The sequence below is a fragment of the Bacillus sp. A015 genome, from assembly GCF_053851875.1.
The window spans coordinates 1-56,204 of sequence record NZ_JBSPZB010000020.1; the positions used below are offsets into that span (position 1 = coordinate 1).

The 56,204-nt window shown below is 39.2% G+C and carries 63 protein-coding genes, 4 pseudogenes and 1 riboswitch (1 of these 68 running past the window's edge); of the genes and pseudogenes, 26 read left to right on the forward strand and 41 right to left on the reverse strand.

Annotation, left to right across the window (positions count from 1 at the left end):
- Window positions 1-227 precede the first annotated feature (227 nt).
- Window positions 228-1,076, forward strand: coding sequence for an STAS domain-containing protein (locus ACSLGF_RS15065; protein ID WP_456006852.1), 849 nt, complete (start codon window positions 228-230; stop codon window positions 1,074-1,076).
- Window positions 1,077-1,108: 32 nt separating this feature from the next.
- On the opposite strand, the gene ACSLGF_RS15070 is transcribed toward ACSLGF_RS15065, so the two are convergent.
- Window positions 1,109-1,651 (reverse strand): IseA DL-endopeptidase inhibitor family protein, encoded by a 543-nt coding sequence (locus ACSLGF_RS15070; RefSeq protein ID WP_099725719.1) that lies wholly within the window; start codon window positions 1,649-1,651, stop codon window positions 1,109-1,111.
- 294 nt (window positions 1,652-1,945) lie between these two features.
- Here ACSLGF_RS15070 and ACSLGF_RS15075 point away from each other — a divergent pair, with 294 nt between their 5' ends.
- The gene (locus ACSLGF_RS15075) at window positions 1,946-2,395 is read left to right on the forward strand and encodes a hypothetical protein (protein WP_456006854.1); all 450 of its coding nucleotides are present in this window, start codon (window positions 1,946-1,948) and stop codon (window positions 2,393-2,395) included.
- Between the two features lie 46 nt (window positions 2,396-2,441).
- On the opposite strand, the gene lexA is transcribed toward ACSLGF_RS15075, so the two are convergent.
- Window positions 2,442-3,062 carry a transcriptional repressor LexA gene (lexA, locus tag ACSLGF_RS15080; protein WP_456006856.1) on the reverse strand — a complete coding sequence of 207 codons (621 nt, stop codon included), beginning with the start codon at window positions 3,060-3,062 and terminating at the stop codon, window positions 2,442-2,444.
- 159 nt (window positions 3,063-3,221) lie between these two features.
- Here lexA and yneA point away from each other — a divergent pair, with 159 nt between their 5' ends.
- The 6 genes from yneA (at window position 3,222) to ACSLGF_RS15110 (ending at window position 7,637) form a co-directional block, all read left to right on the forward strand.
- Window positions 3,222-3,533, forward strand: coding sequence for a cell division suppressor protein YneA (gene yneA / locus ACSLGF_RS15085; protein WP_456006858.1), 312 nt, complete (start codon window positions 3,222-3,224; stop codon window positions 3,531-3,533).
- A gap of 17 nt (window positions 3,534-3,550) precedes the next feature.
- The gene (locus ACSLGF_RS15090; protein WP_456006860.1) at window positions 3,551-4,198 is read left to right on the forward strand and encodes a YneB family resolvase-like protein; all 648 of its coding nucleotides are present in this window, start codon (window positions 3,551-3,553) and stop codon (window positions 4,196-4,198) included.
- 69 nt (window positions 4,199-4,267) lie between these two features.
- Window positions 4,268-4,498, forward strand: coding sequence for a DUF896 domain-containing protein (locus ACSLGF_RS15095; RefSeq protein ID WP_099725716.1), 231 nt, complete (start codon window positions 4,268-4,270; stop codon window positions 4,496-4,498).
- 187 nt (window positions 4,499-4,685) lie between these two features.
- Window positions 4,686-6,689: a transketolase gene (gene tkt, locus ACSLGF_RS15100; protein ID WP_456006862.1), complete on the forward strand. Its 2,004-nt coding sequence runs from the start codon at window positions 4,686-4,688 to the stop codon at window positions 6,687-6,689.
- A 198-nt stretch (window positions 6,690-6,887) separates the two neighbouring features.
- Window positions 6,888-7,334: a sporulation inhibitor of replication protein SirA gene (gene sirA / locus ACSLGF_RS15105; RefSeq protein WP_456006864.1), complete on the forward strand. Its 447-nt coding sequence runs from the start codon at window positions 6,888-6,890 to the stop codon at window positions 7,332-7,334.
- A gap of 84 nt (window positions 7,335-7,418) precedes the next feature.
- Window positions 7,419-7,637 (forward strand): YneF family protein, encoded by a 219-nt coding sequence (locus ACSLGF_RS15110; RefSeq protein ID WP_003212379.1) that lies wholly within the window; start codon window positions 7,419-7,421, stop codon window positions 7,635-7,637.
- 275 nt (window positions 7,638-7,912) lie between these two features.
- On the opposite strand, the gene ACSLGF_RS15115 is transcribed toward ACSLGF_RS15110, so the two are convergent.
- Window positions 7,913-8,086, reverse strand: a complete 174-nt coding sequence (locus ACSLGF_RS15115; RefSeq protein ID WP_369810454.1) for an aspartyl-phosphate phosphatase Spo0E family protein — start codon at window positions 8,084-8,086, stop codon at window positions 7,913-7,915.
- A gap of 209 nt (window positions 8,087-8,295) precedes the next feature.
- On the opposite strand from ACSLGF_RS15115, the gene ACSLGF_RS15120 reads away from it, so the two are divergent.
- Together ACSLGF_RS15120 and ACSLGF_RS15125 are read left to right on the forward strand one after the other, a co-directional pair.
- Complete coding sequence (locus tag ACSLGF_RS15120; protein WP_034323747.1) at window positions 8,296-9,003, forward strand: cytochrome c biogenesis CcdA family protein; 708 nt, start codon at window positions 8,296-8,298, stop codon at window positions 9,001-9,003.
- 94 nt (window positions 9,004-9,097) lie between these two features.
- A complete protein-coding gene (locus ACSLGF_RS15125; protein WP_099725714.1) occupies window positions 9,098-9,580 on the forward strand; it encodes a CcdC family protein in 483 nt (160 codons plus the stop codon).
- A 21-nt stretch (window positions 9,581-9,601) separates the two neighbouring features.
- Here ACSLGF_RS15125 and ACSLGF_RS15130 read toward each other — a convergent pair whose 3' ends face one another.
- The 4 genes from ACSLGF_RS15130 to sspO all read right to left on the reverse strand — a co-directional run bounded on the left by ACSLGF_RS15130 (window position 9,602) and on the right by sspO (window position 11,109).
- Complete coding sequence (locus ACSLGF_RS15130) at window positions 9,602-10,030, reverse strand: DUF2621 domain-containing protein (RefSeq protein ID WP_034323742.1); 429 nt, start codon at window positions 10,028-10,030, stop codon at window positions 9,602-9,604.
- Between the two features lie 265 nt (window positions 10,031-10,295).
- Window positions 10,296-10,697: an Hsp20/alpha crystallin family protein gene (locus ACSLGF_RS15135; protein ID WP_256499611.1), complete on the reverse strand. Its 402-nt coding sequence runs from the start codon at window positions 10,695-10,697 to the stop codon at window positions 10,296-10,298.
- Between the two features lie 102 nt (window positions 10,698-10,799).
- Window positions 10,800-10,946: a small acid-soluble spore protein P gene (locus ACSLGF_RS15140; RefSeq protein WP_099728348.1), complete on the reverse strand. Its 147-nt coding sequence runs from the start codon at window positions 10,944-10,946 to the stop codon at window positions 10,800-10,802.
- Window positions 10,947-10,962: 16 nt separating this feature from the next.
- Complete coding sequence (gene sspO, locus ACSLGF_RS15145) at window positions 10,963-11,109, reverse strand: small acid-soluble spore protein O (protein WP_034323737.1); 147 nt, start codon at window positions 11,107-11,109, stop codon at window positions 10,963-10,965.
- A gap of 220 nt (window positions 11,110-11,329) precedes the next feature.
- On the opposite strand from sspO, the gene acnA reads away from it, so the two are divergent.
- The 7 genes from acnA (at window position 11,330) to ACSLGF_RS15180 (ending at window position 16,121) form a co-directional block, all read left to right on the forward strand.
- Entirely contained in the window at window positions 11,330-14,059 is a 2,730-nt protein-coding gene (gene acnA, locus ACSLGF_RS15150) for an aconitate hydratase AcnA (protein WP_456006867.1), read from the forward strand.
- Between the two features lie 65 nt (window positions 14,060-14,124).
- The gene (locus ACSLGF_RS15155; protein ID WP_456006869.1) at window positions 14,125-14,628 is read left to right on the forward strand and encodes a TlpA family protein disulfide reductase; all 504 of its coding nucleotides are present in this window, start codon (window positions 14,125-14,127) and stop codon (window positions 14,626-14,628) included.
- Window positions 14,629-14,701: 73 nt separating this feature from the next.
- Entirely contained in the window at window positions 14,702-14,827 is a 126-nt protein-coding gene (locus ACSLGF_RS15160; RefSeq protein ID WP_456006871.1) for an FbpB family small basic protein, read from the forward strand.
- 51 nt (window positions 14,828-14,878) lie between these two features.
- Window positions 14,879-15,022, forward strand: coding sequence for an acid-soluble spore protein N (locus tag ACSLGF_RS15165; RefSeq protein WP_008357830.1), 144 nt, complete (start codon window positions 14,879-14,881; stop codon window positions 15,020-15,022).
- A gap of 15 nt (window positions 15,023-15,037) precedes the next feature.
- Entirely contained in the window at window positions 15,038-15,280 is a 243-nt protein-coding gene (gene tlp / locus ACSLGF_RS15170; protein WP_456006873.1) for a small acid-soluble spore protein Tlp, read from the forward strand.
- Between the two features lie 103 nt (window positions 15,281-15,383).
- Entirely contained in the window at window positions 15,384-15,806 is a 423-nt protein-coding gene (locus ACSLGF_RS15175) for an acyl-CoA thioesterase (RefSeq protein WP_456006875.1), read from the forward strand.
- A gap of 3 nt (window positions 15,807-15,809) precedes the next feature.
- Window positions 15,810-16,121 carry a hypothetical protein gene (locus ACSLGF_RS15180; RefSeq protein WP_456006877.1) on the forward strand — a complete coding sequence of 104 codons (312 nt, stop codon included), beginning with the start codon at window positions 15,810-15,812 and terminating at the stop codon, window positions 16,119-16,121.
- Between the two features lie 39 nt (window positions 16,122-16,160).
- Here the strand turns inward: ACSLGF_RS15180 and ACSLGF_RS15185 are convergent, their stop codons facing one another.
- Both ACSLGF_RS15185 and plsY read right to left on the reverse strand, forming a co-directional pair.
- Entirely contained in the window at window positions 16,161-16,436 is a 276-nt protein-coding gene (locus ACSLGF_RS15185; RefSeq protein ID WP_370461103.1) for a HesB/YadR/YfhF family protein, read from the reverse strand.
- Window positions 16,437-16,546: 110 nt separating this feature from the next.
- A complete protein-coding gene (gene plsY, locus ACSLGF_RS15190; RefSeq protein WP_456006879.1) occupies window positions 16,547-17,128 on the reverse strand; it encodes a glycerol-3-phosphate 1-O-acyltransferase PlsY in 582 nt (193 codons plus the stop codon).
- A gap of 154 nt (window positions 17,129-17,282) precedes the next feature.
- On the opposite strand from plsY, the gene ACSLGF_RS15195 reads away from it, so the two are divergent.
- The 3 genes from ACSLGF_RS15195 (at window position 17,283) to parC (ending at window position 22,520) form a co-directional block, all read left to right on the forward strand.
- Window positions 17,283-17,696, forward strand: coding sequence for a CoA-binding protein (locus tag ACSLGF_RS15195; protein WP_249705561.1), 414 nt, complete (start codon window positions 17,283-17,285; stop codon window positions 17,694-17,696).
- Between the two features lie 415 nt (window positions 17,697-18,111).
- Entirely contained in the window at window positions 18,112-20,079 is a 1,968-nt protein-coding gene (gene parE, locus ACSLGF_RS15200) for a DNA topoisomerase IV subunit B (protein WP_456006881.1), read from the forward strand.
- A gap of 2 nt (window positions 20,080-20,081) precedes the next feature.
- Complete coding sequence (gene parC, locus ACSLGF_RS15205) at window positions 20,082-22,520, forward strand: DNA topoisomerase IV subunit A (protein ID WP_456006883.1); 2,439 nt, start codon at window positions 20,082-20,084, stop codon at window positions 22,518-22,520.
- Window positions 22,521-22,571: 51 nt separating this feature from the next.
- On the opposite strand, the gene ACSLGF_RS15210 is transcribed toward parC, so the two are convergent.
- The 4 genes from ACSLGF_RS15210 to ACSLGF_RS15225 form a co-directional block, all read right to left on the reverse strand.
- On the reverse strand, window positions 22,572-22,697 hold the full coding sequence (locus ACSLGF_RS15210) for a hypothetical protein (RefSeq protein ID WP_456006885.1): 126 nt from the start codon (window positions 22,695-22,697) through the stop codon (window positions 22,572-22,574).
- Window positions 22,698-22,740: 43 nt separating this feature from the next.
- A complete protein-coding gene (locus ACSLGF_RS15215; protein WP_456006887.1) occupies window positions 22,741-23,070 on the reverse strand; it encodes a hypothetical protein in 330 nt (109 codons plus the stop codon).
- A 206-nt stretch (window positions 23,071-23,276) separates the two neighbouring features.
- Complete coding sequence (locus tag ACSLGF_RS15220; protein WP_456006889.1) at window positions 23,277-23,795, reverse strand: MFS transporter; 519 nt, start codon at window positions 23,793-23,795, stop codon at window positions 23,277-23,279.
- Window positions 23,752-24,435, reverse strand: coding sequence for an MFS transporter (locus tag ACSLGF_RS15225; RefSeq protein WP_456006891.1), 684 nt, complete (start codon window positions 24,433-24,435; stop codon window positions 23,752-23,754). Before ACSLGF_RS15225 ends, ACSLGF_RS15220 begins: the two co-directional genes overlap by 44 nt.
- A gap of 176 nt (window positions 24,436-24,611) precedes the next feature.
- On the opposite strand from ACSLGF_RS15225, the pseudogene ACSLGF_RS15230 reads away from it, so the two are divergent.
- A pseudogene (locus ACSLGF_RS15230) lies at window positions 24,612-25,236 on the forward strand (isocitrate/isopropylmalate family dehydrogenase); the annotation flags it as partial.
- Between the two features lie 254 nt (window positions 25,237-25,490).
- On the opposite strand, the pseudogene ACSLGF_RS15235 reads toward ACSLGF_RS15230, so the two are convergent.
- From ACSLGF_RS15235 to ACSLGF_RS15265, 7 genes and pseudogenes are all read right to left on the reverse strand, one after another.
- Window positions 25,491-25,589 (reverse strand): annotated as a pseudogene (locus ACSLGF_RS15235) (acetyltransferase); the annotation flags it as partial.
- 294 nt (window positions 25,590-25,883) lie between these two features.
- On the reverse strand, window positions 25,884-26,540 hold the full coding sequence (locus ACSLGF_RS15240; protein ID WP_456006893.1) for an ABC transporter permease: 657 nt from the start codon (window positions 26,538-26,540) through the stop codon (window positions 25,884-25,886).
- A gap of 401 nt (window positions 26,541-26,941) precedes the next feature.
- Window positions 26,942-27,415 (reverse strand): annotated as a pseudogene (locus tag ACSLGF_RS15245) (alpha/beta hydrolase); the annotation flags it as partial.
- Window positions 27,416-27,713: 298 nt separating this feature from the next.
- Entirely contained in the window at window positions 27,714-28,070 is a 357-nt protein-coding gene (gene crcB / locus ACSLGF_RS15250) for a fluoride efflux transporter CrcB (protein ID WP_456006968.1), read from the reverse strand.
- Window positions 28,071-28,072: 2 nt separating this feature from the next.
- The gene (gene crcB / locus ACSLGF_RS15255) at window positions 28,073-28,471 is read right to left on the reverse strand and encodes a fluoride efflux transporter CrcB (protein WP_456006895.1); all 399 of its coding nucleotides are present in this window, start codon (window positions 28,469-28,471) and stop codon (window positions 28,073-28,075) included.
- Between the two features lie 56 nt (window positions 28,472-28,527).
- Window positions 28,528-28,587: riboswitch (Fluoride riboswitch) on the reverse strand.
- An 85-nt stretch (window positions 28,588-28,672) separates the two neighbouring features.
- Complete coding sequence (locus ACSLGF_RS15260) at window positions 28,673-29,092, reverse strand: universal stress protein (protein WP_456006897.1); 420 nt, start codon at window positions 29,090-29,092, stop codon at window positions 28,673-28,675.
- Between the two features lie 15 nt (window positions 29,093-29,107).
- On the reverse strand, window positions 29,108-30,583 hold the full coding sequence (locus ACSLGF_RS15265; RefSeq protein ID WP_456006899.1) for a SulP family inorganic anion transporter: 1,476 nt from the start codon (window positions 30,581-30,583) through the stop codon (window positions 29,108-29,110).
- Between the two features lie 58 nt (window positions 30,584-30,641).
- Here ACSLGF_RS15265 and ACSLGF_RS15270 point away from each other — a divergent pair, with 58 nt between their 5' ends.
- Window positions 30,642-31,331 carry a recombinase family protein gene (locus tag ACSLGF_RS15270; RefSeq protein WP_456006901.1) on the forward strand — a complete coding sequence of 230 codons (690 nt, stop codon included), beginning with the start codon at window positions 30,642-30,644 and terminating at the stop codon, window positions 31,329-31,331.
- A gap of 95 nt (window positions 31,332-31,426) precedes the next feature.
- Here the strand turns inward: ACSLGF_RS15270 and ACSLGF_RS15275 are convergent, their stop codons facing one another.
- Window positions 31,427-32,101 (reverse strand): potassium channel family protein, encoded by a 675-nt coding sequence (locus ACSLGF_RS15275; protein ID WP_099728370.1) that lies wholly within the window; start codon window positions 32,099-32,101, stop codon window positions 31,427-31,429.
- Window positions 32,102-32,232: 131 nt separating this feature from the next.
- Between ACSLGF_RS15275 and ACSLGF_RS15280 the strand changes: the two genes are divergently transcribed.
- Entirely contained in the window at window positions 32,233-33,570 is a 1,338-nt protein-coding gene (locus ACSLGF_RS15280) for a TrkH family potassium uptake protein (protein WP_456006903.1), read from the forward strand.
- 96 nt (window positions 33,571-33,666) lie between these two features.
- Here the strand turns inward: ACSLGF_RS15280 and ACSLGF_RS15285 are convergent, their stop codons facing one another.
- The 5 genes from ACSLGF_RS15285 to ACSLGF_RS15305 all read right to left on the reverse strand — a co-directional run bounded on the left by ACSLGF_RS15285 (window position 33,667) and on the right by ACSLGF_RS15305 (window position 38,732).
- Entirely contained in the window at window positions 33,667-34,875 is a 1,209-nt protein-coding gene (locus ACSLGF_RS15285; protein WP_456006905.1) for a chromate transporter, read from the reverse strand.
- A 29-nt stretch (window positions 34,876-34,904) separates the two neighbouring features.
- The gene (gene arsC, locus ACSLGF_RS15290) at window positions 34,905-35,324 is read right to left on the reverse strand and encodes an arsenate reductase (thioredoxin) (RefSeq protein ID WP_456006907.1); all 420 of its coding nucleotides are present in this window, start codon (window positions 35,322-35,324) and stop codon (window positions 34,905-34,907) included.
- 24 nt (window positions 35,325-35,348) lie between these two features.
- Window positions 35,349-36,647 (reverse strand): arsenic transporter, encoded by a 1,299-nt coding sequence (locus ACSLGF_RS15295; RefSeq protein WP_456006910.1) that lies wholly within the window; start codon window positions 36,645-36,647, stop codon window positions 35,349-35,351.
- 16 nt (window positions 36,648-36,663) lie between these two features.
- Complete coding sequence (locus ACSLGF_RS15300) at window positions 36,664-36,975, reverse strand: ArsR/SmtB family transcription factor (protein WP_456006970.1); 312 nt, start codon at window positions 36,973-36,975, stop codon at window positions 36,664-36,666.
- Between the two features lie 116 nt (window positions 36,976-37,091).
- Entirely contained in the window at window positions 37,092-38,732 is a 1,641-nt protein-coding gene (locus ACSLGF_RS15305; protein WP_456006912.1) for an FAD-dependent oxidoreductase, read from the reverse strand.
- Between the two features lie 106 nt (window positions 38,733-38,838).
- On the opposite strand from ACSLGF_RS15305, the pseudogene ACSLGF_RS15310 reads away from it, so the two are divergent.
- The 3 genes and pseudogenes from ACSLGF_RS15310 to ACSLGF_RS15320 all read left to right on the forward strand — a co-directional run.
- Window positions 38,839-38,961, forward strand: a pseudogene (locus ACSLGF_RS15310) (transcriptional regulator); the annotation flags it as partial.
- Window positions 38,962-39,020: 59 nt separating this feature from the next.
- Window positions 39,021-39,191 (forward strand): NAD(P)-binding protein, encoded by a 171-nt coding sequence (locus tag ACSLGF_RS15315; protein ID WP_456006914.1) that lies wholly within the window; start codon window positions 39,021-39,023, stop codon window positions 39,189-39,191.
- Window positions 39,169-40,005 carry a hypothetical protein gene (locus ACSLGF_RS15320; RefSeq protein WP_456006916.1) on the forward strand — a complete coding sequence of 279 codons (837 nt, stop codon included), beginning with the start codon at window positions 39,169-39,171 and terminating at the stop codon, window positions 40,003-40,005. The genes ACSLGF_RS15315 and ACSLGF_RS15320 overlap by 23 nt, the downstream gene beginning before the upstream one ends.
- A 239-nt stretch (window positions 40,006-40,244) precedes the next feature.
- On the opposite strand, the gene ACSLGF_RS15325 is transcribed toward ACSLGF_RS15320, so the two are convergent.
- From ACSLGF_RS15325 to ACSLGF_RS15395, 15 genes are all read right to left on the reverse strand, one after another.
- Window positions 40,245-40,493 (reverse strand): DUF2651 family protein, encoded by a 249-nt coding sequence (locus ACSLGF_RS15325; RefSeq protein WP_456006972.1) that lies wholly within the window; start codon window positions 40,491-40,493, stop codon window positions 40,245-40,247.
- A 523-nt stretch (window positions 40,494-41,016) separates the two neighbouring features.
- Window positions 41,017-41,883, reverse strand: a complete 867-nt coding sequence (locus tag ACSLGF_RS15330; RefSeq protein ID WP_249705554.1) for a sugar phosphate isomerase/epimerase family protein — start codon at window positions 41,881-41,883, stop codon at window positions 41,017-41,019.
- A gap of 31 nt (window positions 41,884-41,914) precedes the next feature.
- Window positions 41,915-42,949 carry a Gfo/Idh/MocA family protein gene (locus ACSLGF_RS15335; RefSeq protein ID WP_456006918.1) on the reverse strand — a complete coding sequence of 345 codons (1,035 nt, stop codon included), beginning with the start codon at window positions 42,947-42,949 and terminating at the stop codon, window positions 41,915-41,917.
- 56 nt (window positions 42,950-43,005) lie between these two features.
- The gene (locus tag ACSLGF_RS15340; protein WP_456006920.1) at window positions 43,006-44,181 is read right to left on the reverse strand and encodes an MFS transporter; all 1,176 of its coding nucleotides are present in this window, start codon (window positions 44,179-44,181) and stop codon (window positions 43,006-43,008) included.
- A gap of 49 nt (window positions 44,182-44,230) precedes the next feature.
- The gene (locus ACSLGF_RS15345; RefSeq protein ID WP_249705553.1) at window positions 44,231-45,691 is read right to left on the reverse strand and encodes a CoA-acylating methylmalonate-semialdehyde dehydrogenase; all 1,461 of its coding nucleotides are present in this window, start codon (window positions 45,689-45,691) and stop codon (window positions 44,231-44,233) included.
- Window positions 45,692-45,721: 30 nt separating this feature from the next.
- Complete coding sequence (gene iolC / locus ACSLGF_RS15350) at window positions 45,722-46,726, reverse strand: 5-dehydro-2-deoxygluconokinase (RefSeq protein ID WP_456006922.1); 1,005 nt, start codon at window positions 46,724-46,726, stop codon at window positions 45,722-45,724.
- 2 nt (window positions 46,727-46,728) lie between these two features.
- Window positions 46,729-47,556: a 5-deoxy-glucuronate isomerase gene (gene iolB / locus ACSLGF_RS15355; RefSeq protein ID WP_456006924.1), complete on the reverse strand. Its 828-nt coding sequence runs from the start codon at window positions 47,554-47,556 to the stop codon at window positions 46,729-46,731.
- Window positions 47,557-47,587: 31 nt separating this feature from the next.
- On the reverse strand, window positions 47,588-49,513 hold the full coding sequence (gene iolD / locus ACSLGF_RS15360) for a 3D-(3,5/4)-trihydroxycyclohexane-1,2-dione acylhydrolase (decyclizing) (RefSeq protein ID WP_456006926.1): 1,926 nt from the start codon (window positions 49,511-49,513) through the stop codon (window positions 47,588-47,590).
- A 104-nt stretch (window positions 49,514-49,617) separates the two neighbouring features.
- Window positions 49,618-50,382 carry a DeoR/GlpR family DNA-binding transcription regulator gene (locus ACSLGF_RS15365; RefSeq protein ID WP_456006928.1) on the reverse strand — a complete coding sequence of 255 codons (765 nt, stop codon included), beginning with the start codon at window positions 50,380-50,382 and terminating at the stop codon, window positions 49,618-49,620.
- A 60-nt stretch (window positions 50,383-50,442) separates the two neighbouring features.
- Window positions 50,443-51,300: a class II fructose-1,6-bisphosphate aldolase gene (gene fba, locus ACSLGF_RS15370; protein WP_456006974.1), complete on the reverse strand. Its 858-nt coding sequence runs from the start codon at window positions 51,298-51,300 to the stop codon at window positions 50,443-50,445.
- A gap of 37 nt (window positions 51,301-51,337) precedes the next feature.
- Window positions 51,338-52,171 (reverse strand): sugar phosphate isomerase/epimerase family protein, encoded by an 834-nt coding sequence (locus tag ACSLGF_RS15375; protein WP_456006930.1) that lies wholly within the window; start codon window positions 52,169-52,171, stop codon window positions 51,338-51,340.
- 16 nt (window positions 52,172-52,187) lie between these two features.
- Window positions 52,188-53,609: a sugar porter family MFS transporter gene (locus ACSLGF_RS15380; RefSeq protein WP_456006932.1), complete on the reverse strand. Its 1,422-nt coding sequence runs from the start codon at window positions 53,607-53,609 to the stop codon at window positions 52,188-52,190.
- 22 nt (window positions 53,610-53,631) lie between these two features.
- Complete coding sequence (iolE, locus tag ACSLGF_RS15385; RefSeq protein ID WP_456006934.1) at window positions 53,632-54,528, reverse strand: myo-inosose-2 dehydratase; 897 nt, start codon at window positions 54,526-54,528, stop codon at window positions 53,632-53,634.
- 675 nt (window positions 54,529-55,203) lie between these two features.
- Window positions 55,204-56,130 (reverse strand): alpha/beta hydrolase fold domain-containing protein, encoded by a 927-nt coding sequence (locus ACSLGF_RS15390; RefSeq protein ID WP_456006936.1) that lies wholly within the window; start codon window positions 56,128-56,130, stop codon window positions 55,204-55,206.
- Window positions 56,127-56,204, reverse strand: the 3' end of a protein-coding gene (locus ACSLGF_RS15395) for a MerR family transcriptional regulator (protein WP_456006938.1). It continues 339 nt past the right edge of the window; the window shows 78 of its 417 coding nt (coding positions 340-417); its start codon lies off the right edge, out of view — the gene reads right to left on this strand; its stop codon occupies window positions 56,127-56,129. Before ACSLGF_RS15395 ends, ACSLGF_RS15390 begins: the two co-directional genes overlap by 4 nt.

Sequence of the window (56,204 nt, forward strand, 5' to 3'; positions counted from 1 at the left end):
CACTCTTGTCCCCATAGAAAAAACACCTCCACGTCTTATTTCGGATAACAACGATCCGTTTTCAAACTTGAAGGTGTTTTTTATTTGTCTCATCTTATGGGGTCAGTCCCTTTCGTGAGGGGCTTTTTTGTTTACAATTAGAGCGTATTCGAGCTAGCAGGGACAAAAGATTCAGTGGTACAATCAATCTATAATGACAAGAAGAAATTGTGAAGGGACATATGCTTATGGACAAGAACCGTGCATTATACGATTTTTTCATGCAACATGCAGAGAAATTAACTGAAACATGGTATGAATCAATTGAGGATGATGATCCAGAATCCATTTATCGTTCAACAGATTCGAGCATCATAGCAGAGCTTAAACGGCAAAATCAAGATTATTATCAGCATTTTATACGTGCTCTTATTGAAGACGAGACGTATTTACATACTGAGTTTAAACAGTGGTCGGAAGACTTAGCAAGTGATCCGAAGCATTTAAACACACCATTAGATTATGTCGTCAGAGAATATATGTCTAATCAAAGAGTGGTTCTTCATTACTTAAAAGAGTTTATTAAACAGCGTCAAGGTGATATTGATATCGATCGTATTTTTTATTGGTATGATTTAATATCAGAGGCGTTTAACATTTCAATCCATGTGTTCATCCAGCAATATGTGAAAAACACAACCAAACAGCTCGTTGCTCAAAGAGATATGATTTATGAGCTGAGCTCTCCCGTCATCGTCTTAAAAAGCCATATTGCATTATTGCCTTTAGTAGGTGACATTGACACAGCGAGAGCAAAGATTATATTAGAAAATACATTAAAACAGTGCTCGCAAAAAGGTGTTCAGCATTTGTGCATTGATTTATCGGGTGTCGTCATTATTGATACAATGGTGGCTCATCAAATGTTTGATCTTGTCACGTCACTTCGGTTAATTGGGGTGGAGACGACCATTTCAGGGATCAGACCAGAAATCGCTCAAACAGCTGTGCAGCTCGGGCTTCCTTTTCATGAATTTCGCACGGCATCATCACTTGCCCACGCGCTAGATTGCATGACTGAATTTTCTCCAATATAAAAACCAGGCCTGGTAACGGGCCTGGCTTTAATTTAGATCACAGCGTCAATTTTTGTTACTTTCCAATCCTTTTGTACTTTCTCATAAGTGACAGTTCGTTTTACTTCACGTCCATCAAGTGTTGGGACTGTGAATTCATATGTGCGGATTGTATTTTTCTTAGAGACAAGTTTAGGTGTTGCTTTCTCCCAATTGAGCATGTTGTCTCCGTCACCGACTGGAACAGCCATTTTCCCATTATGAACAATAAACTGATAGTCTTTTAAACCATGAGTGATCGCATCTTTTGTGAAAACTTGAGATAGGTAGCTGTTTAGTTTTTTCTTTGTATCAAATGTTTTAGAAAGATAGTTGTACGTCATGTCTTTATAACTAAATGATTTTAATTTGTAATCTGAATGTTCATTAATTTTGTAGCCTGACATCGCACTCCAAAAGTGTTCTCTTGCATCAAGGGCAATATGTAACGCTTCTTTATTTGTTAAAGCGGCTGGTTTTTTGGAAGCGGCCAGTGTTGTTGATTGTAATGAGATCATAAGCATAATAGCAGTTAATAAAACAAATAATTTTTTCAAGGCGATTGCCTCCTTTTTTAAATGAAAACTTCTTATGTTACAAATGTTACAATAATTACAGTGATATTACAAGTATTAAATCTAAAAGTTTTTTATTTCTTTTCTTTCTATCTATATAACGTTTGAGCGAGACAAAAAGTTTTCATTTTTTTAATTTTTCTTCTTCACTACTATTTAACCGTTCTACAGAAGAACAAAACGTCTTTTGGAAAAATTTCTATTTGGACGTTCAACACCCTTTTTCATTTATGACATATACTGTCGTGATGAATGTCTAAGAAAGTGGTGTTTCATATGTATCATCCGTATGAAGGTATGTGGAATGGGTACTTATATGATAGGCAGGTACAAGGATGGCCATCGCTTCCTATTCCTCAAGTTGGAGGATTTCCTGGGTTTCCAATCGGAGGGGGAGGTACTGGGCCAGGGCAAGGTTCAGGCGGACAATCAGCCCCGCCAGCTCCGCCGCAGCATATCATCTCACAGTATCAGCAAGCAGTCTCTCAGCCTCAAAGTATGCAGTCACTTATTTCAGGGCAAAGTGTAAGTGGAGGCCAGCAAACTGTTCAGTTTGCTGCGGGATGTAATAGAAGATGGACGATTGTGTTCCTTAGAAACGGTCAAGTATTTTTAATGTATGTGCTTTCCTCACAGCCTTTTGGCCGTACAACAGGCTTTATATGGCCGAACTTTACATTTGGTTCGTTCCCAAGTTCGAGCATTCTTGCTTATTCTTGTTCATAAAAAACAAGCCGGTTCTCATCAGCAGCTGATGATATACCGGCTTGTTTTAATGAATATTTCTAAATACGCCAATCACTTTACCTAGTATACTCACATTCTGTAAAATAATCGGTTCCATTGATGGGTTCTCTGGCTGTAATCTAAAGTGTGTATCTTCTTTATAAAAACGTTTCACTGTGGCTTCATCTTCCTCTGTCATGGCGACCACAATATCTCCATTGTTGGCGGTGCTTTGCTGACGCACAATGACATAGTCCTTGTCCAAAATACCCGCATCAATCATACTTTCTCCCATAATTTCAAGCATAAATACTTGTTCATCTGGCGCTGCAAAAGTCTCTGGAAGCGGGAAGTATTCTTCTACATTCTCAATAGCCGTGATAGGCAGGCCTGCTGTTACTTTTCCGATGACTGGTACATTCATTACAGCACTCTTTGGAATATTCATTTCCTCTTCATCTAGTACTTCGATCGCTCTAGGTTTTGTCGGGTCTCTTCTAATTAAACCCTTTGTTTCTAGTCTAGCTAAATGTCCATGGACAGTTGAGCTGGATGCTAGACCGACAGCTTCTCCAATTTCACGAACGGATGGGGGATAGCCCTTGCTTTTTACTTCTTCTTTGATGAATGTCAGGATATCGAGTTGTCTTTTTGATAGCTTCGTCATCTTTTGCACCTCAAAACGTCAATTTTAAAGAAATTATAGCATGTTTTTCCTAACAGTACAAACATAGGTTCGAAAAAAACGTTTGACAGAAACGTTTGTTCGTATTTATAATGAATGACAGAAAGAGCGAACACATATTCTGTTAGGAGAGATGACATTATGAGGTTAAAAGAATCTATTATTTTTATTGGGGTATTCTCATTCATCGTTGGCATATTTCTCTCACTTATCGCAGTCACTAGCCATAATGATCCAAATCAATATGTTAAAATAGAGGTTCAATCAGGTGATACTCTTTGGGGGTTAGCTGATCAAGTAAACGACAGTAAAACAATCGACAAAAATGCGTTTATTGACTGGGTAACCGAACACAATGATCTTGCTTCAACTGAAATCCAGCCTGGCGACATCCTTGTGATACCAGTCAAAAAAGAGCATCCAGTCGTATATCAACTTGCAACAGTACAGTAGAAAGGTCGATTGAAGACATGAACGCAATCATTTATGCGAGAGTAAGTACTGTCAAAGAAGAGCAGGAAACCTCGCTGAAAAGACAAGAAGAAGAATTGCTAGCTTTAGCTGCTTTGCACAAGATGAATGTGGTCAAAGTCATTAAAGAAAAAGCGAGTGGATACGATCTAGATCGTAATGGTGTTTTTGATATGCTTGCTACGCTGAAAGAAGAGTCAATAGATGCTGTTCTCATTCAGGATGAGACGCGCCTTGGAAGAGGACAAGCAAAAATTGCGCTTCTTCATTGTCTTTTTAAAGAGAAAGTAAAGGTGTATAGTGTTTTTCATAGAGGAGAGCTTGAGCTTTCAGAAGCAGATGAGATGGTCATTGAGATTGTAGGAATCGTGGAAGAGTATCAACGAAAAATTCATAACCTGAAAATTAAGCGGGGAATGAAGAGGGCTGTTGAGCGCGGGTATCAGCCTGAACTCAATTTAAAACACCATGAGCAGGCGCCTGGCCGTGAGCGAATTGAAGTACCGATTTCAGAAATTGTTCGATTAAGAAAAAACAACATGACGTTCGCCGAAATTGCAGCAACACTTCAGGCACTAGGCTTTGACATTTCAAAGGCGACGGTGCATAGAAGGTATCAAGAATATGAAAAAGCTCTTACCACGTAAAGTGTGAATTGTTGTAAAAATGAATGATATTTAGTAGTATGTAGAGAAAATGTTTTAAAGGAGTTTGTCATGATTTCTAAAAAGCAGCTTGCAAGAATAAATGAGCTTTCAAAAAAGTCGAAAGAGACCGGTTTGTCGGACGCTGAAAAAACAGAACAAAAGCATTTAAGAGAAGAATATTTAAAAGCTTTTCGTTCTTCTATGAAAAATACACTTAAAACCGTGAAAATCGTCGATCCTGAAGGAAACGATGTCACACCAGAAAAATTAAAAAGAGAAAGAGATCAGAACCTTCATTAAGACTAGGATTTCTTGAATTTTGAAAAGATGGGAAGAATATTCTCATCTTTTTTCTTATTTGCATAAGTTTTTAGGTGATCGATAAACTAAATGTGACAAAATCCTTTTTTTTCAGCGTGAAATAGTTGTGAAAAAAGGACAGTAGATTTATGATAATGGTGTACACAAGATACGGAAGGGGATTTATATGGAAACGATTGAATTGAAATCTATTGCAACAATACGTACTCTCTCCATAGACGCAATTGAAAAAGCGAATTCCGGTCACCCTGGAATGCCAATGGGTGCTGCACCAATGGCATACGCTTTATGGACGAATCACTTAAACGTAAGTCCGCAAAATCCAAATTGGTTTAACAGAGACCGTTTTGTTTTATCTGCGGGACATGGCTCTATGCTTTTATATAGCATGCTTCATTTAAGCGGATACAACCTTAGCATCGAAGATCTAAAACAATTCCGCCAATGGGGAAGCAAAACACCTGGACATCCTGAATTTGGACACACAGAAGGTGTAGATGCCACAACAGGTCCTTTAGGACAAGGGATTGCCATGGCAGTTGGAATGGCACTTGCAGAAAGACATCTTGCGGAAACGTATAACAAAGACAACTTTAACGTTGTGGACCACTATACATACAGCATTTGCGGAGACGGAGACTTAATGGAGGGAATTTCCTCTGAAGCTGCTTCACTTGCTGGTCATTTAGGCTTAGGCCGTTTAATTGTTCTTTATGATTCAAATGATATTTCTTTAGATGGCGACCTAGATCGTTCATTCTCTGAAAATGTGAAGAATCGTTTTGAAGCGATGAATTGGGAAGTTCTTTACGTAACAGACGGCAACAACATCGAAGAAGTGACTGCTGCTATTGAAAAAGCAAAACAAAGTACGGACAAACCTACACTCATTGAAGTGAAAACAACGATCGGTTTCGGATCTCCAAACCGTGCGGGAACTTCTGGTGTGCATGGTGCACCGCTTGGCAGCGAGGAAGCAAAGCTGACGAAGGAAGCTTATTCTTGGACGTTTGAAGAAGATTTCCATGTACCTTCTGAAGTGTACGATCATTTCAAAGAAGCTGTAAAAGACGCTGGTCAGAAAAAAGAAGCAGCGTGGAATGAGCTATTCGAGCAATATGAAAAAGAATATCCAGAGCTAGCAGCCCAGCTGAAGCTTGCGATCGAAGGGAAGCTTCCTGAGAATTGGGATCAAGAGGTTCCTGTTTATGAAGCAGGCTCAAGCCTTGCCTCTCGCGCTTCTTCTGGCGAAGTATTAAACGGCATTGCGAAACAAGTACCTTTCTTTATTGGTGGGTCCGCTGACCTTGCTGGATCAAATAAAACAACGATTCAACATACAGATGACTTTGGCAGAGAGAATTATGCCGGTAAAAATATTTGGTTTGGTGTCAGAGAATTTGCAATGGGTGCCGCGTTAAACGGTATGGCACTTCACGGCGGTCTCCGTGTATTCGGCGGAACGTTCTTTGTTTTCTCAGATTACTTAAGACCAGCTATTCGTCTTGCTGCATTAATGGGACTGCCAGTCACTTATGTCTTTACGCATGATAGTATTGCCGTCGGTGAAGATGGGCCAACGCATGAGCCGGTTGAACAACTTGCTTCATTACGTGCGATGCCTAACCTTTCTGTCATTCGTCCAGCAGATGGAAACGAAACAGCTGCAGCGTGGAAACTGGCTGTATCTTCAACGGATAAACCAACAGCACTAGTACTCACTCGTCAAAACCTTCCAACGATTGACCAAGCACCAGAGAAGGCATATGAGGGAGTAGAAAAAGGTGGATACGTTGTCGTTGAAGCTGCTGATGCTCAGCCAGAAGCACTTTTACTCGCTTCAGGATCTGAAGTCGGTTTAGCGATTGAAGCGCAAAAGGCACTTGAAAAAGAAGGCATCCGCGCTTCTGTTGTGAGTCTTCCTGCATGGGATCGCTTCGATCAGCAGTCAGACGAATACAAAGAGTCAGTCCTACCTAAAGCAGTGAGAGCACGTATTGCGATTGAAATGGGTGCTTCACTTGGCTGGGAGCGTTACACTGGTCTTGATGGCGACGTGATTGCGATTGATAAATTTGGCGCTTCTGCTCCAGGTGAAACCATTATTGAGAAATACGGATTTACTGTAAGTAACGTGGTCAGCCGTGTGAAAGCGAAGCTTAATAAATAATCGATTTCCAAGCATCATGCTTTTTTGCTACCTGTTTGCAGAGCATTTCCATCCGCTCTGCAAACTTTTTTCTTTTTTCTTGTTTTTTTGACAAAACTAGTTTCTTCTTGCTTCATATATAGACAATTCTTTCTTTCACATTTTTGTATAATACAAGCAATAAACGAGATTGACGAAATGTGAAAGGAAGGGATAGACATGGAACGCCATTATTATATTTATTGGATTGAGGATGAATTTGCTCATCATTATTTTGGCAGAGAATCTATTTTGTTTCATTTGTTTGAGTCGTTACACTGGACGAACCGCACGGAAGATGAATTGGTTATGCTTGTTAAGCAAGTGGATTACGTGACGAAACGAATCCCTGCTTTTCATATGCACCAGCGATTAATGAACAACTTAACGAACATTCACTATACACAAATAGGCTCGATTTACAGCGCCTCATTACCAGATGGAAAAGGAACAGCTGCATTCATTATCAAAGATCGTTATATCCAAATGTCTGCCAAGGGTAGTTATGAGGCAGAAGCGGTGTTTTTTGAAGTGCTGAGAAAAATCAGTCCTTGCTTCCTTGCCATGGACTTTGGATCAAAGAAGCACGGGTGGCTCAATCCGGTAAAAGTGAGGAATTTTGTTTAAAAAAATAAAATTGAACGTGAAATGTTGTATAATAGCCTTTTGTTTAGTACACTTTATACGAGACAACATGAAGGAGGAAGAATTATGGATTTATGGGTTGTCATCCTTGTAGGCGTTGTTGCACTGCTTGCAGGAGTTGCACTCGGATTCTTTATTGCTCGTAAGTATATGATGAGCTACTTAAAAAAGAATCCACCAATTAATGAACAAATGCTTCGTATGATGATGATGCAAATGGGCATGAAACCGTCCCAAAAGAAAATCAATCAAATGATGAAAGCCATGAACAACCAAGCGAAATAATACGTACGATATTATGATCATAGATGGAACATGGTCATAAAGAATGGACAAGCTATGTCCTTTCTTTATTGAAGTCACCTTCATCAGACGCTTAAAACCACTGTACTTGCATGAATGAAGCAGGGAAGGTGGTTTTTATTATGGCGTCTGCGTCAAGCATCATCTGAAAGACCAAAAACAAAAAACCCCTGTGATCAGAGGTTTTTGTTTCGTTTATTGTCACACATATCAACTTTTCTAAAATCGTGCGGCATGGTTTATATCATGAGATATGATTAGTTGGCTGAGTTTGAGTGTAGGTGTCGTTGATATTGTAAGAGGAGATGATCTAGCTGCTGGCTATGTTCGATGGTCACTGTTGATGTCATCCCATTATGCAAGACAACTTTCATCAGCTCTTCTCTTTTTTCTTCAATTTGAGTTAATAATGATGTTTTTACCAAAGTCATGTTCCTTTCATGCAAATCTTGATAAAAAGAATCGATTCTATTATATCCATATTAAGGTTTATTTTCAAATTTAAAGGATTCGTTATCTCGATGTCAAATTAAATTATATAAGGTTTTAAGAGAATAGACCATCTTTATTGAGATGATGTAAAAAAAATGAAATGATTTTGTCATCTCTTGTTGTATATTATAAGAAGGGGGGTGTTCTTTTGTCAGATCTGAATTATTTTTTAGCTTTTGGAGCAGGGTTTCTTTCTTTTATCTCACCGTGCTGTCTTCCGCTTTACCCAGCCTTTTTATCGTATATCACGGGTGTTAGTATAGATGAAGTGAAATCTGAGAAGGTGATGCTGAGAAGAAGAAGTCTGCTTCATACATTATTCTTTTTAATTGGGTTCTCTATCATTTTTATTGCGATTGGCTTTGGGACATCGTTCGTTGGTTCGTTCTTTATTGAATATCATCAAGCGATTCGTCAAATTGGGGCGATTCTCATTATTTTCTTTGGCTTTATGATTCTTGGTGTATTCCAGCCTTCTTTTCTCATGGGGGAAAAGAGGATGCAGTTTAAAAATCGTCCGGCTGGTTTTTTTGGATCGATTCTCATCGGAATGGGTTTTGCCGCTGGATGGACACCCTGTACCGGCCCGATTTTATCAGCTGTCATCACACTTGCTAGCAACAAACCGGAGTCCGCTGTGACCTATATGATTGCGTATGTATTAGGCTTTGCCATTCCGTTTTTTGTTCTGTCCTTTTTCATCACGAAAATGGCGTGGATCAGAAAGCGTCAGCAGCTCATCATGAGAATTGGCGGGATCATTATGATTGTGGTAGGGATTTTACTGTTCTTTGATCTTCTAACATGGATTATCATTATGTTCTCATCATTGTTTGGTGGATTTACAGGCTTTTGAAATCGTTTTCTACAGTCGCGGCGAATGGTTTTTTTTCGTCAATTGGAGTATATTATACATAGACTGACCTTAAAGAATAAAGGAATGATTTGATATGATGATCATAATCTCTTCTATAATTGCAGTATGTATGGCGGTAGCCGTCATGTTTATTCGCATTAAATCATCTGCAAAACCTGCAACCGCGAAGAAAATTATTTTACCTCCTATATTCATGAGCACTGGCGCTCTGATGTTTTTGGTCCCTATGTTTCAAGTAACTGGAGCCGAATTTCTTGAGGCGATCACAGTGGGGATGTTTTTCTCCATATTTTTAATTAAAACATCAAAATTTGAAATTAGAGGGAATGAAATTTATCTAAAGCGATCAAAAGCATTTGTGTTCATTCTCATTGGTCTTCTTGTTATTCGTATTGGCATGAAGACCATCCTGAGTTCTTCCATTGATTATGGTGCGTTAAGCGGGATGTTTTGGATCCTTGCCTTTGGCATGATCGTGCCTTGGCGGGTCGCCATGTATTTATCGTTTAGAAAGCTGTCTAAACAATTAGATCCGCAGCAGGCTCAAATGAATTAAACCTCCTTTTTAAAAAGGAGGTTATTTTAATAGCGATTCGTATGGCGTGTGATCGATGTTTTTTTCTTGCAGGCGCTTAAGTAAAAACTTATGGTCTCGCTTTGGCGTAGCGATTATATAGCCGCGAATGATTAAGTCTAAATTAATGCTGGCAGCCTGTTCTTTTAATGCCAGTTCGCCAATTTTACCCGCAATTTTTTCTTTGGCGACATCTCGAAACAGCTCTGGAACTGGTAATACGAGCTCATTTAAAAGCTGTTTGTCCTCATCCCGCCATAGGTGCAGGCTCTTTTGAATATATTCATCCTGCCAATCAAGTTCTGATTTCCCGTCTTCCTTCGGCAATCGTTTTAAAAATTTGCGAAACATAAAAAAGCCACCGATTGCTAGTAATCCGATCATCACTGTCCCCCAAAATAAAATGAACCACAAAAACCAGCCGCTTAACATGTTCTCACTCCTTATACCCCTTATGTCTCTATCTTATTTTACATGAAGAGATGATAGAAGAAAATAACAAAAATGTCTGTATCTTTTCTCTATAAGCGCCCCTTTTTCATTGATAGACGTCCATTTACTAGAAGGACCCAAACCATTTAGTAGAAAAAGAATATATTATCGTATCGCGACTCTACTATTTGGCCATGGTGGTTCGCAAAAGGGATTGACTTGAAACGAACGGAAGAGAGCCCACCAAAAAAATGAAGGTGGGCTCTTAATGTTTGAAATGCGGCATTTGAAAGGAAAATGCCCCGTCTTGATGATGAGAATATTTTTTAATTTTTATCGATATGATTCGGTTTTCGTATTCTGTGTCAATGTCTTTGTTATTCAAATAAAAAGGGAGCATGACACTTTTTTCAATTTGCTGTTCGCTTTCATCATTTGGCTTTTGTGCCGTGAAAGCTAGAGTGAGCTCATATCCAGCGAAGGTCAGCTTTACATCAGTGATCGACAGGGTAGAGATATCGATCTCAATAATATAATCACGGCTTGTTTCATAAAGATCAATTGGGAGGTGTTCATCATACCAGGCAAAAGGATCATCCATTAACACATTAAGCCAATCATCTATTTCAAGAAAATCAGAGGAATTCACTTGCTTTTCATTCTCCATAAACACTCCTCCATCACATCTCATAATAAATCATATGTTGAAAACTGAAATGTGTGAAAGACCTAAAACGTCCCGTTTGGTCACGGGATGAGAAAGGAATGTTTACATATCATGATGTGAATTGTGCTTTTGTCTTGAATGGTTGCGGTTTTTCACTTTTTTACTGCCTGATAATGGCTCAGGCTGCCTGCCATGATGCTCCTTAGGAGAGTTTTGACGGATGTCTTTCCCTGTGTTTTTATTCGTCATGATTCTTGCTCCTTTCTTATTGGTTCTTTTTGCGTTTTTTATTGTTTTGTCTTTGTTCTTCTGTTAAAACGAGCTGATCATTTTCAATATAGCCTGCACCTTTTCCTTGGCTTTTGGCTGCGTTCATGCCGTCAATCACATGATTTGCTTTTCGTTTTGTCATGTTCTATCACCTCAATATTAGTATGAACCCGCGCCACTCGGTTTATGAAGAGTAATCATTTCCTAATGATAAGATAAACTTATTGAATTTAATAAAAGTATTGTTATTTACTTATGTATGAATTTGTTTTAAGATGAAATTGTGAGAAAATTGTGGTGAAATACGACGATTTTTCTGAGAATTGAAATTGATCTTGATCATCAAAAGGGGGATTTTGGACATGTCGAAACAGCAGCAAGTCGCTAAACAAGACGCTTTTCAATCTAGAAAAACGTTTTCGACAAATGGGAAAACGTATCACTATTATTCGTTAGAAGCACTAGAAAAACAAGGAATCGGAAATGTTTCTAAGCTGCCTTATTCCATTAAGGTACTGTTAGAATCAGTGCTTCGCCAAGTAGACGGTAGAGTGATCAAAAAGGAACACGTTGAAAACTTGGCAAAATGGGGAACTGCCGAGGTAAAAGAGATTGATGTTCCATTTAAACCATCTCGTGTTATTTTACAAGACTTCACGGGTGTACCAGCCGTCGTTGACCTTGCTTCTTTAAGAAAAGCAATGGCAGATGTCGGAGGAGACCCGGATAAAATCAACCCTGAAATTCCAGTTGACCTTGTCATTGACCACTCGGTACAAGTTGACAAAGCTGGAACTGAAGACGCATTAAACATTAACATGGATTTAGAATTCGAACGTAACGCAGAGCGTTATAACTTCCTGAGCTGGGCAAAGAAAGCGTTTAACAACTATCAAGCTGTTCCGCCTGCAACAGGAATTGTTCACCAAGTGAACTTAGAGTATCTTGCAAGTGTTGTTCATGCAATTGAAGAAGATGGCGAGATCATCACTTACCCAGATACACTAGTTGGTACTGACTCTCATACAACAATGATTAACGGAATTGGTGTTCTTGGATGGGGAGTTGGCGGTATCGAAGCGGAAGCTGGTATGCTTGGCCAGCCATCTTACTTCCCAGTACCAGAAGTCATTGGCGCTAAATTAGTTGGGGAGCTTCCAAACGGAACAACTGCAACTGACTTGGCATTAAAAGTTACGCAAGTACTACGTGAAAAAGGCGTTGTGAACAAGTTTGTTGAATTCTTCGGACCAGGCGTTGCACAGCTGCCATTAGCTGATCGTGCAACGATTGCGAACATGGCGCCTGAATACGGTGCTACTTGCGGATTCTTCCCAGTAGATGAGGAAGCTCTTGCTTACCTACGTCTCACTGGCCGTGATGAAGAGCAAATTAATATCGTTGAAGAATATTCTCGCGCAAATGGTTTATTCTATACGCCAGATGCTGAGGAACCAATTTTTACTGATGTCGTGGAAATTGATCTTTCTAAAATTGAGTCAAACTTATCTGGTCCAAAACGTCCACAAGATTTGATTCCACTTTCTGAAATGAAAGACACGTTCCATAAACACATCGAAAGCCCAGCAGGGAACCAAGGGTTCGGTTTAGATAAATCAGAGCTGGATAAACAAATCGAATTTGATCTTCAAAACGGTGAAAAAGCTGTCATGAAGACAGGTGCGATTGCGATTGCAGCGATTACGAGCTGTACGAATACATCTAACCCATACGTCTTGATTGGGGCAGGTCTTGTCGCGAAGAAAGCAAGTGAGCTTGGTATGAAGGTACCAAACTATGTGAAAACGTCACTAGCGCCAGGTTCAAAGGTTGTAACAGGATACCTTGTGAACTCAGGACTTCTTCCATACCTAAGAGACCTTGGATTTAACATTGTCGGATATGGCTGTACAACATGTATCGGAAACTCTGGACCGCTTGAGAAAGAAATTGAGGAAGCTGTCTCTGAAAATGATCTGCTGATCACTTCAGTTTTATCAGGTAACCGTAACTTTGAAGGACGTATCCATCCGCTTGTCAAAGGAAACTACCTTGCATCACCACCACTAGTTGTGGCATATGCACTTGCGGGTACTGTAGATATCGACCTAACAAAGGATCCGATCGGTGTCGATAAGGATGGCAAAAACGTCTATTTCAATGACATTTGGCCAACGATGGACGAAATCAACAGTGTTGTTAAGAGCACAGTAACACCTGAATTATTCCGTTCAGAGTATGAAACTGTCTTTGATAACAACGATCGCTGGAATGAAATCAAAACAACCGATGATGCACTATACAAATGGGATGAGGATTCAACTTATATTGACAACCCACCATTCTTCGAAAACCTTTCAGTTGAACCTGGCAAAGTTGAGCCACTTAAAGGACTTCGCGTTGTTGCAAAATTCGGTGACTCTGTCACAACTGACCATATTTCTCCAGCTGGAGCAATTGGGAAGGACACACCTGCAGGTAAATACTTGCAAGAAAGAGGCGTGTCGCCTAGAGACTTCAACTCATATGGATCTCGCCGTGGGAACCACCATGTTATGATGAGAGGTACTTTTGCAAACATCCGTATTAAGAACCAGATTGCACCGGGAACAGAAGGCGGATATACAACGTATTGGCCAACTGGTGAAGTGACATCCATTTATGATGCATGCATGCGTTATAAAGAAGATGGAACAGGTCTTGCGATCTTAGCAGGTAAAGACTACGGAATGGGTTCTTCACGTGACTGGGCTGCAAAAGGAACAAACCTTCTTGGGATTAAATTTGTTCTAGCTGAAAGCTTTGAGCGTATCCACAGAAGTAACCTTGTCTTCATGGGCGTACTTCCTTTACAGTTTAAAGACGGAGAAAGTGCAGAGACTCATGGACTAACAGGAACAGAAACATTCGAAGTAAATGTTGATGAAACAGTTCGTCCGCGTGATCTTGTCACTGTGAAAGCCATTGATACAGATGGCAATGAGAAAACATTTGAAGTGGTAGTTCGCTTTGACAGTGAAGTCGAAATTGACTACTATCGTCATGGCGGTATTCTTCAAATGGTACTGCGTGAAAAATTGGCAAGCAACTAATAAAGCGAAGAAGAGAAGGCGGCCGAAAGCTTTCTCTTCTTTTTTAAAATAGTGGAGGATCAATCATGTGGAAAAAAGTAATGGCAAGCGCTGTTTTACTTGTGTTGATTGGTTTACTTGCGTGGAATTTATTTGGGCCAAAAGAGCCGGCCATCGGTCTTGAAAAAGGGGATCAGGCCCCTGATTTTGAGCTCAAAACACTTGATGGCAAAACCGTATCGTTATCTGATTATCGCGGGAAAAAGGTGCTCGTCAATTTTTGGGCGACATGGTGTAAACCATGCAGAACGGAAATGCCGGATCTAGATGCGATCAGAAGCGAGAATGATCAAGTCGAAGTACTAGCGGTGAATTTGACGACCACTGAAAAGAGTGTGGATCATGTTGCAGCATTCAGAGATGAATTAAAGCTGACCCTTCCTGTTTTATTGGACCAAAAAGGCATTCAAGCGAGGTATCAGGTGCTTTCATATCCAACTACATACATATTAGATGAAAAAGGACGCATCATGTCTGTGAAGCATCAAATGCTGACAAAAAAAGAAATTGAAACAGAGCTGGATCTATAATGATTCAGCTCTTTTGCTTATTTTCTAAATTTTTTGGCGAAAATGTAATACACATACACTGGAGGTGAGTGGAATGAGAAGAAGAAAACGCCGTACATTTGAAGAGCTTGTGCTTGAAAATAAGAAAGAATTATTAACTAATGAGGAATTTTTAAACCAGCTAGAAGAAAAGTTGGAAGAGCGCTTTAGACAGAAATAAGTTATGTTTTATCCGTTTTCGTTCATCCTAAAGAAGAGGGAGGGATGAATGATGGGTAGAGAGCATGATAAACAAGCACAGTTTACACCAGACCATTTAGGGACAAAACCTGTAGCATACAAACGCAATAAAGGTAAAAAGATGCATAATAAATCAAATGAACAGCCTGATGTGATACAGACGAAGGGCGAATAATAGGAGGTAAGCATGATGAATGGTAAGTCATATCAATCCAATCCAGATGATCGTTCTGATAATGTTGAAAAGCTCCAAGATATGATCGAGAACACGCTAGAAAATATTGATGAATCTGAAGAAGCGATGGCCCTTTCGACAGAGGAAGAACAGCAGATGATCAAGCAAAAAAACGAAAATCGCAGAACGAGTATTGACGCCATGCGTTCTGAGATAAAGGACGAAGAAGCAGCAAGAAAGAATGGCTACACCGAATAAACCAGGGATTCCTGGTTTATTTTATTGCCTCTTTTTAGAAGAACCTTTTGGAATGTGGTAAAATGGCAGAGACCTTAGGTTTCGATAGGAGAGCGATGAAAACGTGTATGTATCCAAAAAAGAAATAGAAGTCCGTTATGCAGAAACAGATCAAATGGGCATCGTTTATCATGCCAATTACTTAATTTGGATGGAAGTCGGCAGAACAGCGTTGATAAAAGAACTGGGATTTTCCTATGCGCAGCTAGAAGCAGACGGTGTCCTTGCACCTGTTGTAGATCTTCAGGTTCGATATAAAAAACCATTACTGTACGGCGAAACCGCAACCATCCATACGTGGATTGAAGAATACAATGGTGTCAAAACGGTGTATGGCTATGAAATTCAAAAGCCTGATGGACAGACAGCTATTACGGGGACAACCTCACATATTTGTGTAGACAAAGACACCTTTAGACCTATTCAGTTTAGAAAAGCCTTTCCTGCCTGGCACAAAGTATATGAACAGTCGAAAAAGCAGGGTTAATCTATGGCATTTGGTATGAAAAGAAGCGATTTGAACGCATGGAAATCAGCTGTTCGGCAAGGGAAAGTCGCCTTTTTGACGCACTATTGGCTTGATGACCGTTTTCCAAATGCCAATACCGTCACAAAGGCAGCCTGTCAGGATATGAAGCAATTAATGGCTTGGGGAGAAACACATGGATTAAAAAAAGAATGGATTCATGTCCGTGAAGGCTTTCCTCACTTTGACCTGATCGGTGAATCGCAAGAAAGGATCTTGCAAAAGGAGCGGTCTTTAGGAAACATTCAGGAGTATGGACTATATATTGATGTATAAAACAAAAAAGATACCCGAGGGATGAGGTATCTTTTTTGTTTATTCATAATGAAACTCTGGTTCTTTCACGGACTCGTTATAATCAATATGCAGATCATGGTTGTCAAAATACCAAATATCACTTTCCTCAATAAAGAAAGTAATACCTTCTAATTCAGCGGTTGCGCCGGCATTTTGGGGTTCATCTTTTGCGACGCCGAGAGAAAAGCCTTTTTGTACATTACTGCACCCGCCATATCTCACAAAAAAGCGAACATGATCACCTTTTTCTAAATCCAGTTCATCCTTGTACCAATTTAGTGCATCATCTTTCATCGTTAATTTCAATGTGATCGCCCCTTTTTGAAGTCATGCTGTTTTTTTAAATGCAGAATGCAAAAACAGCTTTTCTGTACTTTTACCACATATTTAAACTTAATAAACGGCTAGAGCCATTTGATTTTCGGTTCAGTTTTGTTGAGAATTCGTTTGAGGTTGGCGATGTGTCTGTAGATCACAAAGCCAGCAAGAACGGCTACAACAATAATTAAGAATAGGTCTTGGGTGAATATGCTGTAAATGAATGTATAGATTCCAGTCAGCATTGATGATAAAGACACATATTTACTAATGTATAAAAATAAGAAAAAAGCAGCGATCATCGTGATAAATAAGAACGGGGCATAAAATAGCAACACACCGCCTGACGTAGCGACTGCTTTTCCCCCCTTAAATTTTGCAAAGACAGGAAAGCTGTGACCGATAACAGCAGCAACTCCTGCTAGTAAGGGATGAATGTCCAGCTGCATGAAAAACGGTAAAGCTGAAGCGAGAGTCCCCTTTAAAATATCAGCTGTAATAACGATAGACCCTGCTTTTACCCCAAGCGTACGATATGCATTCGTCGCACCTAGGTTCCCGCTGCCATGTTCACGGATATCGATTCCCTTTGCAGCTTTCCCGACAATGAGACCGGATGGAATACTGCCGAGTAGATAAGCCAAAATAAACATCAAAGCAATTAACATCTGCATAACTCCTTTATATTCTCCCTCTTGTCTTACATTTTAACATGATCTTATGAAAAACATGGCGATCTTTTTTTGAAAAAAGAGAAGGAGAATGAATTGAGCTTTGTTTTTCAGAAGAAATTCGCTAAAATAGAAGAAAAGGAGTGTCTGGATGAATCATCCTACTAAACAAGAAATCGGTCGTATATTAAAGAGCAGCAAACGAATTGCTGTTGTTGGTTTATCAGATCAGCCGCACCGAACGTCTTATATGGTCTCCAAAGCTATGCAGGATGCCGGTTATGACATCATTCCGGTGAATCCAACGATTGATGAAGCACTTGGCGTAAAAGCGGTCGCGTCTTTAAAAGACATTCAAGAGCCTGTTGATATTGTCAATGTCTTTAGACGTTCAGAATTTTTACCTGAGGTGGCAAAAGAATTTCTTGAAATGGACGCACCTGTTTTTTGGGCACAGCAAGGCGTATATCACGAAGAAGCGAAAAGATTGATTGAGCAAAAAGGGAAAGTGGCCATCATGGATTTATGCATTAAAGTGGCTCATGCTATGACAAAAACTCATTAAATCGTCAAAAATCCTTGAAAACCAAGGATTTTTACTTTTTTGTTGCAGAAATATATTTGCGATTCTAGAAGAAAGCGATAAAATAAGGCGACAGGGACATATCGATGACCTTGCATATCGAGAAAAAGAGCGATAAGATAAAGATGGAACACATGTTCTGTTTTGCTAAAACCATCATATGATTGCATTTGGCTTATGAAACAGTCTTGTTTATAATGGACTTCTAGTTCTGATTGCACAATATGGGCCATTCTCATAGTCATGCAAAAGAGCATGTATAGCTGAATCACACATGCATGGTGATGATGCAGCTTATTAAAGTGGACAGTAATGAGCAGCATGATCATCATTAAAATCTAGAGAGATCATTTGATGATTAGCCGGTTATGTTTGTTAGTGAAAGGGGATTAAGCATTTGGTTAAAAAGCAGCAAGTAGATTATAACGATGATTCTATTCAGGTGCTAGAGGGGCTTGAAGCGGTCCGTAAACGTCCAGGTATGTATATTGGATCTACGGATTCACGCGGTCTTCATCACCTTGTCTATGAGATTGTAGACAATTCTGTCGATGAAGTGCTCGCTGGCCATGGAGATCATATCATTGTCAAAATACATAAAGATAACAGCATTTCCGTCCAAGATAAAGGACGAGGAATGCCTACTGGTATGCATAAGCTTGGAAAACCGACACCTGAGATCATTTTAACTGTCCTGCACGCAGGCGGGAAATTTGGTCAAGGCGGATATAAAACAAGTGGTGGACTTCACGGGGTTGGGGCATCTGTTGTAAACGCACTGTCAGAATGGCTCACCGTAACAATTGAACGAGATGGCTTTATTTATCACCAGCGATTTGAACACGGCGGCAAGCCAGTGACATCACTTGAAAAAATCGGGAAAACGAAAAAGACAGGAACACTGATTCATTTTAAGCCAGACCCAACAATGTTCAGTGTCACCACCTATAATTTCGATACATTATCAGAACGTTTAAGAGAATCAGCCTTTTTATTAAAAGGGTTAAAAATAGAGCTGATCGATGAACGACACGATGCACAAGAAACCTTTTATTATGAGACGGGCATCGAAGCATTCGTTGCTTATTTAAATGAGGAAAAAGATGTACTCAGTGAAGTCGTCTCGTTTGAAGGGGAGCATCAGTCCATTGAAGTAGATTTTGCTTTTCAATTCAATGATGGCTACTCAGAAAATATCCTTTCCTTTGTCAATAACGTAAGAACAAAAGATGGCGGTACGCATGAGTCTGGTGCAAAAACAGCAATGACGAGAGCCTTTAATGAATATGCACGCAAAGTAACTCTTTTAAAAGAAAAAGACAAAAATTTAGAAGGCACTGACATTCGAGAAGGACTGTCTGCCATTATTTCCGTCAGAATTCCTGAAGAGCTGCTTCAATTTGAAGGACAAACAAAAGGAAAGCTTGGGACAAGTGAGGCTCGATCAGCTGTTGACACTGTTATTTCTGAAAAACTTGCTTATTTTCTTGAAGAAAACCGGGAAACGGCGACTCTTCTTGTGAAAAAGGCCATTAAAGCGCAGCAGGCAAGAGAAGCTGCTAGAAAAGCAAGAGAAGAAGCGAGGAGCGGCAAGAAACGTAAAAAGTCCGAAGCGACGTTAAGCGGGAAATTAACACCCGCTCAATCTAGAAACCCGGCAAGAAACGAACTGTACCTAGTAGAGGGCGACTCAGCGGGAGGATCAGCAAAGCAAGGGCGTGACCGAAAGTTCCAAGCGGTGCTTCCGCTTCGAGGGAAGGTCATTAACACTGAAAAGGCGAAGCTTGCTGATATTTTCAAAAACGAAGAAATCAACACCATTATCCATGCAATCGGTGGTGGCGTCGGTGTCGATTTTAATGTAGAAGACATCAATTATGACAAAATTGTGATCATGACAGATGCTGATACGGATGGCGCGCATATCCAAGTGCTTCTGCTTACGTTCTTCTATCGCTATATGAAGCCGCTGATTGAGCATGGGAAAGTGTTTATTGCACTTCCTCCGCTATATAAAGTCAGCAAAGGCTCAGGGAAGAAAGAAGTCATTGAGTATGCATGGTCTGATGAAGAAATGGATGGCGTACTAAAGAAAGTTGGAAAAGGGTATACGATTCAGCGCTATAAAGGTTTAGGTGAAATGAATGCCGACCAGCTATGGGAAACGACAATGAATCCAGAGTCGAGAACACTTGTCAGGGTAAAAATCGATGATGCTGCACGAGTGGAACGCCGCGTCACGACACTTATGGGTGACAAAGTAGAACCGCGCCGAAAATGGATTGAAAAGAATGTCGCCTTTGGACTTGATGAGGAAAGCAACATTCTTGAAAATGAAAACTTGTCGCTAGCTGAGGAGGTTTAAACATGGCACAACAAGAACGATTTCATGATTTACCATTAGAAGAAGTGATTGGAGACCGGTTTGGTCGCTATAGTAAATATATTATCCAAGACCGTGCGCTTCCAGATGCACGTGATGGACTAAAACCTGTACAACGAAGAATTTTATATGCGATGTACGCAGAAGGAAACACACAAGATAAAAACTTCCGTAAAGCCGCCAAAACAGTCGGTAACGTCATTGGTAACTACCATCCGCACGGTGACTCATCTGTTTATGAAGCCATGGTGAGAATGAGTCAGGAATGGAAAGTACGAAATGTGCTGATTGAGATGCATGGGAATAACGGAAGTATTGACGGAGATCCTCCTGCTGCCATGCGTTATACAGAAGCAAGACTTAGTGCGATTGCTTCAGAGCTTTTAAAGGATTTAGACAAGGAAACAGTCGAATTTGTCGCAAACTTTGATGATACAAGTAAAGAGCCGGTTGTATTACCAGCGATGTTTCCAAACCTTCTAGTAAACGGATCAACAGGAATTTCAGCTGGTTATGCGACTGATATTCCTCCGCATCACCTGGGAGAAGTGATTGAGGGAGTCATTAAACGAATCGAACAGCCGCATTGTACGGTTGAGGAATTAATGACAGTCATTAAAGGACCAGATTTCCCAACAGGCGGTATTATTCAAGGTGTGGATGGCATTAAGAAGGCTTATGAAACGGGAAAAGGAAAGATTATGATTCGCGGAAAAGCAGAGATTGAAACCATTCGCGGCGGACGTCAGCAAATCGTGATCACAGAAATCCCTTATGAAGTCAATAAAGCCAACCTTGTGAAAAAGATGGACGAGTTCCGCATTGAAAGAAAAGTAGAAGGAATTTCAGAGGTTCGTGATGAGACAGACCGTACTGGGCTTCGAATCGTTGTAGAGCTGAAAAAAGAAGCTGACGCAAATGGTGTCTTGAATTTCTTATATAAAAATTCAGATCTGCAAATCCCGTATAACTTTAATATGGTTGCGATACATAATCGAAGACCGACCTTAATGACGCTCACATCAATACTTGATGCATATATTGCCCATCAAAAAGAAGTGGTGACGAACCGCTCGGAATATGAGCTTCGAAAAGCGAAGGAACGTCATCATATTGTAGACGGTTTAATAAAGGCCCTTTCCATCTTAGATGAAGTGATTGCGACAATCCGCTCGTCTAATGATAAGCGTGATGCGAAAAATAACTTAATGGAGAAATATGACTTTACAGAAGCCCAGTCAGAAGCGATTGTTTCTCTCCAATTATATCGTTTAACGAATACAGATATTACGCAATTAAGAGACGAAGCAAGTGAGCTTGACGTGCGTATAGCAGAACTTGAAGACATTTTAGGGAACGAGAAAAAGCTGCTAAAGGTGATTACGACCAGTTTGAAAAAGCTCAAAAAGACGTATGCTGATGAGAGACGATCTGTCATTGAGGAAAAGATCGAGGAAATTAAGATTAACCTTGAAGTGATGATCGCATCAGAGGATGTATACGTTACGGTCACGAAGGATGGGTACATCAAACGGACAAGCCAGCGCTCCTATGCCGCATCTAACGGGAAGGACTTTGGCATGAAGGATACAGACCGGCTGATTCATCAGTTTGAAATGAATACAACGGATGTTCTTCTTTTGTTTACGAATAAAGGGAGCTACATTTATTGTCCGGTTCATCAGCTGCCAGATATACGCTGGAAAGACATGGGCCAGCATATTACGAATATTATTTCGATTGATCGTGATGAATCTATTCAAAAAGCGATTCCAATTAAAGAATTTGATGAATCGTCATATCTGGTGTTCTTTACAAAAGGCGGTATGGTGAAGAAAACAGAGCTTCTTCAATATAAAGCGCAGCGATATTCAAAACCGCTCGTCGCCTTGAATCTAAAAGGTGATGATGAACTCGTAGATGTTTACGTCACAACAGGACAGCAAGAATTGTTTATTGCAACGAAAAATGGTTATGGATTGTGGTTTGATGAAGAAGAAGTGAGCGTTGTAGGCCCAAGAGCGGCTGGTGTCAAAGGAATCAACTTGAAGGAAGGGGACGAAGTGGTCTCTGGACAAATCATTGATCCGAAGAACGATGTCCTAGTTTTGACGACACAAAGAGGTGCCGTGAAGCGAATGAACCTCTCTGAATTTGATAAGACATCAAGAGCCAAACGCGGAGTTCTCATGCTAAGAGAATTAAAGAAAAACCCGCACCGTATTGTGGCTGTGATCGCTGCATCTTTGCACGATACACTTGAGATTGATACGGAAAAGGGTGCCATGATTCCGCTTGATATCTCTACTTTAAGAGCGAATGATCGTTATAGCAATGGATCATTTATTGTAGATGAGGAGGAGCAGGGAGAAGTGACCCATGTCCTTCTGTCACCGGAATCTACTCCAGATGACAATAAATAAGCAAACGAAAACCCCCTGAGATGACAGGGGGTATTTTTATAATTTGGTCATTTAGCTCTCGTGGTTGCCGAACAAGCTTGTAATGGCGTGAACCACTTCAATTCCTTGGTAGATGAAAAGTGAAAGTGAAGTGACAGAGAACAGACCTACAATGAATAATCTTAAGAAAAATAACATCGTGTAAAACCTCCCAATTTTTGTTTTGATTTCAATGGTTGGGTTAAACACGAGCTGCTCGGAAATAAGAAGATTGATAGAACACTGCAAGTAAATGCTTCTTTTTCCGGTCAAATCGATCAGTATAAGTGATGCGTGCAAATCCAGCTGTCATACTGCCAATGATCAGCAGTGCTGTAAATGCGGCAAATACTGCGTTCACATGTTTCTCTTCATCGCCTGTTGTCTGAACGATTTTTATTTCATGTGATTCTTGATCGGCAACCACCTTTGCATGATGGTATACCTGAACGGAATGAGGCATTGAGAACAAATGAAAACTTGCCAGTGCTATGAATAAGACAGCTAATTTTAACAGCATATTTTTTTTCATTTTTCTCACCCCTCCCTGTTTATTTTCATGATCTTACCACGTTTTCAGTTATTTGAAAAGTCTTATTTTTTTACTTTCCCTCATTTAAAATGCTGTAAACATCAGGTCATCTATAGGACTGTTTCACTTCATGAAAGGTTTCGATTTTATTTTTTAAATTTAAAAAAAGTGCCATGATAAGAATCTGGCACTTTTCAGTGAGAATGTCATGAATGAGGTTTTGCTACAGCTTTTGTAAAGATTCCCGCAATACAAATAGCGAATAGAACAAATATAAAGGCATGAAGCAGTCCTACCTCATTGGCGAGCAGTCCTAAAATTGGTGGCCCAGAAAGGGAGGCTGTGTAACCAGATAAGGTCACAATGCTGACGCGTTTGACGGCGTAGCGGCTATCATCACCAGCTGCCGAAATGGTCAGTGGGAAGCCTAAAGAAGCGCCAAGTCCCCAAAAAAAGATGGATATCATACACACTTCGAGTGAAATCTTTAAAATAACTAACAATAGTCCTGCAGCAGCTGAAAAAATAGCGACTCTTAGCAATAACACCCTGCCAAAGCGATCAATTAAACGTCCGCTGATCAGTCGTCCACTAATCATCCCGCATAAAAATAAAGCATAGATGACGGTACTCATGGAATGTGAAACCTCGTAGCCATCTACCATCGCAAGTGGAATCCAATCATTTGCAGAGCCTTCTACAAATGCAAGACATAAGGCGATCATCGCAAGAGATATCGTCCGTTTGTTCAGCCATGCCGCGAGAACCATCAACTGTTTTTGTTTGCTTCTCAAGCTGATCCTTTCCTGTCCCGCGGGGAATAAACCGTGTACAAATCAAAATGCTGAGAAAGAAAAGAATGGCAATGATCAGGAGGTGAATCAACACAGATACTCCTAGATGGATAAAGAGAATCCCAGCACCTGCACCAATTAACGTGCCAATGCTGAAGGAAGCGTGCAAAATAGGCAGGATGGTTTTCCTGATATTGTACTCAATTTCCGTCCCTTCTAAGTTCATGGCCACATTGCACATGCCTGAGCCCGCTCCAAAAAGAAAAAGACCGGCAGTGACCACAAGGGTAGAAGAGAGCGTTGAACCAATGGCGAGAGTCGTGAATCCAGTGAACATCAAAAAAGCGCTGATCACAATGGCCACTCGTCCGCCTTTTTTACGAACGAATATATTGGAAAGGACAAGTCCAACAATAGAACCAACAGATAAGCCAAGTAAAATAAGACCCATTGTCCCTGTATTCGCTTGTAATAGATCTCTGACTTCCGGTGTCCGTGAAAACCATGTAGAGATGGAGATCCCAGACATCGTAAAAATGACAATAATCGATTTATACCACTTTAATTCCATCTAATCCCTCACATTTAATGATATATATGACAGAACAAATCTACTCGATTATAAATGAGACTTCCTGATTCGTAAATAACATGAGGGAGGATCATACTGAAATTTTAGTCAAAAGAAATGAAGCCTTCACAATGCTTCTAGTGAAAAGGTAAAATAAAGATAAAGGGGCGGATTTTATGCAGTCATATCGAATCGGTGTATTGAAAGGAGATGGGATTGGGCCAGAAATTGTACAAGCAAGTATGCGCATCTTAAAGGCAGCGCTGTCACAGTTTCATGAGTCATTTGTGGAATTTGTAGAATGTCCAATCGGTTTTGAAGCGATCCATTCTCCTCACCAAGATCCTGTGCCGACATCTACTAAAGACGAATTGAAAAAATGCCATGGGTGGATTTTAGGGCCTCATGATTCTGCATCAAACCCAGATCAATCGTTACCAGGGGTACAAAGCCTTGCACGAGACGTCGATCTCGTCATTTTTCGAGAAAATACAGAAGGCTTCTATCCAGATCGGAACATGTATCATGGGGTAGGAGAGTGGATGATTACACCAGATGTCGCTATATCTACAGGTGTATTTACAAAAAAAGCGATTACACGTATTGCCCATGCAGCCTTTCAAAGTGCGATGGAGCGCAGGCGAAAGGTTACTATTGTTCATAAGGAAAACGTTATCAAATTAGGGTCTGGTTTGTTTTTGCGAACATGCCAAATATGTTTGGTGATATTTATCGGATTTAACAGGGGAACTAGTCGGAAGTTTAGGAATAGCCCCTTCATTAAATTGTAACGAAAACCAATAAATTATCTGATTATGGAAATAGAGCAAAACGAGGAGGCTAAAAGACGTAAAGGTTTTTCCAATCTCATTTTAAAAGCAGGCATTCATCGAACCCTTATTATTTTTAGTTTACATAATATATATTCTAGGAAGTTAAACTGAGAATAATTTCTTTCGTCTCAAAATTAAGTATACTTATCTTATTGAGATAAAAAAGAAAAAATCAAAATCCAACGTTCAATTCATTCGTCAGATTTTGATTCTTCAAGATGTTTAAATAAACTTCACAGGATTTCCACCGACCACCACATTTGCCGGAACATTTTTCGTTACAACGGTGTCAGACGCAATGACACCATTGTCGCCATTCGTAAAATCAGATAACTCCGTACTTAATGAACAATATAATAACTAAACATCTTTTTCCCTCCGATATTAAATGCGGAAGGGTTTTAAACTGAACGATTAAAACTTCCGCACCTCAAATTTGTTAAATGTAGGTAAAGATCTGACTATCATATTAAATCACTCACTTAAAGTAACATAATTTTGTCACTTAGGTTTTGCCCGGTTATAATTGTATATGGCTGTTTTGGGTTCAATTTGGGAATATTCTTTTTTCTATTGCATAGTATCGTTTTGCTGCGCATTATCTTCATTAAAATTTTACTGGAAGGTTGTGAATAAAAAAATTGGGTGGTGCTTGAGCTTAAATGTCGATTTCATTCCTTCCACTTGCTCTTTCTCATTCGCAAATACATTAATTTGCGTTGGTCTTAAATCCAAATGGTTGTCCGCGTAAGCATTTTCTAATGTTTTATATGGAACATAAGCCGATGTCATTCCTAGCATTCCCATAGCTTCTGCACTGTAAACACCTGAAACAATCAGTTGTTTTTCAATAATCACAGGTTTATTTTCACTATCGTTTTCATTTACATAGATATTTACTTTTTTACCGACAAGAGACTTATAATCCTCTTCACTCGTTAAAGCTTTTGCTACAGAAGGTGTAAGTAAAACTTCATTGTCGACTGGAAGTTCCCCTACTTCTAAGTTTACTTCTTTAATACTGTCAGTCATTGTAGAAAATTGCATGATATTTGAACGCTTATCTTTATATCGTACACTCGTTTTCATATTAAACGTGGCGACTTTTTCTATCTCGTTAACATTTTCGATGGATTGAGGATGGGTGCAGTAGTAGCTTGTTCCAAATTGTGAGTCTGGGAGTGTTTCTATGAATAAATTATTGGCAATATCGATATTAGGATTGGGCCTCAGTGGTGCCGCTTTAATTCTCTCAGTCTCTTTGTTATTCAAATCCCCAACAGAAAACTTTGAGCTGGTGTTTGCTGCTGGATCAGCAGGGGCTTGCGCAGTTTTCTCTGTCTCATCCCTAGTTCTTCGAAAACGTTTAAATCATTTAACTGACAAAAAGTAAAGTAAGTGTAAAAAAATCCCAACCCTACAAGGTGGGGATTTTTTATTTAATTGATAACACAAACTTGTTGCCTGGTTCACATCATGAATGGAACTAAATTCTTTGTCCTTAATAAATGAAATTGGTCATAAAGGTTCTTCAGTTTGAGTATGTTAATTTGTCTCATTCATTCCATTTCATTTTCCTCAAGTGCTTTTTTAAAATAATTATGATAAAAGTTTTTAGACAAAACAAACGGCTAGCTCTTTGACATGCGTTTATCAGCACTTCCCTGGTATTGTCACTTGTTGCTGGTCTTCTTAATCAAGTCCACACCATCGTATGCCAGACTTTCCACACTTGCAGCCTTTTTAGAATGTAACGATCAAAAAAGGTCTTCGTATAGTCCGTCACAAGATGTCGCAATAATCTAAATGCGCAGCACGATCAACAGAGAAATAATAGGTTTCCATGCTGTTGTTTGCGCCAATGATCGCATTCATATTATAGTTAGGTTCAGAAAATAGCAGCAAAAAGGGTTTCTTCAGGTCGCTGTCGATAAGACCGAACGCACCACTATCGAAGCCAATCCCGCAGGCGAACCGGTCGTCGTCCCGGCAAACAATCGCCGTCGTAGGCCCTCCATAAGAATGTCCGACTATGCCCATGCGATGTCAAGCAACAATCTGTCCTTAAAGATGGAATTCACCTCTCCAGAGTCCAGTTTGTAAAGATGATCGGCTACATACCTGACATCTTCTGTAGGCAGACTGGTGCAACACCAAAAATACCCATAAAGAGCACAAAAGTCTATGGTGCACCGTGATCACCGGAGTACGAACATGCACCAAGTGTATCATCTACTTTTTTCGCCAGCCTACGAATGCTTTTGTTGTTGGTGTTTGCAACCAAGCCATTAGTCAACCATGGATTAGAACTGCACCATGGAAAATAGATGAGTGTCTATAATGATGATTAGATCATTGGCCAATTTGTGTAAACGCGATTTGATTGTCTCATTTGCAGATTATATTCTTGCAAGGATTTTGAATACATCTTACTCTGTTCCATGTCTAATGATTTCCTATCAATACACCAATAAAAGCTAAAATAATTCCACCAACATAACTGGAAACCAAATAGTAAAAAAGGACGGAATGATTTCTTTTTTCCCTTAGTTGAATATTTTCTAATTTAAATGTAGAGAATGTTGTAAACGCACCCATGAATCCAATCCCCAAAAGGGCATATAAGTCTGAAGATAGACCCTTACCAACTATCCAACCTAACAAAAAAGAACCCGTTAAATTAACAAACAACGTCCCAAGTGGAAAATTTGAACTAAATTTTTTGTGTATCCATGTACTTAATGTGAAACGGGAGATAGCTCCTAGAAATCCTCCAATAGCAATCAATAATCCAGTCATGATGTTCATTCCCCTTTCCTCTGTAATCGTTTAAAAGAACGGTGCCCAAGGTCGTAGCCTAACCACGACATCATAAGTCCTCCAAATAAGCTAAGTAATACATAAAGTAAGGCGAACCCAGCTAAATGATGTTGAATTAAAGTCACCGTTTCTACACTAAACGTTGAAAACGTGGTAAATGACCCCACTAATCCAGTACCGAGACCAGCTAACACATGTGGATGAAATTGTTTAAGTTTGACAATTCTATTCGTAAACCAGCCCAATACAAAGCAGCCAATCAAATTAATAAGTAAGGTTCCTAAAGGGAAATCATATCCCCACCAAGAATGGGTAAACACTCCCAAGTAATATCTAAGCAGACTGCCAATTATTCCGCCTGTTCCTACTAACAAATAAATCATTTTATATCACCTCTTTCAATCATTTAGGCAAAAAAATAGACTCCTACCCATTTATAAAGTGGGTAGGAGTCATTAGCACGATGGCAATTACGGCGAACTCCATCGCCTATATATTTAAGCCTTTAATATTTTTCATTTTAAGCGATAAACCTGCTTATTTCAAGTGTTTTAGAAAGTGAAACTCTACTTTCTGCCTCTTCGTTATTTCACAATTAAAACTGGGCAGTCCACTCTTTTGGCTACTTTATGACTAACACTTCCTAGGACCATTTCTTGAAAGGAGTTTAATCCCCTGCTGCCTATAATGACTAGATCAAAATGATTGTCATTGGCATAAGAAACAATTGTAGGCCCGGGATCACCATGTTTCATTGTTAGTTTATAGGGACATTCTTCAGTTTGAAATTTTTCTTCTATTTTTTTCAGCTTCAGTCTTCTAGCTTGCTCTAGTGCCTCTGCACTTCCACTATGCAACACTTCGCTTTTAGATTTAGAATAATCCAAAACATAGATGATCTCTACTTCTGCATCTGTCGTTAATTTCCCTAATTGAATCGCATGGTCCGTTGATCTCTCAGAATGAACTGAACCATCCACAGCTAATAATATTTTTTTATACATCTCTCATCCCCCTCATTAGTGATCTGATGCTTTTGCATTTGGTTGATCATAAGTAGCCAGTTTCTTCATTAGCTTTTTGCTGGCTTCATTTAACCCTGTCAAACGGACGTCTTTATTATTTTCTTTCAATTTCAATACAACTTTATCAATCGCTGCGACAGCTGAATCATCCCATATATGGGCTTCAGTAAAGTTTAATGTGACTTTTTCTTTTGGTTGATCACTGAACGAAAATGATTGAACAAAATCCTGTACTGAGGCAAAGAACAGTTGACCTTTAATATCGTAGACTATTTCTTTATCTGAAGATTTTGAAGAATCTTTTACACTGACCTTTGATATTTTGGCTGCAAAGAAGACAGCACTCAAAATGATTCCTGCGAAAACGCCTTTAGATAAGTCATGAGTTGCTACAACGGTGACAACGGTGACAACCATTACAATAGAGTCTGATAATGGAACTTTTGTAAGTGTTCGTAATGATGACCAATCAAATGTACCGATGGAAACCATAATCATCACACCAACTAGAGCAGCCATAGGAATTTTCACGACCCAATCGCCAAGGACGATAATGAGAAACATCAAGAAAACGCCTGCAACAAATGTGGATAAGCGACCTCTTCCTCCTGATTTCACATTAATCACTGATTGACCAATCATAGCGCATCCCGCCATGCCTCCGAAGAATCCGGCAACAATGTTAGCAATTCCTTGGCCACGGCTTTCTTTATTTTTATCACTATCTGTATCTGTCATATCATCTACGATAGATGCAGTTAATAAAGACTCTAGAAGCCCTACAATAGACAGCGCTAATGCAGTTGGAAAAATGATCATCAATGTTTCAATGTTTAAAGGAATATCAGGAATCATAAAGCTTGGCAAAGAGCTTGTGATTTTTCCTAAATCGCCCACAGTGCGTAATTCGAGATGACCAAATATAGCTAGAACCGTCATTGCAACAATGGCAACAAGTGGAGCAGGAACTACTTTAGTGAACCTGGGAAGAATATAAATAATGAGTAACGTAACCGCAACCACGATATAAGTCAGGTTAGATATTCCAACAAAATGGGGCACTTGTGCCATAAAGATTAGGATAGCAAGCGCATTTACGAAACCGACCATAACCGATCTAGGTATAAATTTCATAAAGCGAGCAATTTTCAGTGCACCAAATATGAATTGGATGATCCCAGTTAAAATGGTCGTAGCAAATAAATACTCAATTCCATGATCTTTCACCAAGGTCACCATTAACAGAGCCATAGCACCCGTAGCAGCTGATATCATTGCAGGGCGACCGCCCATAAATGAAATAACAACGGCAATACAAAAAGATGCATAAAGTCCGACCATTGGATCTACACCTGCTATCACCGAGAAAGCAATGGCCTCTGGGATAAGCGCAAGAGCAACAACTATTCCTGCTAAAATGTCTCCTTTTACATTTGGAAACCATTCGTTATGAAGTTTTTGTACGAACAAATGAAAAACACTCCTTCTTTTTTGAATTGACTTCTAACTCTCATAGAAGTCAGGTCCGTTGATAACATCTTCAAATTTAACAGACCATCATTTAAATGTCCATCATTTTTTGTCCCAAAAACGAACTTTTTTGGGACTGGAAGTCATCGAGTTGAATTTTTGTTATAATATCAGTAAGCAATTCTTTGGAGATGATAAAGTGATTTTCGGTTATGCACGTCCATTTAGTCAGGATATAGATATGGCTCTACAAACGAAAGCTCTTGAAGATAAAGGCTGTGATAAGATTTATTATGAACAAACCATATCTCCTAAAATTAGACCTGAATTCAATCATTTGCTGGATTCTTTAAATGCAGGAGATCAAGTCATTGTCTATAAATTTTATAGTATTGCTGATTCTACACGCCACCTAATTGATTTAGTTCAATTACTACAAAGTAAGCATGTTCATTTCATATCTATCATTGATCAAGTAGATACATCATCAGAGGAAGGCAAAGTGTTTTTTAAGCTTATGAAGAGTGTTGGGGATTTTCAGCATGATGTATTAAGTGAGAGTACTAAAGCGGGAATTTATGAAGCTAAACGAAAAGGGAAAAATACTGGGCGGCCTAGAAAACCTGATGCTAATGTCAGGCGAGCATTAGATATGTATCAAAGCAAAAAATATAGCATTGCTCAAATTACACTTGAGACAGGTATAAGTAAAACAACACTATACAGATATTTAGAGGATGAAGGGTGATCTTTTAAGATCAAATTTATACCTGATGTCTTTCACAGGGTGAAAAAATGAGGGTTCTTTAATATTTTGTCTTGAACCCTCTCTCCTCTTTATAGTTAGAATGATTGACTTTGTAATTCATTTCTTTCAAAACGTGCGATATCTTTCATTGCTCCAATGACAATTAAGATATCGTTTTTCTGAATTTGTTCATGAGCAAGCGGGGAAATAATCACTTCTTTCCCTCGTTTGATAGCTACAATATTGATTTGATATCTTGCTCTAATGTCAAGGTCAAGTAATGACTGATTTTCTAAATGTCCGTTTGCTTCAACCTCAATTAGCCCATATTCATCAGATAGCTCCAAGTAATCGATGACATTATTTGTAATGATTTTATGGGCTATTCTTTTCCCCATATCTCTTTCTGGATGGACAACTCGATCGGCGCCGATTTTATTTAGTAACTTTTCATGGTAATCGTTTTGTGCTTTTACCGTCACCAGTTTAACTCCAAGTTCTTTTAATATAATGGTTGTTAAAATACTAGCCTGAATGTTTTCGCCTATAGCAACAATTACATGATCAAAGTTTCGCATTCCTAAGTTTTTCAACACTGCTTCATCTGTAGAATCGCCAATGACCGCATGCGAAGCGATTTGCGCATATTCATTTACACGATCTTCATTTAGATCCATAGCTAGCACTTCAAGTCCCTCTTCGCTTAATGCTTTACATATGCTCCCGCCGAAGCGGCCTAATCCGATAACAGCAAATTCTTTTTTTGGCATATTGATGACTCCTTTTTATTTTGGATAAACCTTTTTTGCTATGAAAACAAATTGATAATAGATAGACAATCATAATCCTTTTCGTTATATAATAACATTAAAATTTCAAGTGGTTGAAAGTAGGCTAGAAAATGTTTAAATATGATCATTTTTTAAAAAAACCAGTAAAATTAACTCCGCCTCAAATTTTATTGTTTGGATTTTTGACGGTCATTGTGATAGGAGCTTTTTTTTTAACTCTACCGATCTCTACAGTTGAACCCATCTCAATCATTGATGCTTTCTTTACAGCTGTTTCAGCAACAACTGTTACAGGTTTAGCTGTGGTTGATACAGGAACAACCTTTACTTTATTCGGACAAATTGTCATTATGCTGATGATACAAATTGGCGGGCTTGGTTTTTTAACTTTAGCCGTCATGGTCATCTTGTTATTTGGTAAAAAGGTAGGTTTACGAGAGAGGTTATTGGTTCAAGAGGCTTTTAATCTGACAAATATAGGCGGTATTGTACGTCTTATAAAGGTTTTGTTTATCTTTTCAATGACATTTGAATTAATGGCTACTTGTATATTATCATTTCGGTGGATACCGGAATATGGTTTTTTTAAAGGGGTATACATCAGTTTATTTCATGCCATTTCTGCTTTTAATAACGCAGGATTTTCTCTTTTTTCAAATAGTTTGATGAACTATGTACATGATCCACTGATTAACCTGACCATCACCTTCCTGTTTATCATCGGTGGTCTTGGATTTACAGTGATTTTTGACATTTGGAATAAACGGCGATTTAAATTATTATCAATCCATTCAAAGCTGATGATTATAGGAACCCTCATAACAAATGGTGTTGCGCTGTTACTTATATTTTTAATGGAATTTGGTAATCCCCATACTCTAGGTCCAATGAATCTTCTTGATAAATTCTGGGCCTCTTATTTTCAAGCTGTGACACCAAGAACCGCGGGTTTTAATTCGCTTGACATCGCACATATGCATGAGAGTTCTTTAACCCTTATGATGCTTCTTATGTTTATTGGTGCGGGAAGTGCGTCTACAGGAAGTGGGATTAAGTTAACAACGATGATGATCATTTTGATCTCTGTCCTCCATTTTCTGAAAGGAAACAAAGAACCCGTCATATTTAGACGTACAATTAGACATGATGTGGTCATTAAAGCCCTATCTATTAGCTTTATCAGTTTATGTTTTGTGTTTATCACCATTTTTTTATTGACAATGACTGAAAAAGCCCCTTTCATTGATATTGTTTTTGAAACTTTTTCAGCATTTGGCACGGTAGGTCTTTCAATGGGATTAACTCCGGATTTAACGTTTTTAGGTAAGGTTATTCTTTCGATCCTTATGTTTATTGGTAGAGTAGGTTCTCTAACCATCGTATTTATCTTTATGAAACGAACGAAAAGCCCAATACGTTATCCTGAGGGAGAAGTGTTTGTCGGTTAAAATAAACACTCATGGATTCACCATGTTCAAGGTGAATCCATTTTTCGTTCCGAAGTATTGTATTCATTATCAAACTAAGTTTTATACGGGGCATACTTACAGAAAAGCTAACAATGAACCACCAACTGCACCAACTACTACAATGAACCAAGGCGGTAACTTCCAAAAAGCTAACATGCTGAATAAAATAGACACAAATGCAAAGTCAATCGGCTTTAAAATGGCGCTTGTCCAAATAGGCTGATAAAATGCAGAAATCAAGATGCCCACTACTGCTGCATTTACGCCCATCATAGCTCCTTTTACTTTTGGATGACGGCGTAAATGGTTCCAAAATGGTAGTGTACCTAAAATTAAAAGAAAAGCAGGCAAGAATATAAAAATGGTTGCTAATATCCCCCCTATCCAACCGTACATAACAGTTCCTAGATATGCAGCAAACGTAAACAATGGGCCTGGAACTGCTTGTGTGGCGCCATATCCAGCAAGAAAGGTCTCTTGGCTCACCCATCCACTTGGAACAAATTCACGTTCAAGCAAGGGCAAAACAACATGGCCGCCACCAAAAACAAGTGAACCTGAACGGTAAAAATGATCGAACATCGCAATCCACTGAATCGATGTCACTTCTCTTAAAATCGGTAAAAGAATGAGTAAGACAAAAAATAAAGACAGACACATCATGGCAAACCTACGTGATATGGGAAAGTGGGTATTGGATTGATGATGATCACGATGTTTTTGATAAATAAGATAGCCCATAAAAGCAGATACTAGTATGATCCCTATTTGTGTATAGGTGGTTTGCCATAATAACGTAACGACTAATGCCATTAGAGCGATAGCTTTTCGTTTTAAGTCAGGGGTTAAATTTTGAGACATCCCTACAATAGCGTGAGCAACAATTGCTACAGCAACTAGTTTAAGCCCGTGTATCCACCCAGCTGTTTCAATATTCATTCCTTTCATCAGCAAGGCGAGCGTAATAAGTGCGATAACAGACGGAAGAGTAAATCCGAGAAAAGATACAATGCCCCCTAATACCCCACTACGTATGACTCCTATGCCAATACCTACTTGACTGCTCGCTGGACCAGGGAGGAATTGACATAAGGCTACTAAATCTGCATAACTTTTTTCATCCAACCATTTTCTTCTTCGTACATATTCTTCGTGGAAATATGCTAAGTGAGCAATTGGGCCACCAAATGAGGTGAGCCCAAGTTTTGTTGAAACCATGAATATTTCGAATAAAGTTCGGATGGAGGTTCTCTCTTTATGTGTGCTGAACGATGGTTCTTTCATTTTACTTCTCCCTTCACATATGAAAGATGTTATTTTCCAGTCTCAGCAAACTGTTTCAATCGTTCTCCAATTTCATCTCGTACTCTTTGGAAAAATGCCCACTTCTCTTCTTCTGTCCCTTCTGCTTTTGCTGGATCATCAAAGCCCCAATGTACACGTTTGACATGAGGGGGTGTCATAGGGCATTTATCAGCTGCATCACCGCAAAGTGTCACAACTAAGTCAGCTTGATGTAATATCTTCTGATCAATCACGTCAGACGTTTGATGAGAAATATCAATCCCAATTTCGTTCATTGCTTTTACAGCATTCGGGTTTAATCCATGAGCCTCAATCCCAGCACTATATACGTTCCACTCATCTCCAAGATGTTTCTTAGCCCATCCCTCAGCCATTTGACTGCGACAAGAATTGCCGGTGCATAAAAAGTAAATTGATTTCTTTGACATGTTGATCGTCTCCTTTAAACAAACTTAATGAATAATTATCAGCCAGATATAAAGCCCGGCAAGGGTGATAAAAAGTGTTGGAACCGTTAATATAATCCCTGTTTTAAAATATGTTCCCCAAGAAATCTTCACACCCTTTTGCGAAAGAACATGCAGCCATAAAAGGGTTGCAAGTGATCCAATAGGCGTTATTTTCGGGCCCAAATCAGAGCCAATCACATTCGCATAGATCAGTGCTTCTTTCATGATTCCTTGAGCATCAGTCCCTGCAATTGCTAGTGCATCAATCATAACTGTCGGCATATTGTTCATGACCGATGATAGAACGGTAGCAATAAATCCCATTCCTATGATCCCGGTAAACAGCCCTTGGTCTGCTACAGCTTGAATGACATTTGACAGGACATCCGTTAATCCGGCATTCCTTAATCCATATACGACAACGTACATTCCGATGGAAAAGAACACAATTGCCCACGGAGCACCATTAAGCACCTGCTTTGTCTGAACAGCTGAGCTCTTTTGAGCCATCATGAGAAAGAAGATTGCTATGACACCGGCTATGATAGAGACAGGTATTGAGAAAATCTCACTAATAAAATAACCAACTAATAGTACTCCTAATACGATCCAAGACATTCGAAACATTTTGTGATCCTTTATTGCTTCAGCAGGGGGTTTGACATCTGTCATATCATAGTGTCGAGGAATGCTTTTTCTAAAGAAAAGATAAAGAACAATGATACTGGCAGCTAGTGAGAACATGTTAGGAACAATCATTCTAGATGCATACTCAATAAAACCGATGTTAAAGAAATCTGCTGATACGATGTTTACCAAGTTACTGACAACCAACGGTAATGATGTGGTATCAGCAATAAATCCACTAGCTATAATAAAAGGGAAAACCAGTTTTTCTTCAAAATTTAAAGCCCGCACCATTGCAAGTACAATCGGTGTTAAAATCAAAGCTGCCCCATCATTAGCAAAAAAAGCAGCAACAACAGCTCCTAATATTGACACATAAATAAACATACGAATACCGTTACCATTAGCAGCCTTTGCCATATGAAGAGCTGCCCACTCAAAAAATCCTATCTTATCAAGGATAAGAGAAATGATGATGATCGCTACAAAAGCCAGGGTAGCATTCCAGACAATGCCAGTAACGGTCATGACATCCTGAACATTCACGACTCCTGCAATTAAGGCTAAAACGGCACCTCCACAGGCTGACCAGCCAATAGATAAATTCTTGGGCTGCCATATGACCAAAACTAATGTGATGAAAAAAATGACGCAAGCTAAAACAGCTGAAATCAATTGAATCCCCCTCCTACTAACAAGAAGCTTTAGTTTCTCGTTGTTTGATGCTTTTTAAAAGTTTATCTTCCTCATCAATGTGATCTAAAATATGCTGGATCACCTCAAATTCAGGACATGATCTGTTGATCGAATAAAATCGCCATTGGCCTCTCCTATCCTCTTTTACAAAGCCTGCGTATTTCAATTTTCGTAAATGCTGGCTGATTGATGGTTGACTCATTTCAAACATATCTACCAATTGACATACACAATACTCTTTATCTAAAAACAGCTTCATCATCATCATTCTTGTTTGGTCACTGAGTATTTTTAAGCAGTTCAACATGTTAGTGCTCTCTAATTTTGTTCCTGTAGTCAAGATTGAATCCCTCCCTTTAACACAGTATATAAGTGTGTTTTTATATAAATGCATGTGATATATAGATACACAAATTTTGTTTGCTAATTCTTTAAATAACTTTGAAAATGTTTATTCCCACCGGAAAGGTTGTAAACTTCTTTTATTCCCATATTGATCAAAATATTTTGTGCTGCATTTCCTGTTACCCCACTATTGCAATAGGTTATGGTTGGGAGATCAGGATGAAGATTCTTAGCACATTCTCTAAGTTCTGACAAAGGAATATTTAAAGCGCCAGGTACGTGTGATACTTTAAATTGCTTTTCAACCCTGGTATCAATGATTTGTAATTCTTCCTCGTTTTCCATTCTTTCAATTAATTCCCTTGGTGTGATTAATCGATTTTTATTTTGAATAGAGTTATGAAGGGCCATACCGGTATACATTACAGGATCTTTCGTTGTACTAAACGGCGGAGCATAAGCTAAATCCAAATGGAATAAATCTTCAGCCTTGGCTTTAAATGTGATGGCCGTAGCAAAAACATCAATGCGCTTATCGACACCTTCTTCTCCGACAATTTGTACACCTAGAATACGCCCTGATTTTCTATCGGCAACAGCCTTAATCACTAATTCTTTTCCACCTAAATATTCTGCCTTTGCAGGTTTAATGTTGTATAAAATGTCAACATGATAGCCGTGTTCTTGCGCCTCTTTTTCGGTAAGACCAGTTTGGCCAACAGCTAAATTAAACACTCTTAAAATGCCTGTGCCTAAAATCCCGCGGTGGGCCAAATCGCCACCGGTAATGACATCGCCTGCAATACGTCCCATTTTATTTGCTGTCGATCCCAACGGTCTGTATAAAGGTTTACCTGTAATGACTGAAACACTTTCGGCCACATCACCAACTGCATATATATCTTGTAAATTTGTCTGCATGTTGGCATTGACAGCGATAGCCCCTGTTGAACCTAGTGTGATGCCTGCTTTTTCAGCCAACGTTGTATTTGGGCGAACGCCAGTTGCTAAGATCACAATATCTGATTGAATCGACTGACCGGACTTTGTCGTTACTGACCTGTCTTCTATTAATGTTGCTTCTTCATTTAATAATAATTGAACCCCATGTCTTCGCAGTTCTTCTTCAACCCTGAATGCCATGTCTTTATCTAAGTTCGGCATCACTTGATTGCTGCGTTGAATCATTGTTACTTCCAGGCCTTTATGAATCAGCTGTTCGGCTATTTCAAGACCGATATATCCTGCGCCGATGATCGTTGCTTTTTGAGGATTTTCTTCTTTCATATATTGATCGATTGTTAATGTATTTTGTATGGTTCTTACTTGGAATACATGCTCTTTGTTGACGCCAGGAATATTTGGGGTAGCCGGAGAAGCACCAGTTGCCAAAACTAAAACATCATAGGTGTCAATTTTTGTTTTTCCGGTTTCAAGATCCTTAACAGCTATATTTTTTTGAGCGGGATTGACCTGAGTAACCTCATGACGAGTGAAAATATCAACGTTATAGCGATCTTTAAACCATGAGGCACTTCTTGGTGTTAAGGAACTTAAGTTCTCTACTTCACCCCCTAAAAAGTAAGGGATACCACAAATAGAGTAAGATATGTCATAGTCAGCATTATAAACTGTAATATCGATCTCTTCATTATTTCTACGTGCTTTAGCTGCAACTGAGGTACCTGCTGCAACAGAACCAATGATGATCATTTTCAATTTTAAATAACCTCCTTTATGTAAGAACGAAATCTTAACTTCTCCAAGATTATATAATCATCTAATTATATAATCAATTGTTTATGTAAATTCTTTTATAAATACATTAGATGCAGGTTTAATTATAAAAGAAACAAGAGGTACATGGAGCTATTATTCCTTGAATGAAAAAGAAATGAATCATTTACTTTCACCAGAGTTATGCTGCTTATTTCGCCCTTCTTGCTAGGAAGAGAATTATTTTTAACTAATTAATCAAAAAAATTGATTTATAAGGAGCTACATAGAATGAAAGAGAACTTACCAGTAGTTATTATTGGCGGAGGCCCAGTTGGTATTGCCGCAGCTGCACATCTTATTAAAAGAAATGAATCATTCCTTTTGTTTGAATCAGGTAAACAAATTGGGAAATTTTTTAGATTATGGACATGTACGTTTGTTTTCACCATGGGAGTTTAATATTGATCAAGTAAATGCTGAAGGGATTATGAAAAAAACAGTTGCTGATCGGATTTATTATGGCATTCCTAATATTTTAAATCGCGATCTGAATCGGTATCAGCATAAAACAGTTGCAGTGGTTGGAAGTGGTCATTCTGCTGTAAACACTTTGCTAAAGCTGGCAGAGCTAAAAGAGACATCAAAAAACACAGAAATGATTTGGATTTTAAGAAAACAGGATGTAAGTGAGGTATTCGGAGGAGAAAGCAATGATCAATTGCCTGCAAGAGGTCAATTAGGTATTCGATTGAGACATATGTTAGATAATGGGTTAGTAACGGTATTCCCTTCAATGTTCATTCAAAATATTGAACAAACTTCTAATAGTAAGCTAAAAATCATTGGCATCCAGCAAAAAGAACAAAAAACAATTGAGAATATAGACGAAGTGATTGCGAATACTGGAGCAAGACCAGACTTTACATTCCTAAGAGAAATTCGTCATACATTTGATTCAGCATTAGAGTGCGTACCGGATTTAGCTCAACTAATTGATCCTAACATACACAGTTGTGGGACTGTACGGCCACATGGTGAAAAAGAACTGAGACAACCAGAAAGAAACTTTTATATCATTGGCTCCAAAAGTGATGGAAGAGCAGCAACATTTTTATTAGCCACCGGTTATGAGCAGGCTCGCTCTGTTGTTGCTGATATGACTGGTGATAAAGAGTCTGCTAAACGTGTAGAACTTAAGTTACCTGAAACGGGAGTCTGTAAAGTTGCTTTAAAGCCTGCGGTTGTTAAAACGTCTTGTTGTATTGATGAATAAGTGAAAAGCAGGTTAAGTAGTATTTTTTCCATCGCCATTACATCCCTGTTCTTTGAATATGCCTGCTTTTCTATATCCCATCGACTTATATCATCCTTGTCCTAATTCATTATATGGGAACGTGAATAAAACAATTTTATGTATTGGTAAGCACATCGGGTAGAGTATAGATTAAGAGCAACTCATCCTACGACTTGAGACAAAAATAAAGCTTATGTTTGAGGACATAAGCTTCTTGATTATGCTTTTTTATAACGTTTTGAAATATCTCGTATCATTTTTGTTATGACAGACGTACACATGCATAAAAAAGTCACAATCCCTACCCAATACATATTTGATATGTCGAACCCAGTATAGGCAAATATGAAGATGGTTGAGGATAAAAATGTGATAATTAGAACTACATAAACTTTCTTAAAGATTAAGTAGCCAATAATCCCCCAAGCCAAATACAATAATGGCAACGTAAATAAGATGAGAGCCATGGGTTGAAGAAAATGCACGCTAATATATTCCACTCTCCTCTCCAGTTATTCTACGACCTCCAAGCTTACCATTAATGCGAATACCTTACCATTTGAAACCTTGACTTCTTCTAAGTGTTCAATATCTGTTTTTCATTTAAGTGGAATTTTATCAGAAGATATCTCTTTGAAGTTTCTGTCAAATATCTTGACATCATTCTGTCTCTTTGAACATGCTGAGCAGATTAACACTGTGGTGCAAATTGATACAAGTAATTTAAAGTAATTCATTTAATCATCTCCTTTTTCAATTATAAACAAGCAAAGCAATCGGGAAGCCAGGCTGCTTAACCTCTCACTTTTTATGATAAAAGACTTTCGTGTTATTCGATTTGACCAATCCATTGGAACTTTTCTCAAGGTCGAATGGCGCCATAGCTTACCGTGTTAAAGTTTTGCATCGAGCACAAGCACTTAAAATATGCAATCGCCACATATAAAAAACCAGCGTTCCCTTATTTGAGAATAAACGCTGGTTTTTTTATTATTTGATGTTTAATCCTTCTTTAATGGACTTTAATGTGATCTCATTCGACCATTCTGGACGATCAGAATATGCAAAGACTGCATTTGTAACGATTCCATCGAATTTCATTTCACGTAATTTCCGGTAAAGTGCTTCAAAATTAATTTCTCCTTCACCAGGGTTCAAGTGCTGGTGAACGGTTACATTGGCATCTGGAGGATTCACGATATAACGTAGCCCGTAAGCTGCTTTATGATTTAGTGTATCTGCGATTAATACATGTGCAAGCAGATCTCCTGCCTCATCAAGGTGCTTCTCTACATCACCAATCCCATCGTCATAGAAGAACGCATGGGGAACAGAATACACAAGTTTGATCCATTCTTTATCTAGTGCGCGAATCATCCGAATCGCTTCAATGTTCAACTCAATAAAATCATGTGGATGCGACTGAATGTTTAATTTAATCCCTTCTTTTTCAAAGATCGGAATCAGCTCATCCATTGATCTTACAAAAGCTGCTTCACTTTCTAATGGGCGTGTTTTGTCACCGCTAAATTCACTGTTCATAAGATCAACACCTAGTTCTGACGTGATCTCAATACATCTTTTCCAATTTCTCACTGCCGATTGGCGCTCTTGCTCATTTGGCGAAGCCCATTGTTGAACAGGAAGAACAGAAGAAATTTTTACACCTGCATCACGACAGTACCTCTTTAAGTCTCTGATTAACTGTTTATCAACTTTTGGATATTCATAAAACCAAATGAAATCTTTACGCGGGGACAGCTCTACATATTCATAGCCGAGTCTTGCAACGTTATCAATTGTATCTTTTAAATTTGTATTTTCACGGTAGTGTGATGGATCGTACGCTAAAATCATACACAAACTCCCTTTCTTTTCAGCTAAATATTTATTTTTGAACAGTTGTTAATGCTTGATTATAGAATGCTGGGCGCTCATCAAGGTGAATCGGAGTGACTTCTCCAGATACTTTCGCTTCTAAACATGCATCAGATGTGACGGCCGCTACATAACCATCCCATGCGGTTGGTCCATTTACTTCACCTTTTAATGTAGAATCAATCCAATCTTGTAGTTCAGCATCGTATGCATTTTTAAAACGAACTTGCCAATCTACTAAAATATCTTTTGAATGTTTTGCATTAGTACGCAAAACAACCGTAGCAGGCTCAGGAAGATTGGCAATTCCTTTTTCTCCAACGACTTGACACTGAATATCATATCCATACTCACAATTTACAAAAATTTCTCCACTAATGAGTGCCCCTCGTTTGGTTTTCATCAAGACCATGATTGGATCTTGAAGTTGATCAGCCGCTTGGCTTGTTTTCTTAGGTGCAATTGTTTGTACTGACACATAATCATCGTTTAGTAACCAGCGGTGAATATCAATTTCGTGGATAAATGTATCGACAATTGACATATCACCGGTATAAGTATCTGGTACTGTTGGGTTTCTATGTGCAGAATGAACGATTAATGGTTCACCAACAGTTCCTTGATCAAGAGTTGCTTTCAAAGCTAGATAGCCTGGGTCATAACGGCGCATGTAACCAACCTGCACGAATAACTTGCCTGCTTCGATTTCAGCATTCACAATGCGCTTACACCCTTCTGCTGTTGTCGCAAGCGGTTTTTCGCAAAAAACAGGTTTTCCTGCTTGTATCGCAGCTAATACAAACTCTTCATGTGTTGGTCCCCAAGAAGTGACGATAATCGCATCAACGTCATCAGCTTGAATGAGTTGATGGCCGTCGTTGTAGACTTTTGCATCTAAATGTAATTCGTTTAAAATCGCTTTGGCTTGCGCTTGATTCACATCTGTTACTGCCACAATTTTTCCTTTTGACAATGTGTTTGTGATTCTTTTCATATGTTCTTGACCAATTGCACCAGTACCAATAACACCAATTCTTAATTCCATTTGAGAACCCCCCTTGAATGAGAGCGCTTTATGTGTAGCGCTTGATCGTGTGTGTATCATGATTTTTGTATAAATGGATATTTCTTTTCAAAAGTCCTTGTCATAATAAGGCCGACTGCACATACCCCTAAGATGGCCTCAAAATAAAATCCAAATGCGATGCCAAATACATTATTGACCATGCCTGCAATAAACGGACCACCGAAAATACCAAGTGCATATAAAGCTTGATACGCACCCATGGCAGTCGCTCTAAAACTTTGTGACACCGATTCAATGGCCATTCCTAGAAGGATTGGAAAAATAAAACCTAATGCAAGTCCACCTACTCCTTGGTTGATATAAAAGATGATCTTTTGTTGAATAAAAGGAATCATAAAGATCGAAAATGAGGCAGCCGTAAATGAACCGATTAAGATGTTTCTTTTATTCGCCTCCTTAAGCAGTCTCGTAAGTAATAAAGGTGCTAAGGTGTGCGGAATCATAAAAGAACAGACAACGTAAAACAGTTCACTTTGTTTCATGCCGATGGTGAGCGCATACGTTGATGTAAATCCAAACATCGTCGTAAAAATCATACTGTGTGCTAAAATAGACAATAGTGAAATCTTTAGTAACACTGGTTCTTTCACAACTTGAATGAGTTGCTTCATTTTCAATTGGGTCTTGTTTTCTGTTTTTTGTTCGAGAGTAAAGAGTGATAAAACAAGTCCAATCAAGCCGTTGAAGGATCCAATCCAAAACGGCGCTTTCCATCCAAAGATGTCGACGATATAACCACTAAAGCTCGTACCTAACAACTGCGCGAGCACAACGATAAATGAAATGTAATTCATTGCCTTATGTGATTCATTTTCTTTGAAATAATTCGCATACATTATCGTGAAGGCAACCCATGTTGCTGCCGCTAAGCCAGCAAGACACCTGGCAATAAGTCCCCACATTAAGGCGTCCGTTAAGGCAAATAAAAGACTGCTACAAGTGACTGTCATCATGCCAAAGACAATAAACGGTTTTCTCATGTTTAAGAAGTCCGAAAAGATCCCCACAGGCAGCCTGCAAAAAAGCTGCATCAGCCCGTAACTACTTAACACGATGCCTATAAAGGCATACTGTCCACCAAGTGTTTTTAAATAAGGTGATAAAACGGGGACATAGAGAAACTGTGTAAACCAAAAGAAAAATGAAATGATAGAAAATAGGACTTTGTCTTTCGTGTTGACCACATCCATTTATTTAGCAGGCTGTAATCAGAAGAATCACAGCCGCCTGTTCGCTCGTTTACATATATCGAGCTGTAACCATTTTCTTTCTAGTATAGAATTCTACTCCGTCTGTCCCGTTGGCGTGAAGATCACCGTAGAATGAATCTTTCCAACCAGAGAATGGGAAGAATGCCATTGGAGCTGGGACACCGACGTTCACACCTAGCATACCTGCTTCAATGTTTTCACGGAATTCACGGACACTTGATGCACTGTCAGTGTAAAGGCAAGCACCGTTTGCAAATCTTGAACGGTTGGCAATGTCAATCGCTTCGCCAAGCGATGTCACACGTACAATAGAAAGAACAGGTGCGAAGATTTCGTCTTGCCAAATTTTCATTTCTTCTGTAACGTGATCAAAAATCGTTGGTCCAACGAAGTAGCCTTCGCCTTCTGTCTCACTGTCTTTTCTTCCATCACGAATGAGGCTTGCGCCTTCGTCTACTCCTGATTGAATGTATTGTAGCGTTCGCTCTTTATGACCTTCACGGATGACAGGTCCCAGGAACACATTTTTCTCAATGCCATTACCAATGACAATTTGATTTGATTCAGTCACTAATTTTCCAATGAATTCATCCGCAATCTCTTCTTCTACTGCCACAACAGCAGCTGCCATACATCTCTCACCTGCTGATCCGAACGCAGCACCGATGATTTGTTTTGTTGCCCCATCTAAATCAGCATCCTTTAAGACGATAGAATGGTTTTTCGCTCCAGCTAACGCTTGAACGCGTTTGCCGTGTTCTGTTCCCTTTTTGTACACATACTCTGCCACCGGCTGAGAGCCAACGAATGAAATTGCTTTGACGTTTTTGTGCTCAAGCAATCCATTTACCACATCATGCGCACCGTTCACAATGTTAAGAACGCCTTTTGGAAGGCCAGCTTCTTCAAATAGCTCAGCTAATCTTTCTGCTAGAATTGGTGTTCTTTCAGATGGTTTTAAGATAAATGTGTTTCCACAAGCAATGGCGAGTGGGAACATCCAGCAAGGAACCATCATAGGGAAGTTAAACGGTGTAATCCCGCCAATGACGCCGATGGGGTAGCGATACATACCAGACTCAAGTCCTGTTGCGATGTCAGGTAGTTGTTTCCCCATCATGAGGGTTGGTGCACCAGCAGCGAATTCTACACACTCGATGCCGCGCTGTACTTCTCCTCTAGCTTCTGTCAAGCTCTTTCCGTTTTCGAGCGTAACAAGTTCAGCTAATTCTTCCCATTTTTCCACAAGTAATTGCTGGTATTTGAAAAGAATACGTGCACGTCTTGGAACAGCTGTTTTTGACCAAGTATTGAATGCTTCTTTTGCTGCTTGGACAGCACGATCTACGTCTTCTTTTGTTGATAAAGGTACTTCTGCAATCACTTCACCAGTTGCAGGATTGAAAACCGTCTCTGTTTGCGTTGTTGAAGCTTCGACCCATTCGCCACCAATATAGTTTTTCACTGTTTTTACGGACGTTTTTGCCATGTTTTTTCTCTCCTCTACTACTGTTGTGATTTATTCAGAAACTACTTCTTCTGCTGCTGCCATAAATTCTTTGATTTCGTCTACAGATGGCATCGCATCAGATGAACTATGTTTTGAAATAACAATTGATGCGGAAGCACTTCCAAAGCGCATCGCTTCTTGAATTGTCATCCCATTCATCAGTGAATAAATGAGGGCAGAGGCATATGAATCGCCAGCACCAAATGTTTTCAGTACTTTCGTTTTAAAAATGCCCCCTCGATGGGAAAGACCATCTTTTGTATAGGCGATTGATCCTTCTCCACCATGTTTAATGATGACAATTTTCGCATGATATGAAAACCATTTATTTGCTGTGAATTCATCGTTTGATGGGCCGTCAACTGTCAATTTTTCCATCATGTCAAACTCTTCCCTTGTCCCGATGATCAAATCTGATTTTTCAGCAGCAAGGTTATAATAAATCGATGTTTCCTCTTCGGACTGCCAAGTATATGGACGGTAATCGACATCAAAAATGACGGTCACTTGATGCTTTCTTGCGTATTCTAGTGCAACGAAGACCGCTTCCCTTGAAGGACTTTTTGCTAGCGCTGTTCCTGAGATAAGAATGGCTTTCGCTTGTTTCATGTAGTCTTCAGACACTTCACTGATTTCAAGTTTAAGATCAGCGACATTGTCTCGATACATTAAAATGCTGCATTCTTCAGGGCTTTTAATTTCGGTGAATGCAAGGCCTGTCACCGCACCTGTTCGGTCGATGACAATTCCTTCTGTATCAATGTTGTTACTTTGCAAATAGTGTGTGGCAAAACGCCCCATTTGGTCATTGGCCACTTTCCCAATAAAACCTGTCTTCATGCCAAGTTTTGCAAGACCGATAGAAATATTCGCAGGAGAACCGCCGACATATTTTGTGAATGTCATTGTCTCTTCCATTGGTCGATTGATTTCATTTGCATTTAAATCAATACATAATCTACCGATCGCAATGACGTCTAGTTTTCTATCTTGTTCAAAAGTTAAATAGGACATTGTCACTTCTCCTTGCTCGCAGCTAATTTGTGTTCCATAATCCACTCATGTTCTTTGCTGTTATGGAACTTCCATGTCCGAACTGGACCTGCCATCACATTCAAATAGTAAATGTCATAACCTGGAGGCGCTGATACTGGGTGATACCCTTTTGGTACTAAAACAGCATTGCTATCTTTCACTGCCATCGTTTCATCTAACGAAAGGTCATCTGTATACACTCGTTGAAGTGCAAAACCGTGATCTGGATTTACCTTATGATAATACGTTTCCTCTAAATAGGATTCATGCGGTAAATTGCCTTGATCATGTTTATGCGGGGGATAACTAGACCAGTTTCCTTCTGGTGTAAATACCTCGACAACAAGCAAATGATCAGCAGGCTCTTGCTCTGGTAAAATGTTATGAACTTGTCTAGCGATGTTGTCTGCGCCTCTATGTTCCACCCCTACATGTTCAGGAGCAATTAGTCGCGCTTTGTATGTGCCTTTTCCTGGGGCAGAGCAGATCGCGATTTCAACCTCTGTTGTTGCTTCAATATGAAATATATCGTCATTTGGTACATAGACTGAGTATGGTGGGATTTTTTCGAAGATATTCATACGCTCTCCGATGTTCTCCCATTTTTCATTAGTTGTGGAAAGATGGAGTTTACCTGAAAGGATGACAAGACAAACCTCTCGATCTCCTGTTTTGCGGTGGAGCGTTTCACCTTTTGAGAGTGTATATACATCAAATCCAATGTACTCCCAACCTGCTGATTCAGGCGTGATGCTCAGTACCTTCCCCTCGTTATCACGTTGTTGTGCTGGAACAATTAAATCAGTCATGATGATCACACCTTTCGTCTTTTTATCCTTTTTAATATCTTCTTGCTTTATTTAGTTGTTTTTCTTTTGCTTCAAATGCCTTTTGTATAGATTCTTGCTCTGATACAGCTGCAATTCCAACATGCCACCAAGAACCACCGTAACCGTCTGTCATCGTTTTTGGCAGCACTTTAATATCAATCAATGTGCTGACCGTTTGACGTTTTGCATCTTCAATCGCTGCTTTTAGCTCCTCAAGTGTATACACTTCATACGTTTTTGCACCGTAAGCTGCAGCTGATTGAGCAAAATTGATTTTCATGATCTCGCCATCAAGCTGACCTGTCTTTTTATTTCTCATACGGAATTCTGTTGCAAAGCTAGAGATTCCGTTATCCATTTGAAGGTTGTTGATACAGCCAAACCCTGAGTTATCAAAAAGCATAATGTTGATTTTATAACCTTCTTGAATACTAGTGACAAGCTCACTGTGTAGCATTAAGTAGCTCCCGTCTCCAGTCATCGCATATACTTCTTGGTCAGGTGCAGCCATTTTTGCACCGAATGCAGATGCTACTTCGTATCCCATACAAGAATAGCCATACTCTAAGTGGTACGTATTTCTCTCTTTTGCGACCCACATACGTTGCAAGTCACCAGGTAAACTCCCTGCTGCGCAAGTGATGATGCTATCTTTTGGAATCCATTCGTTAATGCAACCAAGAACAGTTGTTTGCGGGAGCGTTGTGTTTAATTCTTTTTTGTATTCTTCCATTTCTTCTTTGAAATGCCCTTTGATCTCTGGCTCAAAGTCAGCGCCTGAGTATTCGATGTTGCGGAGTCTTTCAAGTTCTTGCTCCCACTTTGCTTTTGCTTCTTTAATCTCGTTCGTATAACCAGATTGATAGCCGTCTAGCGCTTTTCTTAATGCACGAAGTCCTAGTTTCGCATCAGCGATGATTTTTGTCGCTTCTAGTTTAGAAGCATGGAAGTCTGATAGATTGATTGTCAGTACATCTCTCTCTGCGTAAAAGCGTTTGGATGATGTCGTAAAGTCAGTGAAACGAGTGCCTACACCGATGATCAGATCAGCATCATGTGAAATTTCGTTTGCTGAACTGTTTCCTGTCACACCAAGTCCGCCAACGTTTAATGGATGCGTGCTTTCAATTCCGCTCTTGCCGGCTTGTGTTTCACTAAATGGAATATTGAACGTTTCTGCAAATTGTTTGAATTCGTCAGCAGCCTCTGAATAGCGAACGCCTCCGCCAAGAATTAAGAGTGGTTTTTTCTTCGTTTTGATCAGCTCAGCCGCTTCTTCGATGCTTCTGGTAGAAGGCGCCTGCCGATCTAAGTAATGCGTACGTTCTTTAAAGAATGAAACAGGATAATTCCATGCCTCGCCTTGTACATCTTGAGGTAAAGAGATGGTGACAGCACCTGTATCCATTTGATTTGTTAATACGCGCATGGCGCTAACCATTGCACTCATCAGCTGTTCTGGACGTGTAATGCGATCCCAATATTTGCTGACGGCTCGAAACGTATCATTTGTAGATAAGCTCAGATCATAAGTTTGCTCCATTTGTTGTAACACTGGATCTGGCTGACGAGTAGCAAAGACGTCACTTGGCAAAAGAAGAAGTGGAATTTGGTTTGCCGTTGCTGTTGCTGCCGCTGTCACCATATTGGCTGAGCCTGGGCCAACTGATGAAGAACAAGCGATAATTTGTTTTCGGTGTTTTTGTTTTGCGAAAGCCATTGCCGCATGAGCCATTCCCTGTTCATTTCTTCCTTGATAGACTTCGAGTCTTCCTGGGTTTTCTTGAAGAGCTTGACCAATTCCCACAACGTTTCCATGACCAAAAATGGTGAAGATTCCTTTAATAAATGGTTCTCTCTTTCCGTCGAACTCAACATATTGGGCATTTAAGAACTTGACCAATGCCTGACTCATTGTCAATCGAATTGTTTCCATCGTACTCCCTACCTTATCGTATAAATTTATGTCTGTTCTCAAGAGGGTTTCTCTTACTCAAACAGCTTCGCTTGTTTCAAGCGTGTCAATCATAATGTCAATTCTTATTCTTTATCTGTCGCGACAATCAATTGAATATGGTTTTCTTCCATAAAGTTGACATACTGTGTATCTAATGGATCATCAGTGATTAAATAGTCTATCTCATCCAAACCACAGTAGGTAACCATTGCATATTTGTCGAACTTCGTATGATCGACAAGTAAAAAAACATCTCTTCCTTTTTTTACGACCAGTTCCTTCATGCTCGTTTCAACAGGTGATGAGTTGGTGACCCCATTAGAGATGGAGACACCTGTAGAGGCCATGAATACTTTATCAAAATTATAGAGATTAAACTCCTCAGCTATAGAATAGTTGGAAAAGGATTTCGTCTTTCGTTCTAATTGTCCCCCTGTCGAAATTACTTGCAGCTGTTTATAAGGTATTGCTTGAACGATGAAATCCACGTTATTTGTCACAACTGTTACCTGTTTGTTGTGAATGAAATGGATGAGCTCTAGTGTTGTTGTACCAGAATCAATAAAGATCACATCTCCATCCTTCACCAAGCTTGCTGCCTCTCTTGCAATCAGACGTTTTTGCGCTTGATTTCTAATTTGTCTGTCTTGAAAGGCTTCAAGCTTCGCATGATTTGCAGCAACTCCTCCGTAGACCTTTTGAATATGCCCGTCGTTCACTAATTTTTGAACATCACGCCGAATGGTATTTTTGGAAACGTCAAATGTCTCGACAAGGTCGTCTAAAGATACAGACTGATTTTTCAAGATATATTCTTTGATTTGTTGAATTCTTTTCATTTTTAACATCGTGATCTTCCTTTTCATCATGGCTTATGGAGGACGGCTTCATGTGATGGGATGGGTTTTTTACTTGATGCGCTGGCTAGATCCGAATTCCCTCATTTTCATTTTGACCACATTTTTAATAGCCTCTGTACCTGGTGTTAGGATTGTTTGTGGATCGTACATGTCAGCATCGTCTTTTAATTTAGAGCGTATAGCTTGATTCCAAGCTAGTAGACATTCTGTATTGACATTAATTTTCGCATGCCCTAATGAAATCGCTCGCTGAATTTGTTCGACCGGAATCCCAGAACCCCCGTGGAGTACTAATGGGATATCTGTGCGTTCAGAAATTTCTTTCATTTCTTCAAATCCAAACTTTGGTTCACCTTGGTATGGGCCATGTACTGAACCAAGTGCTGCCGCAAGTGCGTCTACATTTGCTTCTTGCACAAGGCGATGACAGTCAACTGGATCAGCGTATACAATGTTGCCGATCATCCCGTCTTCCATACCACCGACTGAGCCAACTTCTGCTTCTACTGATACATCTCTTTTCACAGCATAGCTGACAACTTCGTTTGTCATACTGATGTTTTCTTTTAAAGAAAAGGATGAACCATCAATCATGACAGAGCTGAAACCTGCTTCAATGGCTGATTGGCACCTAGCTACACTCATCCCGTGATCTAGATGCAAAGCAACTGGAACTGTAATCGTTAAATCCTTCATCAGTCCTTCTACCATTCCAACAATTGTATGAAAGCCACCTAGGTAATCAACAAGTCGATCAGAAGCTGCAACAATGACAGGAGAGTTCTCTTCTTCTGCAGCATGTAGAATTGCTTTCGCCCATTGCAACCCATTGATATTAAACTGTCCAATAGCATATTTTGCTTGTTTCGCTTCTTTTAACATCTCTTTCATTGAAACTAATTTCACATCAGTTACAGTCATTTTGAACACTCCTTAATGGCAATTAGACCCCCATTTTTGCAAGTACGTCGTTTGTCGTTTGTTTGGCTTTTTTAATGACTACTTCTGCATCAAGGTTGTAATAATCTGGTCTGAATAGCTCAACAGATACCACACCGTCATATCCTTTTTCTTTTAAGATGCTGAAAATCCCTTGAAGATCGATGGCGCCTTCACCTGGCCATACGCGATCTTCATCTGTTAAAAAGCCGATTGGGAAGTCCTCAGTATCATCGATATGGACGATAAAGACTTTTGAAATATCAACCTTTTGTAAATCCTCTAAACGTGAGCCCATTGCATGGAAATGAAAACAGTCTAGAACAAGCCCTACGTTGTCACAATTAACCTCTTCAATGATTTTGTATGCTTGAGACAATGTGTTGACAGTACATTCAGGGTGACCTACGAATTCTAAAGCGATTTTTACTTCATAAGGAGCAGCAAGTGTAGAAAGTTCTTGTAACACGCTTACACAACTTGTATGAATGTCTGATTTGAGAAATTTTTCTTTTGTTACAAGTGGAACGGCAACGATGTAAGGTGCACCAATTGCTTTAGCAGTTTCAAGCATGTCTTTAAATGTTTGAATGGTCATTTCGTATTCTTCTTTTGATTGATTATTGAAGAAGACGAGAGCATTTAAAGCAAGTGGTTTAATTGTGGTTGATTGAAAATAGTTGTTTAAATCCTCAAGTGAAGCAGTCTCAAGGTATTCTGGTAATTTATCCATTGTTCGAATTTCAATAAAATCATAACCGTGTTTTTCGCAAAGGTCTAAATCTTTTGATAAATTAGAATTTTTGAGAGTTGTCGCTTGGTTAAATGCAAGTTTCATTTATATACCTCTTTCATTAAGAAATTGTTTTATTATTTGAAGTAACATCAACGCTTGAATGACCGTGATTTCGGAATTTCTCTTCAAGTTCTTCTAATGTAAACCCTTTCGTTTCTGGCAAGAATTTAGCAACAAACAACATTGACAAGATACCGAATCCAACGAAGATAAAGAATGTCACAGACAACCCAAGTTGAGATAATAGAATAGGGAACGTTAGACCGACTAAGAAATTAACAATCCAAAGGCAGAAAACTGTGACGCCCATGCCAAGCCCTCTAAGGCGGAGTGGGAAGATTTCAGATAACATGAGCCAAGTCACTGGAGAAATCGCACCTTGTTGGAACGCAAGGAAGGTAATGGTTAATGACAACACAATATATGGAAGTAATTCTGACCCAGCAAATAGATTTGAAAAGATTCCGATGAAAAGTAATGTAGTTGTTGTACCAATTAAACCTGTAATGAGCATCGGACGGCGACCAATTTTACCTAGCAAGACAATCCCGACAATTGTCGCGATAACCGAAACAATACCATTCCCAATATTACCAATCAATGCTGCTTTTGTATCAAACCCAGCATCTCTTAAAATCTCAGTTCCATAGTACATAATAGAGTTGACACCAGTTATTTGTTGGACAATCGCAATCCCTACTCCGATAAGCACAAGTCTTCTCACCCAATGAATAGAGAAATCTTTAAAGGTTGCTTTATCAAGGTTTTTTTCTTTTTCGTAAGCATTTTCAATTTCACTAAGTTCTCTATTTGCTTCTACCTTTGAACGAATCTTTTGTAGCACTTGAAGGGCTTCATCTCTTTTCCCTCTAGTGACAAGCCATCTTGGGCTTTCAGGGACTCTCATCATACCAAAGAATAAAATGATAGCTGGAAGAGCAGCAATCGGTAGCATAATTCGCCATACAAATGGGTTCTCTCCTAATAGATTGCCAATGATAGCATTGAAAACGAACGCAAGTAATTGTCCTGTTACGATCATCAATTCATTTTGTGTAACGATTCTTCCGCGCTGATTCGCAGGTGACATTTCTGCTAAGAAAGTTGGCACTGCAACAGATGCTCCCCCAACTGCCAGGCCAAGTAGGAATCGGAAAATAATCATGATTTCTGCATTCGGTGAAACCGTACAACCGATCGTGGAAAAAAAGAACATCGCTGCAAGAGAAAAAATCGTTCTACGCCTGCCATAACGGTCTGATAACCGACCGCATACCACTGCCCCAACTGCTGCACCAAAAAGTAATGCACTTGTCACTAATCCTTGTGTAAGCGCTGTTAAATTTAGCTGCCCTGGTTGTGACATATATGGTAATGCACCATTTAAGACGCCAGTATCATATCCGAAAAGAAGTCCGCCAAAAGTCGAAATTAAAATAATTGCCCTAAGATTTTGGTGTTGGTTGACTTGTTTATTCATGCTCGTTTTCTCCTGTTCTATTTTAAGTATGAATCACTAATTTCTCATCAATGTACTTACGAGCCAACAGCGCATATTCAAGCGGATGTGCAATTGAAGGATCTTGTTCAGCTTCAACCACAATCCATCCTTTATAACCATTTTCTAGTAGAACGCGGTATACTTCTTCAAAATCAATGCATCCGTCACCTGGAACTGTGAAAATACCTTTTAGAAAGGATTTGAGAAACGGTTGATCTTCTTGCTTGCAAAGATCCATTATTTCTTTTCTAACATCCTTAAAGTGAACATGATGTATGCGGTCAATATGTGTATGCAATAGGGTCATATAATCGCCATCTGATACGAAAATGTGACCAGTATCATATAGAAGATGAACATATTTTTCGTCAGTTCCTTCTAATAAACGAGTAATATCTGATAATGTTTGAACCCCTGTGCCAAGGTGATGATGGTACACAAGTTTAAGATTGTAAGCGTTAGCAATTTTACCTAACTCATTTATTCCTGTGCACAATAACTCCCATTGTTTATCCGAAAAAGTGGGTTGATCTTTGTAAATACTCACTTCTTTTTTTTGAATAGAGTACGTTTGTTCAGATATAACCGCTACACTTGCATTTACTTCTTGTAAATATCGGCAATGGTCAGAAAATTTTTTTTTCGTAGTCTCTAGTCCATCTTGTATGATATAGCTACTAAACCACTTGCCTGCAATTTTTAGATTACGTAATTGAAGCTCTTTATTTAAAATGTTGGGTTCGGGGAAAAAACCACCTACTTCAGTTCCTTGAAAACCAGCGACACAAATATCGCTTAATAAGTGAGACAATGTATTATCAGCTCCTATCGTTGGAATGTCATCATTTCTCCAGCCAATCGGAGCAATTCCCCATAAAATACAGTTCGTGTTGGTCACGCGTTTGTCAGCCTCCTCTATGACTAAATACTTGGAAATTAAAGTTAACCATAAGTTTATCAAAAAGTAATCATGTTTTTGGTTAACTTATGGTTAACTTTGAAATAATCATAATATTAAAAGCGCTTTCAGTCAATTGTTTTTCAGAATTTTTTCATTGTTTTAACGATTGTTAATGAAAAAAAGCCTGATGCAACTGCACCAGACTAGACACCTATTACAAGGCTACACATTGGATTTAATTTTAATGATAGCTTCTCCATATTGTTGCATGGCACTATTGAGTTCTTTCAGCATAGCTTGAACATTTCTTTTCAAAGTTCATGACCCCTTTATGCTTCATTCTCCTTTCATTATGAAGATGATGATTTCGTTTGGCAAAGTCAATGTATGCGTCAACATTCTTCATGAAAACGCAAACAACGATTGAACACTTATGCATGTCTCATTATCCTGCAATTTTTACAGGTTTTCTTTACTTGGAATATTCATTGAAAAAGATCACTGATCTGTTCTTAGCCTTGTCAACTTGGCGAAAAAAACTTAAATCTCCAGTGTGTGACGGTATTCTATCGGGGTACACTGATTTAATTTTTTCGTGATTCGGAAAAGGTGTTTCCATCAAATATTGAATTGAGTATGTTTCTTTTATTTCGTGACTTAAAAGGACAATACCTAGCTATTAATGATCTGAATGATTTTTTGTTTGGCATCTGTTGCTTCAGGGATTGGCATGACAACAAACACATGAAGCATTTCCGGATAAACGTAGGTGTTGATCGCAATTCCTTGTTCGGTTAGTGTTTCATCAAGTTTTATCGCATCTGGATATAAAGCTTCATGTGTGCCAATAAAATGAGTGATCTTCCCAAGCCCTTTAAAATCACCGTAAATTGGGCTGATCAATGGGTCAGTTGGGTGTTTATCAGCAGCCCATATGCTTGAAATGACTTCCATTCCTTCACGAGCCAGCATAGGATCTTTTTCAGCATATTCAGGGATTAGCGGATTGCTCAAACTCATATCAACACATGCAGACAGTAAGATGATATCTTTCGGTTGCGCGAGTTGTTCCATCTTTAAGAGGTGCGCCAGACCGAGAGCAATGTTTCCGCCAGCTGAATCTCCCATGATCGTCAATTGATTAGGGCTTTCAACCGTTTCAAGCATTTCTTTGTAAAGGTTTAGGATTTTCGGGTACGTATCTTTGTAGTTATAATGAGGTACTTTAGGGTAAATAGGTGCCACCACCTTCGCATGAAGGGATTGAGCCATTTTGTCCATGAACCACCAGTGTAAATTCAAAGGCTGATTTGTCCATGCTCCCCCATGTACATATAAAATCACTTTTTGTTTAGGAGACGATTGATCATTTAGTGTAAAGACTTGCATGCCCTCGAATGTTCGCTCCTTTACCTCACTAATAAAGTGAACATCATCCCCAATCACATATGGCTGCGTATTTTCGATTTTTTTTTGATCAAGAAAGATTTTGGTGTTTTCGATACTAGAAAAACTCTCTTTATTACTTTGAGAAAATAACCATTTTTCAAATTGAATACTTTCTTTAGAACGTTCTCCTTGATAAATGTCTACACTCATTTTCTTTCCGCTCCTTTAACATCCTGTTTTGTCACACGAAATAATTCAAGATATTCATGTATGTCTTTGTCAGA

Excerpts from the sequence above, each read along its gene's own strand:
- ACSLGF_RS15160 (WP_456006871.1), top strand. The coding sequence starts at position 14,702 with ATGAGAAGAAGAAAACGCCGTACATTTGAAGAGCTTGTGCTTGAAAAT.
- ACSLGF_RS15095 (WP_099725716.1), top strand. The coding sequence starts at position 4,268 with ATGATTTCTAAAAAGCAGCTTGCAAGAATAAATGAGCTTTCAAAAAAG.
- ACSLGF_RS15365 (WP_456006928.1), bottom strand. The coding sequence starts at position 50,382 with ATGTTAAAAATGAAAAGAATTCAACAAATCAAAGAATATATCTTGAAA.
- sspO (WP_034323737.1), bottom strand. The coding sequence starts at position 11,109 with ATGACAAAACGAAAAGCAAATCATGTGATTGACGGCATGAACGCAGCC.
- arsC (WP_456006907.1), bottom strand. The coding sequence starts at position 35,324 with ATGTCAAAGAAATCAATTTACTTTTTATGCACCGGCAATTCTTGTCGC.
- iolC (WP_456006922.1), bottom strand. The coding sequence starts at position 46,726 with ATGTCCTATTTAACTTTTGAACAAGATAGAAAACTAGACGTCATTGCG.
- ACSLGF_RS15220 (WP_456006889.1), bottom strand. The coding sequence starts at position 23,795 with ATGATCGCCTTATGTCTTGCATTTGTAGAAGGCTCTGCAAATGATTGG.
- ACSLGF_RS15380 (WP_456006932.1), bottom strand. The coding sequence starts at position 53,609 with ATGAATAAACAAGTCAACCAACACCAAAATCTTAGGGCAATTATTTTA.
- ACSLGF_RS15280 (WP_456006903.1), top strand. The coding sequence starts at position 32,233 with ATGTTTAAATATGATCATTTTTTAAAAAAACCAGTAAAATTAACTCCG.
- ACSLGF_RS15340 (WP_456006920.1), bottom strand. The coding sequence starts at position 44,181 with ATGGATGTGGTCAACACGAAAGACAAAGTCCTATTTTCTATCATTTCA.
- ACSLGF_RS15115 (WP_369810454.1), bottom strand. The coding sequence starts at position 8,086 with ATGACTTTGGTAAAAACATCATTATTAACTCAAATTGAAGAAAAAAGA.
- ACSLGF_RS15155 (WP_456006869.1), top strand. The coding sequence starts at position 14,125 with ATGTGGAAAAAAGTAATGGCAAGCGCTGTTTTACTTGTGTTGATTGGT.
- ACSLGF_RS15325 (WP_456006972.1), bottom strand. The coding sequence starts at position 40,493 with ATGGCTCTCATCTTATTTACGTTGCCATTATTGTATTTGGCTTGGGGG.
- lexA (WP_456006856.1), bottom strand. The coding sequence starts at position 3,062 with ATGACGAAGCTATCAAAAAGACAACTCGATATCCTGACATTCATCAAA.
- ACSLGF_RS15390 (WP_456006936.1), bottom strand. The coding sequence starts at position 56,130 with ATGAGTGTAGACATTTATCAAGGAGAACGTTCTAAAGAAAGTATTCAA.
- tkt (WP_456006862.1), top strand. The coding sequence starts at position 4,686 with ATGGAAACGATTGAATTGAAATCTATTGCAACAATACGTACTCTCTCC.
- ACSLGF_RS15195 (WP_249705561.1), top strand. The coding sequence starts at position 17,283 with ATGAATCATCCTACTAAACAAGAAATCGGTCGTATATTAAAGAGCAGC.
- crcB (WP_456006895.1), bottom strand. The coding sequence starts at position 28,471 with ATGATTTATTTGTTAGTAGGAACAGGCGGAATAATTGGCAGTCTGCTT.
- plsY (WP_456006879.1), bottom strand. The coding sequence starts at position 17,128 with ATGTTAATTGCTTTGATGTTTATTTTGGCTTATCTACTCGGCAGTATT.
- ACSLGF_RS15180 (WP_456006877.1), top strand. The coding sequence starts at position 15,810 with ATGGCATTTGGTATGAAAAGAAGCGATTTGAACGCATGGAAATCAGCT.
- ACSLGF_RS15285 (WP_456006905.1), bottom strand. The coding sequence starts at position 34,875 with ATGAAAGAACCATCGTTCAGCACACATAAAGAGAGAACCTCCATCCGA.
- ACSLGF_RS15330 (WP_249705554.1), bottom strand. The coding sequence starts at position 41,883 with ATGATTTTAGCGTACGATCCATCACACTACCGTGAAAATACAAATTTA.
- ACSLGF_RS15300 (WP_456006970.1), bottom strand. The coding sequence starts at position 36,975 with ATGTTGAACTGCTTAAAAATACTCAGTGACCAAACAAGAATGATGATG.
- ACSLGF_RS15140 (WP_099728348.1), bottom strand. The coding sequence starts at position 10,946 with ATGACGAATAAAAACACAGGGAAAGACATCCGTCAAAACTCTCCTAAG.
- acnA (WP_456006867.1), top strand. The coding sequence starts at position 11,330 with ATGTCGAAACAGCAGCAAGTCGCTAAACAAGACGCTTTTCAATCTAGA.
- ACSLGF_RS15065 (WP_456006852.1), top strand. The coding sequence starts at position 228 with ATGGACAAGAACCGTGCATTATACGATTTTTTCATGCAACATGCAGAG.
- ACSLGF_RS15165 (WP_008357830.1), top strand. The coding sequence starts at position 14,879 with ATGGGTAGAGAGCATGATAAACAAGCACAGTTTACACCAGACCATTTA.
- ACSLGF_RS15315 (WP_456006914.1), top strand. The coding sequence starts at position 39,021 with ATGAAAGAGAACTTACCAGTAGTTATTATTGGCGGAGGCCCAGTTGGT.
- ACSLGF_RS15125 (WP_099725714.1), top strand. The coding sequence starts at position 9,098 with ATGATGATCATAATCTCTTCTATAATTGCAGTATGTATGGCGGTAGCC.
- parC (WP_456006883.1), top strand. The coding sequence starts at position 20,082 with ATGGCACAACAAGAACGATTTCATGATTTACCATTAGAAGAAGTGATT.
- ACSLGF_RS15110 (WP_003212379.1), top strand. The coding sequence starts at position 7,419 with ATGGATTTATGGGTTGTCATCCTTGTAGGCGTTGTTGCACTGCTTGCA.
- ACSLGF_RS15345 (WP_249705553.1), bottom strand. The coding sequence starts at position 45,691 with ATGGCAAAAACGTCCGTAAAAACAGTGAAAAACTATATTGGTGGCGAA.
- ACSLGF_RS15275 (WP_099728370.1), bottom strand. The coding sequence starts at position 32,101 with ATGCCAAAAAAAGAATTTGCTGTTATCGGATTAGGCCGCTTCGGCGGG.
- iolD (WP_456006926.1), bottom strand. The coding sequence starts at position 49,513 with ATGGAAACAATTCGATTGACAATGAGTCAGGCATTGGTCAAGTTCTTA.
- ACSLGF_RS15375 (WP_456006930.1), bottom strand. The coding sequence starts at position 52,171 with ATGAAACTTGCATTTAACCAAGCGACAACTCTCAAAAATTCTAATTTA.
- ACSLGF_RS15260 (WP_456006897.1), bottom strand. The coding sequence starts at position 29,092 with ATGTATAAAAAAATATTATTAGCTGTGGATGGTTCAGTTCATTCTGAG.
- ACSLGF_RS15210 (WP_456006885.1), bottom strand. The coding sequence starts at position 22,697 with ATGTTATTTTTCTTAAGATTATTCATTGTAGGTCTGTTCTCTGTCACT.
- ACSLGF_RS15135 (WP_256499611.1), bottom strand. The coding sequence starts at position 10,697 with ATGGAGAATGAAAAGCAAGTGAATTCCTCTGATTTTCTTGAAATAGAT.
- ACSLGF_RS15130 (WP_034323742.1), bottom strand. The coding sequence starts at position 10,030 with ATGTTAAGCGGCTGGTTTTTGTGGTTCATTTTATTTTGGGGGACAGTG.
- ACSLGF_RS15185 (WP_370461103.1), bottom strand. The coding sequence starts at position 16,436 with ATGAAAGATGATGCACTAAATTGGTACAAGGATGAACTGGATTTAGAA.
- ACSLGF_RS15335 (WP_456006918.1), bottom strand. The coding sequence starts at position 42,949 with ATGGAATTAAGAATTGGTGTTATTGGTACTGGTGCAATTGGTCAAGAA.
- iolB (WP_456006924.1), bottom strand. The coding sequence starts at position 47,556 with ATGACTGATTTAATTGTTCCAGCACAACAACGTGATAACGAGGGGAAG.
- sirA (WP_456006864.1), top strand. The coding sequence starts at position 6,888 with ATGGAACGCCATTATTATATTTATTGGATTGAGGATGAATTTGCTCAT.
- ACSLGF_RS15075 (WP_456006854.1), top strand. The coding sequence starts at position 1,946 with ATGTATCATCCGTATGAAGGTATGTGGAATGGGTACTTATATGATAGG.
- tlp (WP_456006873.1), top strand. The coding sequence starts at position 15,038 with ATGAATGGTAAGTCATATCAATCCAATCCAGATGATCGTTCTGATAAT.
- ACSLGF_RS15090 (WP_456006860.1), top strand. The coding sequence starts at position 3,551 with ATGAACGCAATCATTTATGCGAGAGTAAGTACTGTCAAAGAAGAGCAG.
- yneA (WP_456006858.1), top strand. The coding sequence starts at position 3,222 with ATGAGGTTAAAAGAATCTATTATTTTTATTGGGGTATTCTCATTCATC.
- ACSLGF_RS15215 (WP_456006887.1), bottom strand. The coding sequence starts at position 23,070 with ATGAAAAAAAATATGCTGTTAAAATTAGCTGTCTTATTCATAGCACTG.
- ACSLGF_RS15225 (WP_456006891.1), bottom strand. The coding sequence starts at position 24,435 with ATGGAATTAAAGTGGTATAAATCGATTATTGTCATTTTTACGATGTCT.